Consider the following 56,556-nt stretch of genomic DNA (forward strand, 5'->3'; position numbering starts at 1 on the left):
CGCAGGCTTAGCCGATGGGCTTCTCTCCGCCGAGATAGCGGCGCTCCTAGGGCGGTTGGAGGTCGATATCAGCATCACCCCGTGGCGAGGGTTGCTCTTTCACGACCTCCCGGAAGGCGATGCCGAGGTCATAGTGAAAGTACTGGCGCCGCGCGGTTTCACCTTCGATATCAACTCGCCGGAGCTGTCCTTCTAGGGGCTTTCTTTCATGGGCAAGCTCGCTAGCGGGGCATGTGCCGCCACAAGGGACGCGGAACGCAGCGCATAATCCATGCGAGGATTCGCAAGGAGGAAGGAATCCACAGCGTGCGGCTGCGCAGTCGGGGCAGGCAGACGGAGTCCTGCACTGCGTCAGTCCCCTGCCCGTGCGCATCGATCACCGATTTATCCATTGCTTCGACGACGGCCATGGCCACGTCGGCTGGGGTCACTGAAAGCGGAGCCGGCTTCATGCCCTTGGTCATTGAACCGATGACGAAGCCGGGGCGAGCGGTCAGCAAAGCCAGGGGTCCCGCATGCAACCTATCGGCCAAGCCTTGGCAGAAGGCGTCCAGGCCAGCCTTGGTAGAGCCGTACACGTAGTTGGCGCGCCGCGCTCGCCAACCGGCTATCGAAGAAAAGGCCACGATATAACCGCTGCGCATCTGCGAGGCCAGCACTGTGAGCATCGATACTTGCGCAGCATAATCCACGACCGCGATGTCGTAGGCGTGCGCCTCGTCCTCCTCGGCCCGGGTCTGGTCGCCGAGAATCCCAAAGGCAACGACGGCGACGTTGATGTCACCGGCGAGTGAACGGGCGCGTTCGAATACCTGCCGGTGTTCGGCTTGGTTGCAAGCATCGAAATCAATGATGTGGACACTGGCCGCCGTTGTTGACAGCGCATGGACGAGATCCTCCATGCCGTGTGCGCCACGCGCAGCAAGGACAACGTCATTTCCAGGCGCTAGCCGTGTGGCAATCTCGCCACCGATGTCGCTGCGGCCTCCCAGGATGAGTATGCCGGCCACTTAACGCAGCTCCCGTGGGCCGTCGTTCAAGCAAATGCACTCGGCGTCACCGACCACAACGATGTCCTCCAAACGCATGCCCCACTGGCCGGGCATATAGATTCCCGGTTCGATGGAAAAGGCCATGCCAGGCTGCAAAACTACCTCGTTGCCGCGCATAATGAAAGGCTCCTCATGCGTGGAAAGCCCAATGCCGTGGCCAGTGCGGTGAACAAAATACTCCCCAAATCCTGCGTCACTGATGATGCGGCGTGTTACCTCATCGACCTCGGAGGCGGTGGAACCAGCAATTGCCTGTGCACGGCCGGCGGCTTGGGCTTTGAGGAGGACATCATAGGCCTGGGTGAAGCCGGCAGGCGCGGCATCAAGGTCACCGCCGACGATATATGTGCGCGTGCAATCGGAATGATAGCCAGAAGGCAGCGTTCCGCCGATATCGACGACCACCGGGTCCCCGTGCTCCATAACGCGATCGGAGAAGCTGTGGTGGGGGTTTGCTCCATTCGGCCCAGAGCCGACGATGACAAAGTCCACCTCAGCGTGCTCACGCAGGATTTTCTCGTGCAGCTGTGCGGCTACCTGTGCCTCCGTTAGACCTGCCTGCAAAAGCTGTGGCACGGCGTCATGGACCGCATCGATGGCTGCGCCCGCCTTGCTCAGCTCGGCGATCTCGGCAGCGTCCTTGCTCATGAACAGCTCCGCCAAGGCATAGGTGGCCAGGCTGAACTCCGCGTGGCTGAGCAGTTGTTGGAAACGCAGAACGTGGTCGGCCGTCAAAGAGGAACCGAGGGCTACCCGCTTGGGTGCTTCCACGCCTTCCAAGGCAATGCTATAAGGGTCCTCTCCGTCTTTCCAACCGCGGATCTCCACGCCCATCTCCCCCAGCGGAGAGGAAAAAAGATCCTGGTAGTCCGTCTGCGGGGCCACGACGCGACAGTCACCTTGAGCCGGGATCACAAGCGCTGTGAGGCGCTCGTGGGAAGACATCCACGAGCCCGTTAGGTACGCAAAGTCCGCTCCGGTGCCGACGATGAGCAGATCGATCCCCGTGCTCGCCACAATGCTCTGAGCCTTATGTAGGCGTTCAAGATAAACAGAGGGAGCGAAACTTGTCGGAGTAAAAGTCATGCCAGACATGCTACCCGTGCCGCTTACGCGGCCTCGGGTGCAGGGACACTGGCCAGAGAGTGCAGCTAGGGTATGTAATGTGAACCTAAGACAGATGCTCCCGGAGGATGCGAGGCGCGCCACGGTCCGGCTAACTGCGCCGACTAGCTATTGTTCAGGAGTGCTCATTGCCGCAGACCTTGGCGCCCACTCAGAAAAGCCCACCGCCTTCGTGCTGACCTGTGCGCATTTCTTTCGAGGCCTTCCCGCCAATCCTGTTCCTGCCATCACAGTCACGGGGCCGGGATTTAGGCACACAGTGAGTGCGGTGAGGAGGATCCGTGGCACTGATATCGCCGTCGCCAAGCTTGACTCCCCCGCCCCAGCGCGGGCCCTGCCACCAGTCACCCGGCGCGGGGCGGTGTGGATGAAGCGCATTGTCACCTACGGCTACGGCGGAAGGCGCACCACCGCGAGTGAAAAGCCGGGGCGGGCGCTTATCACCCTCCCTCTGAGCCTTTCACGCAACCTCTCTACGCTTGTCGCCCCGGCCGGGCTGGTATTTAACCGCCCTGGGGCAATCAAAGGAGATTCCGGAGGCCCAATCTTTGGCGCCGGCGAGGTGCTCGCCACCCAGTCCCTCGTACTGGATCCTGCGGGTGTGCAAACTCCCTTGGCTACCACTTCCCTATTAGGCAGTCACCGCGGCGCAATTAGCCGTGCCATAGCGGCGTTGGGGACTGGGGACGTGAGCGCGAGCTAAGCGAGGGCAGCGAGCTCGGTAAACTCTGCAAACTCTGCAAGCTCAGTCGCGCTTGGCTCCTTCGCTGCCTTCTTAAGCTCCTATGGCCACGACCCCGCGTTGGATGGCATCGATAGCGCGGCGCGCATTACTGCGGATATCAGGTTCATATCCGGTCTTCGCCACCTGCTGGAGTAGATCGACAACCTGCCTGCACCAGCGCACGAAGTCACCTGGAGTAAGCTCCGCACCGGATTCTGCAGCGGCTGCAAGGCAATATCCCAACGGAGCACCGGCCGCCCACTGGTGGATAGCCAGGGCAAAACCCGGCTCCGGCTCCCGGGTTATGGGTAAGCTATGGCGCTTCTCGTCCGAGATGAGCTCGGTGTAGATGCGCCACGTTGCCTCCATGGCCACGCCCATGGCTTCCGTGGCAGCCTGCGGCTCGCCACCAGTGGCTTTACGGTTCTCAAAAGAGCACAGAGAAGCCACCCCCGCGAGTTCAGCTGGGTCAAGATCGTTCCAGATGCCGCGTTTGAGGCATTGAGCCACGAGGAGATCTGACTCGTTGTGGATCTGCGCGAGCCGCTCGCCTTCCTCGGTGATGACGGGAACGCGTTCATCCCCAAAGCCTTCAAAGACCACATAGTCCATCTCTGAGAGTAGACCAACGATGCGCTCGAAGGTGGAGGCCAGCGTGTCAGTAGCGCGCTTAACCGTCGAATTGAGCCTTGCCAGATCGCGCTCCCGCCGCAGCAGTTTCTGCACGAGGCGCGCCAACTGCTCGCGGTCCGTTGCCGGCCATCCATGAGCCGGGTGGCTGCGGATGGCTCGCCGCAACTCATCGACGCGGTGCGAGGGGCGCTGGCGTGGAGTCCGCCGCATCTTATGCGGACGATCATAATGATTGCGGCGGAAGGAATCCTCCACGAACTTAGTATTGCGCCGCGGATTCTTTTGCACGGGTCGCGGCAACTTCATGTGGCCGACGTGGATGGGCGGATTGTCAATACCGGCGGCGTCGATACGCCCTGACCAGCCCTGCTCTGTGGTGACCCAAGGGCGAGGATCCGCACTCTGATTGGCCGGAGTGATAACCACAGCCAGGACAGGATTCTTGCGGCCAGCCATAGCGATGACATCCCCGACCTGGAGGCGAGACAAGACTGCGGCCACCTCCTGCTTGCGCTGCGTATCCGAGGTAGATTTTGAAGATTTCTCTTCATCGCTCAACTCGCGGCGAAGGCGCACATAATCCACGATGACATCGACTGGATCGGACTCATCGAGGGTAGGCGGCGCTAGAGACTCAATGAGCTCGCTCAATTGTGCGCGCAGCTCGCGTACGCGGTGCTCGGCGCGTTCTATTTCCCGCGTCTCCTCCACCACGGAGTCATCCGCTTGGAACTGCGCGAAAGACTTCTCGAGTAGGCGCAGCGAATCCTCGAAGCCGAGCATTCCCAGGAGATTGACGGCCATGTTATAGCCGGGCTGGAACGTAGAGATAAGTGGATAAGTTCGGGTTGAGGCCAAGCCTGCTACTTGCCGTGGGTCCATTGCCGGTGCCCATTGGACTACAGCGTTGCCCATCGTATCAATGCCGCGCCGGCCCGCCCGCCCGGTGAGCTGGGTGTATTGACCCGGCGTGAGATCAACATGGGCCTCGCCGTTGAACTTAACGAGCTTTTCGAGCACCACGGTGCGCGCTGGCATATTTATGCCCAGCGCCAGGGTTTCCGTGGCGAAGACTGCTCGCACCAGCCCCTTGACAAAAAGCTCCTCCACGATGTGTCGAAAGGCGGGAAGCATACCTGCGTGGTGCGCGGCAAAACCGCGCGAGAGGGCCTCGCGCCAGCGCTTGAAATCCAGCACCTGCAGATCCTCTTCCGGGATGCCCTCGACCCCAGCATCGATGATGGACTTGATTCGCTCCGATTCTTCAGGCGAGGTCAGGTGCATGCGGCTGCGCAGGCACTGATGCAAGGCACCATCGCAGCCAGCGCGGGAAAAGATGAAGGTAATAGCAGGGAGCATGTTGAGCTCCTGCAGGCTACGCAGCACCTCCGGCCGCCCGAGGGGACGGTAGCGATCTTGAGCGCGCGGGGCGCCAGAGCGGCCTGCCCGCGATGATCCTTCCCCATCGCCGGAGCCACCCTTGTGCCGCGCCCGTGCCCGAAAGCTCTTGCGGGAGCTGTACTCCGAACGCCCTTCATCCGCAGTACCAGACTCTAGGCGCTGGATGCGGCGAACCAACTCGCCATTGACTTGGCCTTGGGTCCTCGGCTCAAACAAAGGGAAGATCTTCTTGCCCAGCATCATCCACTGATCCAACGGGACAGGGCGGTGCTCGGAAACAATGACGGCGGTGTCTCCGCGCACGGTGCTGAGCCAGTCTCCGAATTCCTCGGAGTTTGAAACCGTGGCGGACAGCCCAATGATGGAGACGTGTTCGTCAAGGTTGAGGATTACTTCCTCCCACACCGCGCCGCGCGAGGCATCAGCCAAGAAGTGGATCTCATCCATCACGACGTGGCTGAGCCTATCCAAAGCGGCGGACTCGGCGTAGATCATGTTGCGCAGAACTTCCGTGGTCATGACCACGATCTCCGCGCCCGGGTTAATGGAGACGTCCCCAGTAAGCAGGCCGATGGCGTCTTCGCCGTGGACGGCAACGAGGTCATGGTACTTCTGGTTGCTCAGCGCCTTAATAGGAGTGGTATAAAAGCACTTTGTGCCGCGAGCGAGGGCGACGAAGATGGCAAACTCCCCCACCACGGTTTTTCCAGCGCCAGTGGGGGCGCATACCAACACTCCATGGCCGTCTTCGACTACGCGGCAGCCTTGCTCCTGGAAGTCATCGAGGGGGTAAGGAAGTGTTGCGGAGAACTCTCCCAGCAGTGTCTGACTCATAGTGAATCAGGGTACCTTCCCTAGAGAACATCGTCGAAGTAGCCGGCGGCAGGACCTTGCGCGCCGCCGTCAGACTTCTTTTCTTCCTCTTCAGAATGACTTGCCTTGTCACTGTGAGACGCAACAGAGCCTGTGGGAGCAGTCGCAACTGAGGAGGCCGCGTTTGTGGGCTGGGTTGTTGACCCTCGTGCGGCCCCTGTTGCAGATGCCAGTGCGGAACTAGTCGAGGCAGGCGCGGAAACGGGAGTGGGCTTTCCTACTGCGCCGGGGCCCTCATCCAAGGGGGAAGCCGTCTCATCGTCGAGGTCCATCCACTCCGGACGTGTGTTATCACGGCGCTTGTCATTGATCCGGCAGAACTGGAAGGCCAGCTCAACAAGAAGTTCGAGGGAAGCCGCAAGCACAAACATGGAGAAAGGATCCTGGCCGGGAGTGACTGCCGCGGCGAAGATCATGATAACGACGAAGATGATCCGCCGCTTGTCCTTGACTGTTTCATACTCCAGCACGCCGATCATGTTGAGCGCGACAATGAGCAGCGGGATTTCGAAGCTCACACCGAAGATTGCTAACAAGGCCAGCAAGAAGTAGAAATACCTCTCACCTGTCAGCGCTGCAGTCTGATATTCGTCACCGAGCCCCATGAGGAACTCGAGTCCAACCGAGAGGATGAAGTAGGCCAAGACAGCGCCGAGAACGAAAAGGAGAACGGCGGTGCTGACGACGAGGAAAGTGACTCGACGTTCACGCTTGTGCAGTCCGGGCACCACGAAAGCCCACAACTGGTAGAGCCACACGGGCGAAGAGAGCACCGCACCGGCGAGGGCAGCGACCTTCACACGCAGCAACAGCATCTCAAAGGGGCTGGTAGCCAACAGGCGGCATTCGCCGTCTGCGGTAAAACTGGCGCGTTTATCTGCAGGAAGCTCACAATAAGGACCACGCAGGATCTCACCGAGCGGCTGCAAGCCGAAAGGCGCTTGCTGGTACCAAATGAAACCAATGGTGGTGCCAATGACGATCGCGATGAGAGCGATGACTATCCTGCGGCGCAGTTCTTGGAGATGCTCGATGAGCGTCATTTCTCCAAGCGGATTCTTGGGCCGCTTGGCCGAGCGCAGACGCCTAAAGGCGCCTAGTTTCGAGGCCCGCTGTTTTTGCGCGCCGTCCTTATCAGACATGCTTCATGTTCTTTCGAAAAAATGAGCGACCTACCTCTCGCTTTCCTTCCCCACAGGGAAAGGTGAAGGAAAAGGCAAGCCGCTGAAAACTACTGCTGCTGCTGGGTGCTGTCTTGGCCCTTGACGGGCTGAGTCTGTCCCGGCTGCATGTCGGAGCTATTCCAGAACTCTTCGCTGCTCTGCTTCGATGCGGCGATCTGACCCTGCTGTGCGGGATCTTCGTTCTCCGACTTCATTTCCTTTACCTCAGATTTGAAGATGCGCATGGAACGGCCCATCGAGCGTGCCAACTCCGGCAGCTTACGTGCGCCAAACAGCAACACGACTACGAGGACGATAAGTGCAATTTCCCAAGGTCCCAAACTCATGGGTTCCCCTTTTCTGAGTCTTAGACGCGGCGCGAAAACGCGGCCACAATACAACGTGTGATTACTGGCTACCGAGTATAGCCCTCGAGCGCCTTTTCTCTGCGCTCCGCGAGCGCCTCTACCAATTTTTTCGGGCCGGTAACCCGCAATCTATCGGACTCCCCCAAGGCGAAGCGGAGGAACCAGTCCACGGAACCAACCGGCATCGTGGCAGATAGGTAGCCATTTCCCACCGGCTCACCGAGCTTGATGTCGTGATAATCTGCTAACCATGTGAACTCTTGGTGAATCTCTAGTTGCACGTGTTGTGGGCGTTCCATCGCAAAGGGTTCCTCAGGATCGAAGTCGAGCTGCCGCAGATGCGGATTAGCCTTCTCATCGAGGATCTCAATCTCTCGCATGCGGTCGATCCTAAAGCGTCGATGCGCGTGAGCCTGCTCGTCCCACGCTGCGAGGTAGGTGTGGGAGTCCACGATAAAAATACGGGCAGGATCGACCACACGGTACTTTTCTTCGTCCGAGGAAGCGCTCCAATAGTAAAACGCCAGCTTCCTGCGCTCATTCAATCCCTGAGCCACTAGGGCTTGGGCCTGTGACTGGCGAGGATCAGCGGCGGCCAGAGAATCGTAGATGGCTGAGGTCTTCTCATCCATAATCCCGCGCAGCTTGGCTGCGGCAGAGAGCACAGCTGCCGAATCCACCAGACCCGGCATGGCCTCCAGCGATTCCAAGGTGAGCAGCAGCGCCCCGGCCTCCGTTGGAGTCAGGCGCAGAGGCTTGTCAAGGCCTTGGTCGTTGTAGATGGTGACACCGTCACGGTAGTTGAAGGACAAGTCGATCAAGTCCTCGGTCCTACGCCCTACGCCGGAGCAGAATAAGCGCTCCACCGCGTCCTTGAGCTCCTCCGGGCGCATTCCCAAGTCAGTCGCTGCTTCCAAGGGAGTCTGGTCCGGATGGGTACGAAAATAGGGAATGAGGTTCAAAGAACGCACTAGGGCTTGCAACTTCTGGGAGCCGTCAGCGGCCATTACTTCTTTCCTTTCTTCCGCGGGGATGCCTCCACAGGGTCTGTCGCTTCCGCAGGCTGAGCGGAAACAGACGTTACTGGGCCTTGCCTGCGTGTGCTTTCACCGCTCAACAAGGCGACTATCTCCGCACGAATCTCCTCTGGAGTTACCACGATGACCTCCGGTGCGTAGCCGGCAGCGGTGCGCACCAGCCAGTCCCGGTCGACACCCCGCAGGCGCACTAGGCCACCTTCCATCTGTTCACCAGCCTGGGAGATCTCCTGCGCACGGCCGGCTGGCACACGCACGACGGCGTCGACACTGTCCCCACGCTGCAGTGCCTTAACGACGAGTTCCTGCAGTGGGGCGGCGGGCTGGCGGTGAGTGGAAGAGTCCCGCGAGCGGCGCACGTTGCTCACGCGCAGGATCCTAAACACCCGGGTGGCCTGCTTGTCGACGTCCCAGCCCACCAGGTAAACGCGGCTGTAATGGTTGACTAATCCCCAGGGATCCATGCTGCGGCGCTGTGGCGTAGACGCTGGGGTGGGGCGATAATCAAAGACAATGCGCAAACCGGCGCGCACTGCGGTCAAGATGGCGGTGACTATATCCGCGCTGACGCGAGTGATGTCATTGTTTGCGGTATAAGCCGGAGCGCCGGAGAGATCTCGGGAGGCGCCCGAGGCCGCAATCTTGGTCCAGCCTGAGAGGCTGAAATCACTCAGGCCACCCGGCTGACCAATTCCGCCGGCAAGACCTAGAACCATGGCTTCCTCGGGGCTAAAGCTCACCGGGGGCAATTGATAGTCCTCATCGTTGAGGCGATACATCACCCCATCCTCCCCACTGCTGTGGACAATGGGAACGCCGGCACGCTGCAGAGTGGCCACGTCCCTGCTGATGAGTTTGGCAAAGGCCTCGTTGCTGCGCTCTTGATAGCCCTCGACGTTGAGGCGGATCCAGGCGGCGCTGCGGTCAGGGCTGCCGCCAGAGCCTGCTGCCCCTAAGAGAGAAAAGGCCAGGTTAGTAAGGCGTTCGACGGCCTCAGAGCGGGGTGTCGAAGCGGGTTCTTCCGCTTTAACCATGTGCAGGCTCCTTATCAACGTGTTTATCAAAAGTCTTCGGGCCAGTTTTCCTAAAACTAGGCGCCGCCAGGAAGGCCCAAGCTCTCAGGAGTGAAATTTCTCCATGTAAGCTAAGAGCTCATCCAAGCGTGGATCCTCCGCGTCGAAAGGATCGAGGAACTCCTCCGTGAGCGGCTCTGGGCGGTTGACTTTCAAGCGCGTCCAATCCACCGTGACATTGGCATTGAGTCTGTGTGCTGCGGCCAAGAACTTTCCTCGCAGTGCCGCACGCGTGGTGTCTGGCGCGTGATTGATGGCGTGCTCAATGGCCTCATCCTGCGTCCAGCGCGCGATCATGCCGCGGCGCAAAAGAATATCGTAGAGGCCTCTGCCTGCGCGAATATCGTGATAGGTCAGGTCAATTTGGGCGAGCTTGGGATGACCCCAGTCCCCGCCGAGCTTGTCACGGTAGCGTTCCACCAGCCCGCGTTTGATGATCCAGTCAATCTCCCGGTCGACCTTGCTGAAGTCTTGCGACTCTATGGCAGCCAAGACGCGCTCCCACAGATCCACTACGCGCCGCAACTCGGCGGTGGGTGTGCCAGCGTCTTCGCGCTGCTCCAACCAGCGTTTTGCTTGTGCGCAAAAGGCCGCCTGCACTTCGAGCGCGGTGACCGTGGAACCGTCCTCCAAGTGCAGCGGGGTACGGCCCGTGGCGTCGCGGGCAATATCCCGGATGCGGCTGATGGGTTTGTCGACGGCGAAGCGCGGGACGTCGAAGCCCGCCTCAAGCATCTCGAGCACGAGCAAGGTAGAGCCCACTTTCAACGCCGAGGTGGGCTCAGCCATGGAAGAATCACCCACGATGACGTGCATGCGCCGGAAGCGCTTGGAGTCTCCGTGCGGTTCGTCGCGGGTATTAATGATGGGCCGCGAACGCGTGGTGGCAGAAGAAACTCCCTCCCAGACCTGGTTTGCACGCTGGGACAAGAGGAACTTTGCTGGCTCATTGCCCTTGGCCGGAGCTATCATGCCGGCACCACAGATGAGTTGGCGGGTGATCATAAAGGGCAGCAGAGCCACGCCTAGATTTTTGAGGATCATGTGTCTACTGATGAGGTAGTTCTCGTGACAGCCATAGGAATTACCGGCCGAATCAACGTTGTTCTTAAACAGGTAAACGCTGCGCGCACAGCCTTCGGCCTCCAAGGCTTGCTCAGCCTTTCTAGCCAGCCCATCCATCACGCGATCCCCGGCCCGCTCATAGTTCATGAGTTGAGTAAGGCTATCGCACTCGGCGGTGGCAACCTCGGGGTGCGAGCCCACGTCGAGATAGAGCCGGGAGGCGTTGGGGCTAAAAATGTTGGAGGAAGAGTACTCATCGATGATGGGCCGGAAAAGCACGCGGGCGACCTCGTCGGGGGTCAGCTTGCGCTGCTCAGGGGTGGCGCTGGTGAATATCCCGTACTCGACCTCGATGCCCATGATGCGGCGGTTAAAAACGGGGCTGACGGCTGCGGAGGCTTCGCTCACGGACTATTCGCCGCCCTTTTGGACGTAAGAGCGAACGAATTCCTCGGCGTTGTTTTCTAGCAAACCGTCAATCTCATCGAGAAGATCATCGGTTCCGGCACTGTTGATGCTGACCTGGCCCGCGGCGACTTCTTCTGCCTCTGCGCCGTTGTCTCCGCCGGATTGGGAAGAGATCTGGGATTTTTCGGTCGACATGGACGTTTCCTTTCAGCTGTTATGGCTTGCTCAATGCTGTTATTGCTTGGGGCTTAGAATACTCGGCTTCTATGAATACTCGGCCTCTATGCCTAGTTGCTGAAGATTGCTCAGCAGCTGCTCGGCATTGGCGGAGCGAGCGAGAATCTCCCCCACCTGCTTTTCGGTGAGTTCGTGGGTATCATCTAGGGCGATCGTGGCCTCTCCGCCCGGCAGGGAAAAGGTCAGGCTCTGCCAGCTGACAGCGAGAAGCTGTTCGGCGAATGCTCGCGTGACCTCACCCCGGAAGTAGGCGCGGGTATCGCGCGGAGGCATGGTCGCCGCCGTGTCGATCTCAGCCTGGTTGACCAACTCGCGCATCCGGCCACTACGTACTAGGGCGTGATAGAGGGACTTGTGGGGGTCGATATCTGCGTATTGGAGGTCCACCAGCGCTAACTTAGGATCCGTGATGGCAAGTCCGCGATCGAGGTATCCCCGGATGAGGCGATACTTGGCCACCCAATCCAAAAGGTGCGCGGCACTGAGAGGGTCTTTCGCCAAGAGGGCCGTGACCTCGTCCCACGATTCGAGAACCTGCTTTTCTACCTCGGTGACCGCGGTGACACGACTGCGGTATTCCCCCAGCAGCTCTAGCGCACTCAAGCGCCGCCCGTCGCGCAGCGCGAGTCGATGGTGAAGGTCCACATCGTGGCTGACGCGCGAGACTTCGGCCACGGCGTCGACCAAGCGCAGATCACTGAAGTCCACGCCGGACTCGATGGCATCAAGCACGAGGGAAGTTATTCCCAGCTTCAAGAAATTCGAGGTATGAGACATGTTGGCATCCCCAATGATGACGTGCAGGCGTCCGAAGTCTCGCGCCACCGCATGAGGCTCGTCCCGGGTATTGATGATCCCGCGGTTGAGCGTGGTCTCCAGCGATATTTCTTGCTCGATGTAGTCGGCGCGTTGGGAGATTTGAAAACCGGCGCCGCTGCCGTCTTGACCTAGTCCTACCCTGCCAGCCCCGGTGATGACCTGGCGGGCAACGAAGAAAGGAATGAGCCCCTGCGCTATATCTTCGAAGTCTGTGGAGCGATGGTACTGGTAGTTCTCGTGCGAACCATAGCTCGCGCCTTTGCCGTCGACGTTGTTCTTATAGAGGCGCAGTGGCGGGCAGGGCTCGTGGTGCGAGAGCACCGAGGTATTCTGCGCGCTCAGCTCCGCCACTGCGGCGGCGGCTTGGCGCGCGACGACGTCCCCCGCGACATCGTAAAGCATGGCGTCGAAAGCATTGCTACATTCCGGGGAGGAGTACTCCGGGTGGGCGTGATCGACGTAGAAGCGTGCGCCGCTGGAGGTAACCACATTGGCTACGCCAATGGCGTTCGGATCAACAACCGGCACGGTTTTATAGCGCTTGAGATCAAAGCCACGGGAATCGCGCAAAGGGTGCTCCTCGGCGTAGTCCCAGCGCGAGCGTGCCCCTGTATAGAGCGCTGCGTAGGCCACGACTGCGTGAGTGGAGGAAACGATCGGCGAAAAGCCGGGATCGGTGGGAGTGGAAATCCCGTACTCGGTCTCTGTGCCTATGATGCGTGCCATGTGCTGCTCCTATAACCGAGTAACTCAACCCTAACCACCTTGGCTCCGCCCTGCGTGCCAGTTACGATCTTCGCCCAATCCTCCGGGTTCGCCGAGGTAGGAACGTACTCTGACTCCGCTTGCTCGGCTGCGATGGCCTGCTGCAGATGGCCAAACCTAATCCCAGCCGGCATCTCCAACTCAGTGCCTGCGGATGCCGTCGAACTACTGAGGGCATCCTTGATGGCCAGCTTCTTGGCGCGGGAGATGATGTTGGCGATCATGGCGCCAGAGACGAAGTCCCTGTAATGCAGATCCCGGGTCTCCTGGCTGTTGAAATGCAAACGCACGAAGGGACGCTCAGAGTAGAGCTCTTCGACGGCAGCATCGACTAAGAGATCGCGCTCCTCGGCCAAGGGCACTGTGGGGCCAAGATGGCGCTGGAAAATCTCCCGCGCAGCCTGACGGTTGGGGCGATTGACTCGTATCTTGATGTCGAGGCGCCCTGGGCGCATGATGGCTGGGTCTATCAACTCTTCACGGTTGGTGGCACCGATGACGATGACGTTGCTGAGCTGTTCGACTCCGTCGAGCTCGGTGAGCAACTGCGGCACCACGGTGGTCTCCATGTCCGAGGACACCCCGGAACCGCGGGTGCGGAAGATGGATTCCATTTCGTCGAAGAAGATGATGACTGGGCGGGAGGAATCCGTGGAGGCTAGCTCGCGGGCCCTTTCAAAAATAAGCCGAATGCGACGTTCGGTCTCTCCGACGAACTTATTGAGCAGTTCAGGGCCCTTGACATTAATGAAGTAACTCGAGGAGGTGCTTCCCATGTGCTTGGACAAGGAATTGGCAACGGCCTTGGCAATGAGGGTCTTTCCGCAGCCGGGAGGACCGTAGAGCAAGACGCCCTTGGGCGGGCGAAGATCAAAGGCACGGTAGAGTTCAGGATGGAGGAAAGGCAGCTCCACGGAATCCCGGATCTGGGAAATCTGGGCCTCAAGGCCTCCGATGTCCCCGTAAGAGACGTCCGGGACCTCCTCCAAAGACAGCTGTGCAATCTCAGTCTTGTGGACCTTCTCCAGGCCCAGCCCGGCCTTGGAGTCGACGAGGATGGTGTCCCCGGCGCGCACGTTCGCCCGCAGGGCGTCTGCCAATACAACGACTTCCTCTTCCCCGGAGGCGGTGGCCACGATGGCGCGATCGGTGCCGATCAGCTCGCTGATCGTGCCCAGCGCCCCAATTCGAGGGGTTTCGCAGGCCTCGACGACCACGAAACCGTCTCCCAAACGGACTTGCTGACCCACCTTGAGGGTTCCTGGCTCTAGGGAGGGCGAAATCTTCAGGCGCATGGGGCGCCCGTTGGTATAAACTTCGGCGTCTCGGCGTGAGTCATGCGCGCGCCCAGAGTAACCAAGGAACACTCCGTAGGTGGAAGCAGGCTCCGAGAGCGCATTGACCTCGGCGAGCATCTGCTGCAGCTTATCGCGGGATTCTTGCAGCAGACCAGCGAGCTTCACGTTGCGGCTGGAGAGCTTTTCGACCTGCTTTTCTAGGTCGGTAGTTACTTTCATAGATTCCACCCTAGCGCGCGAGGACTTCCGATAACTAAGGTTTGCCTACTTGAATTGGCCGCATAGTCGCCCTCGCAGGATAATGGCTACTTACGAGCGCGGCGCTGCGGGCGCGGCGGGGGGACTCCGTCTGCCAGTCTCCGGGTCCAGATCAGGAAAGCGGTGTGGGCATTCATGCGGTGCTCAGGGCGGGTGGCAAGCCCCTCAACCTTCCACTCGCGCACGAGGGATTCCCAGGCCTTGGGCTCGGTGAAGCACTGCAGCTCGCGGATTCCCTCCATGACCTTCATCAGCTGCGGGACGGTGGCAACGTAAGTCATGAAGACGCCACCCGGAATCAGGAGATCTCGCACGGTATCTAGATGCTCCCAGGGTTCGAGCATGTCTAGGATCACACGGTCAACTGGGCCGCCTAAGTCCTCGACGGTGACATCCCCAAGATCGCCAAGGCGGGGGCTCCACCACTGCGGTTGCTCCCCGAAGTACTCGCGGACGTTATCAACTGCATACTCCAAGTGATCCTCGCGTACCTCATAGGAAAACACGTGCCCTTCAGGCCCCACCGCGCGCAGCAGAGTCATGGACAAGGCCCCCGAGCCGGCACCAGCCTCGAGGACGCGCGCGCCCATGAAGATGTCGCCCTCGACGAGGATCTGTGCGGAGTCCTTGGGATAGATCACCGCCGCGCCACGCGGCATGGACAAGACGTGATCAACCATGAGGTGCCTAAAGAGCAGGAAGGCCGAGCCCATCGTCGACTTAATCACAGAGCCCTCATCCATGCCCACGATGTCGTCATGGTTGATGATGCCCTTGTGGGAGTGAAACTGCCCGCCTTCTTCCAAGACCAGGGTGTAGTGACGGCGTTTGGCATCCGTGAGCTGGACACGGTCACCGTAATGGAAAGGCCCGGAATAAGGCATAGCTGGTGGTGCTCCTCAGAGTGATTCGAGTGTTGGTATAAGCCGATCTTTAGCCAAGCACCGGCTTGGCTGTTGCCGAAGGCTTTTCGGTGTTTAACCCACCAAGTATGCCTCAAGAGCCTGGGCCAACCATAGTTGGTCGCGTTCGCCCACCATTTCACGCACAGAGTGCATTGAGAGCATGGGTACCCCGACGTCCACGGTATCGATGCCCAGACGCGTGGCCGTGATGGGGCCGATGGTCGAGCCACAGGGAACATCGTTATTGCCCACGAAACGCTGAAAAGGAACCCCGGCGCGCTCACAGGCTGCCTCCCACAGGCTAATGGTTACCGCGTTAGACGCGTAGCGTTGATTGGCATTGATCTTGGTTACGGGCCCCTGCCCGATGATCGGGTGGTGTCCCGGATCATGCTTGCTGGCATAGTTGGGGTGCACTGAATGGGCCGCATCGGCGGAGACGCAGCTCGATCGCGCATACATGCGCTGCTTATCCTCGGCGTCAGCCCCCAGGGCACCCGCGGTGCGCCCTAAGACATCATCCAAGATGGGACCAGCTGCGCCGAAGCGCGAGTTCGAGCCCACCTCCTCGTGATCAAAGGCGGCCATGACGAGGATGTCTCTTCCCTCATACTCCCCTGCCGCCTGGGTCAGGGCCCGCAGGCTGGCAAAGACGGAGGAAAGGTTGTCCATGCGCCCGGCGGCGATGAAGCGCTCCCCCGCCCCAAAGACAGCGCCGCGCGCGGCATCAGCGGTGATGAGGTTGAATGCGGCAATATCGCCGGCGTCGATCCCCAGTTGCTTCGCTATCACCTCCAGGATGGAAGTCTCCGGATCACCCACGCTCAGAACCGGCTGCATGTGCTGCTGGCGGTCCGGCTTGAACTCGTCCTGGCGGTAGAGGTGGATAGCCAAGGAGGGCAGGCGCAGCAGCGGGCCGGTATTGACTAGGTGGCGGTCACCGTCCTTGGTTACCAGCTGACCTGCGACAGTAAGCTCTCGGTCAAACCAGGTATGCAGCAAGGCCCCGCCGTAGACTTCCACAGCCACCTGCTGCCAGCCAGCGGCGCTAAAATCAGGCTGCGGTTTTAACACGAGCCCGGGGGAATCCGTGTGAGAACCAATGATGTGAAACCCTGAATCCGGTGAAGCCCCCTCCGGCACAAACCACGCCATGAGTGCCCCACCGCGAATAAGGTAGTGGCCGCCCGGCGTGCCTGACCACCTCTCGCTTTCTGCCTGGCGCTTAAAACCTGCGGCCTCCAAAATCCTCGCGCCTTCTGCAGCGGCATGGTAGGAAGATGGAGATGCAGCGATGAAATCTAGAAAGTCCTCAGTCGAATTACTCATGCCCTCTAGCTTGCCACGAACAAGCAAGCGATAGGCTGAAAGGATCATGGCTTCTTCACATAACACTCCCCGCCCCATAGCCCTCTCGCCCTCGCGGGCTTCCGATTACACCCAGTGCCCTTTGCTTTATCGCTTCCGGGCCATCGACCGCCTGCCGGAGCCTAAAACTGTCGCGCAGGTGCGTGGAACACTCGTCCACGCAGTACTCGAGCACATGCATGACCTCCCCCGCGAGGAGCGCACTTACCCGGCAGCAGTGAAGATGATTAAGCCGGAATGGGCCACCATGGCGGAAAAGGACGCGGAGCTTAGCCAGCTCATCTCCCCAGATAAGGAGCTGGAGTTCTTCGTGGAGGCTCGTTCCCTCATCAAGGGCTATTTCCAGATGGAGAACCCGCAGGGCTTCGACGCCGCGGACACGGAAATGTACGTCAATACCGTGCTGCCCAACGGTGTGCCTGTGCGCGGCTTCATCGACCGCGTCGACGTCGCGCCGGGCGGGCAGGTACGCGTGGTGGATTATAAAACCGGAAAGAAGCCCAGCCCACGCTATAGCCACGATGCCCAGTTCCAAATGCGCTTTTATGCGCTCGTGTATTGGCGGCTCTTGGGAACCATTCCGGCCCAGCTTCGCTTGATGTACCTCAAGGTTCTGGACTCAATGATTCTCAGCCCCAACCGCGAAGAACTCGAGTACTTTGAGCGCGACCTCGGCGTCTTGTGGGCGAAGATTGAAGGCGATGGGCGCAGCGGGGACTTCCGTCCCAAGACGTCCAAGCTCTGCGGCTGGTGCGCCCACCAGGCAATATGTCCTGCCTTTGGCGGCACACCGCCTGCCTATCCTGGCTGGCCGGGATCGACGGCCGATACAGACTAGGGGTTCTGGAGGTAGTTACAGCTCACCTGCGCTGCGTCTAGAACAGGCCGGTGATGTTGCCGTTCTCGTTCACGTCGATGGCGTTTGCGGTGGGCTTCTTAGGAAGTCCAGGCATGGTCATAACGTCTCCGGTAAGGGCCACGATGAATCCAGCTCCGGTACGCGGCAGCAATTCCCGCACGTGCAGGACGTGGCCGCTGGGAGCGCCTAATTCGTGGGGATCATCCGAGAAAGAATACTGCGTTTTGGAAATAACCACGGGCAGGGTATCCCAGCCATTGGCTTTGATGTAGGCAAGGTCCTTCTTGGCCTTCGCTCCGTATTCCACACGGGCGGCACGGTAGATGGAGGTAGCGATCTTCTCAATAGAGGCCTCGACTCCCTTCGCGGGATCGTAGAGGGGGTGAGAATCACCATCGAGGTGCTCGAGGACAAGCTCCGCGAGCTCTAGTGCGCCCTCCCCGCCCTCCCCAAAGACGCGGACCTCAGCCAGCGGAACGCCGAAGAAGTCAGCCCATTCGCTCATGAGCTCACGCTCGTCTGCGGTATCGCTGGGGAAGAGATTAAGGGCCACGACTGGGCTAAGCCCGAATTGCCGGAGGTTTTCCACGTGACGCTCTAGATTTCCTAGTCCTGCACGCAGTGCGTCGAGGTCTTCCACATCAAGGTCCTGCTTGGCGACGCCGCCGTTGTACTTCTGCGAACGGATCGTCACCACTACCACCGCACCGGCGACGTCGAGGTGGCCGAAACGGGCCTTGATGTCGAGGAACTTCTCCCCTCCCAAGTCCGCGCCGAACCCTGCCTCGGAGAGAACATAGTCACCGAACTGCAGCGCGGTGGTAGTAGCCAGAAGCGAGTTGCAACCGTGTGCGATGTTGGCGAAGGGGCCGCCGTGCACGAAAGCGGGAACGCCGCCTAAGGTTTGCACTAAGTTGGGGTTGATGGCATCTCGCATCAATGCAGTAAGCGCACCATCCGCCTCGAGGTCACGTGCCGTGACTGGTTCTTGGTCAAAGGTATAGCCAATGGTGATGTCGCCGAGACGACGCTTCAAATCCTGCAGGCTGGTTGCCAGGCACAAAATGGCCATGATCTCCGAAGCGGCGGTGATGGTAAATCCAGTCTCAGCCGGGACTCCGTGTGCAGGCCCTCCCAGACCGGTGACGACCTTGCGTAGCGAACGGTCATTGACGTCCTCGCAGCGCTGCCAGGTAACTCGACGAGGATCGATGTTGAGGTGGTTTCCTTGGTGGATATGGTTGTCCACCAAGGCCGCCAAAGTATTGGTAGCCGCGGTAATGGCGTGAAAATCCCCCGTGAAGTGGAGGTTAATATCCTCCATAGGCACAATCTGGGAGTATCCGCCACCCGCGGCGCCACCCTTGATGCCCATCACGGGGCCCTGGGAGGGCTCACGAAGGGCCACGATGGCTTTCTTGCCTAGCCGGTCGAGGGCATCCGTCAGGCCAATCAACACCGTGGACTTGCCCTCGCCCGCGGGAGTGGGTGAGACTCCCGTGACGAGGATCAGCTTTCCTTGCCCCTCACTCGGGCCCAACTTGGTGATATCCACCTTCGCCTTGGTTGTGCCATAGGCAATAAGGGCCTCTTGCGGTATTCCCGCCTTGGCGGCGATGAGTGAGATGGGCTGTAGCTTATGAGCTTGGGCAATTTCGACGTCGGAAGGCTGTGTAGTCATAAACTGCATCCTACCGAGGTCGAAGCGCATTGCTTAAAGCAGGTCGGGGTGCACTTTAAAGAATCAGCGCGCCGAAGAGGTAGCCCAGGAGGACCGAAAGCACGATGCTGACGACGCCAGGCACGATGAAGGGGTGGTTGAATACGGCCTTTCCGATTCGGGTGGAGCCCGTGTCATCCATCTCCACGGCGGCCAGCAGTGTCGGGTATGTAGGAAGAACGAACAGGGCTGCAACCGCAGGGAATGCCGCGATGGCGGTCAGCGGGCTGACACCCAGTGCAAGCGCGGGCGGAATGATCGCCTTCGTGGTGGCGGCCTGCGAGTAGAGCAAAGCAGCGGCGAAGAAGAGAACCACGGCCAGCAGCCACGGAGCAGATTGGATGACCTCGGAGGCAATGCCTTCGATTCCATCGATGTAGTGGTTGATGAGGGTCGTGCCCAGCCAGGCCACTCCGAGCACACACATGGAGGCAGACATACCGGACTTAAATACCTGCGTATTGAGCACGTCCGCAGCCGGAATCTTAGTGAGCAGAACTATGGCGGTGGCTGCCGTGAGCATCACGGCCATGATGGCCTCGTTGCGTGGCAAGGTCGGATCCGAAATAAGTCCCAGCTGATCGGACGTTAAGGTAGCCCAGGCCATGACGACGAGGATGGCTACAAGGAAGATACCTACTGAGGCTTTAGCACCTTTAGCAGGAACAAAGTTCTCAGCGCTCGCCGGCTTTTCCACGAGACCTGCTGCTAGGCGCTCCTGGTAGACCGGATCATCCTCAAGTTCCTTGCCCATTTTGTTGGCGATCCACGCCGCGGGGAAGATGGACAGGAAGGTTGCCGGAATCAAGATGGCGAGAATCTGCAGGTATCCCACGCCTTTAGGTTCCAACAGAGACGCCAACAAGACCACAGCTGCAGAAATCGGCGAGGCGCAGATCGCCATTTGGGAGGCAACCACGGCGATAGACAGCGGCCGCGAGGGACGCACCTTACCTTCCTTGGCCACCTCGACGATGACGGGAAGAGTGGAGAAGGCAGTGTGGCCGGTGCCGGCGAAGACCGTCATCAGCCAGGTGACCACCGGGGCGTAGAAAGTGACGCGCCGCGGATTCTTTCGCAGGAACTGCTCTGCCAAATAGACCAAATAGTCCATGCCCCCCGCACGCTGCATGGCAGCAATGGCGGCGATGACTGTCATGATGATGCCGATGACATCAAAGGGAATATCCTCGCGTGTTACTGGGACGCCCGTGGCGCCCAACAGTAAAACACCGAGGCCACCGGCCATGCCGATGCCGATAGAACCCATACGGGCGCCGATGAAAATGGCCCCCAAGACTATAAGAACGTGTACGACGACCATTGATGCTCCCCTAGTTGTTCGATAGCCGGTTCACGTGGACGAGGAAGAGAGCGAGAAGCTAGACAAGACTCCTGTGCAGATCCTCGTTGACGTGAACCTATGATGAATTGCTTAACTTTTATTTTGCTACATTTGAGTAGGTTTTGTGCATATAAACCCCCGCTTGTGTCCGTTCCCACAACCCGTACGGACATCCCACATAAGTGCAGATTTGGCAGGTAGCCCAAAAAGAAGGTGGGAGGCCGAGCCCGGCACAATGCCGGACCGTTCTCCCACCTTTTAGCGCTCGATATGCACTCTCGAGCCGTTAACCCTTGCCGAACCCTCTACTGACGCTGTTTAAAGCGCAGCGATGCTCGGGTGCCTAGGAAGTGCTCAAGGCACTCTGGGTGAAACTAGTTCTCGTCGACGTAGAGCTGGCCGCGGAACTCGGGGTGCATGAGGTTTTCCACCGAAAGAACCTTGTCCAAGGTGGCCTCATCGAGCAGACCCTTCTCAAGGACGAGCTCGCGCACACCCCTACCCGTGTGCAGGGACTCCTTGGCAATGAGATCGCCATTGTGGTGGCCGATGAACGGGTTGAGATAGGTGACGATACCGATGGAGTTCTCGACGTAGGCGCGGCATACCTCCGGGTTGGCGGTGATTCCCACTACGCACTTCTCACGCAGGGTGTCGACAGCGTTGCCCATGATGCGGATGGATTGGAACAGTGCCTCGCCGATGACGGGCTCCATGACGTTGAGCTGGAGCTGCCCAGCCTCTGCGGCCATGGTGACCACGTGATCGTTGCCGAAGACCTTGAAGCAGACCTGGTTGACTACCTCGGGGATAACCGGGTTGACCTTACCCGGCATGATCGAGGAACCAGCCTGACGCGGAGGCAGGTTGATCTCGTGGAGTCCGGCGCGCGGGCCGGAGGAAAGCAGACGGAGATCGTTGCAGATCTTCGACAGCTTCATAGCGGCACGCTTGATGGCGGAGTGCAGCAAGACATAAGCACCGCAGTCCGAGGTGGCCTCGATGAGGTCACGAGCTGTCTTCATCTCCAGGCCAGTAACCTCCGACAGGGCGGCGGTGACCTGGTGGCGGTAGCCAGCCGGGGTGTTAACTCCGGTGCCGATCGCGGTAGCGCCGAGGTTGATCTCGCGCAGGCGCGACTGTGCATCGCGCAAGACAGACTGCTCTTCGGCCAAGTTGTGCGCGAAGGCCTTGAACTCATCTCCCATGGTCATGGGGACGGCGTCCTGCAGCTGGGTGCGGCCCATCTTCAAGATGTCTTGGAACTCGTTACCCTTTGCGTTGAAAGCGGCTTCCAATGCATCGAAGCGCTCGATGAGCTTGTCGACGGCGGCGTACACACCAAGACGGAAGCCCGTGGGGTATGCGTCATTGGTGGACTGCGACATGTTGACATCATCATTGGGGTTGATGATGTCGTAGGAGCCCTTGGGCTCACCGAGGTATTCGAGTGCCAAGTTGGCAACAACCTCGTTGGTATTCATGTTTAGAGAGGTGCCGGCACCACCCTGGAATACGTCGAGGGGGAATTGGTCCATGCAACGACCCTTGTCAAGGATCTGATCACAGGCCCAGATGATGGCCTCCGACTTCTTGCGAGGCAGGGTGTGGAGACGACGGTTTGCCATGGCAGTGGCCTTTTTGACCTGCACCATGCCGCGTACGAACTCCGGAATGGAGTTGATGGTGACATAGGAGATCTGGAAGTTATCCATAGCGCGCACGGTGTGGACGCCATAGTAGGCATCCGCCGGAACCTCAAGAGAACCGAGCAAGTCGGTCTCTGTACGCGTCTTCTTGGTCCCTAGGCCGGAACCGGGCTTCTCAGTCTTGTCGGTTCCTACAGTCTGGCCAGCCTCCACGGAGGTCTTTTTGACCTCTTCCTTGGAGTCATGGACATTCTTCTTGGAGGGCTTTGCCATGGTGACAAACTCCTTAAAACAGCTCGCGACCTACCTACGGTAAGTCTGGAATGAATTTGATTCACTCACCATCGTAGACGCGCTGGCAGATTAAGGGTGCGAAAAAAGTTATTGTCTACCGCTAGAAGCGGGCTATCCGTAGATCGGAAGCCAAAATGGCCTCCGCACCCAGGGACAATAGCTCATCCATGACGTGGTTGGCGCGCTTACGCGGCACCATGGCGCGAACCGCAACCCAGCCCTCACGCGCCAAAGGCGAGACGGTTGGACCGGTAAGACCAGGGGTCACCCGCGAGGCGGCATCAAGATTGCTCTTTGCCACGTTGTAATCAAGCATGAGGTAGTGACGGGCGTGCAAGATACCCTGGATGCGGCTGAGGACAGTCTCTTCCTCTGCACTCAGGGGTTGCCCCTCGCGTTTGATAACGATAGCTTCGGAGGACAGAATCTTCTCCCCAAAGGGGGCGAGCCCCTGCTGACGCAGGGTAGTTCCGGTAGAAACCACGTCCGCGATGACATCGGCCACTCCCAGGTGGATAGAGATCTCCACCGCGCCATCGAGCCTAATGACCTTGGCTTCAATGCCACGGGCGCGAAGGTCATCACGCACGAGGTTGGGATAAGAGGTGGCGATGGTCTTTCCCTCTAGCTTCTCCACGCTCCACTCCTCACCAGCCGGAGCGGCATAGCGGAAGGTCGATGCACCAAAGCCGAGGCGCAGCACCTCGTTGAACTTGGTACGGGAATCCAACGCAAGATCACGGCCGGTAATCCCCATATCAAGTACGCCTTGGGAGACGTATATAGCAATGTCCTTCGGGCGTAGGAAGAAGAACTCTACATCGTTGTTCTTGTCCACGACGTTGAGGGACTTGTTATGCCCTCGGCCCTTGTATCCAGCCTCGGAGAGAATATCGAGCGCTGCCTCGGACAAAGAGCCCTTATTGGGCACAGCAATCTTTATCATGACTTCTTCCTAGAGATTCTTGTACTGCAGAATGTGTAACACTGGTACTGCTACAGGTACTTATATACGTCTTCCAAAGCGATTCCACGCTTGAGCATCATGACCTGGGTCCAGTACATGAGCTGAGACATTTCTTCCGCGAGTTCGGCGTCTGATTGGTACTCTGCGGCGAGCCATACCTCGCCCGCTTCCTCGATGACCTTCTTACCGATGAAGTGAACGCCCTTATCTAGGGCCTCGACGGTGCCGGAGCCCTCCGGGCGGTTGTCTGCTTTTTCTTTTAGTTCAGCAAAAAGTGCCTCAAAATTCTTCACGGCAGACTATTATTCCACAGTTATCCACCCGAGGCGGCATAAACCATGGCTTTAGCTGCGCACAGTGTTTCCTACCCAGGAAATCTGCCCGAACCAACCGTAGACGTCAACAGCCTGTACCCCGTCGAGGTGAGCGGAACGGTAAAGCTCCGCGATGGTGGAAACCTCCCGGGGAACCTCCACCGACTCATCAGCAGGCAAACCGATAACGCGGCAGCCTGCGTCGACCGCGGCGCGCATACCCGTGGCAGAATCCTCGAACACGAGGCACTGTGCTGGGTCCAGTCCGAGGCGACGGGCGGCCTCGCGGTACATGTCCGGTGCAGGCTTACCGTGCTCTACTTCGTCTCCGCAGATAGTGTCCACAAAGTGCTCTCTGCCCACTGCGTCAATAGCGGCATCGGCGACATTGCGTTCCGTGTTGGTAGTCACCATCATGGGAATCCCGTCGGCACCAAACTGCGCTAAAAGGTCCCGGATACCGGGAAAAACTTCCAAGCGCTGGGAGAAGAGTTCCTTTGTGTACTCAAACATCGCACGCCGGTAGTCCTCTTCCCGCTCCACAGGAGCCTTAATTCCAGCCACCTGCGCGCAGTAGCGGAAGGTGGTGGAAAAAGTGGCTCCGACGGTCGCTAGGCGCTCCGTTGGCGTTAGTCGGCGGCCCATCTGCTCGGACAGGAAGTACGTGGCCTCGGCCCATAAGGGCTCGGAGTCAGTGAGCGTGCCATCCATGTCCCAAAAGATTGCGGCGGGTTTAGAGGCGGCGGGTTTATTCGTAGTCATGCGGGGATTAAAGGTCTCCTTTAAAAAATCTTGCGAGTGCTAAAACTCGAGCTCAGGCAGCTGCGCCAAGGCCTCGTCATCTGCGCCTGTGGCTGCAGAGGCATTGTAAATGAGGACTCCCAGTTCCTGCTTCTCCTCCGGCTCGAGGACCGCATCTGCCTGACGGCGGTTAAAACCTGCCAACTGGGCAACTCCAGCCTCCACCACGGCTGCCAGCGCTTCGCTGTCTGGATCATCGGGCAAAGTATCGAGGGAATCAAGCAATCCCTCGAGGAGAGACTTAAGCTCCGGCAACACTGCCGCATCAAAGGGGGCGGACCAGAACTCTTTTTCCTCCGCACGGAGATAATCCCCGGTTGCGAAGGAATGTAGATTATCGATGAACTCGTCAATTGTGGGTTGAAAGTCTGCGCGAATGCTCATGGTCTAAATACTGCCCTAAGATTGCGCGAGGCGCACCCCCACGAGGGAATCAAGGGCCTGAGAAACCAGCTCCCCTGCTGCGGGGTCATCCTCGCCACGCGACTGCATAGACCATGCATCGACGGCGGCTAGCAAAGCCGGAGTATCAAGATCATTGGACAGCGCCTGGCGCATCTCTTGCACCAGCGCCTGTGCCCTACCAAGCTGGCCGGGATGAGACAGCGCCTCGCGCCAGGTGTGTAGACGCTTCGTGGCTTCGGCCACGATGGCCTGCGACCAGTCCCGATCGCTGCGGTAGTGGCCAGCGAAGACGCCAAGCCGGATGGCTGAAGGCTCGACGCCCTGCTCCACGAGCTTGTGTACGAAGACGAGGTTTCCCAGCGACTTCGACATCTTGACCCCATCGAGGCCGATCATTGCGCTGTGCACGTAGAAATCAGCCATGCGCTCCACCTTGAGCGCGGCTTCCGCATGTGCGGCGGAGAACTCGTGGTGCGGGAACTTCAGGTCGCTTCCGCCTCCTTGGATATCGAAGGAAGACCCAAGGTGGTCCGTGGCGATGGCCGAGCACTCGATGTGCCAGCCAGGGCGGCCCGGGCCAAAGGGAGAATCCCACGCGGGCTCGCCCTCGCGGTGAGCGCGCCAGACCAAGGCATCGAGCGGATCCCGTTTGCCAGGACGCTGCGGATCACCGCCACGCTCGGCGAAGAACTCAGCCATCTGCTCGGCGTTGTAGTTGGACTCGTAGCCGAAGTGCTGGGTCGCGTGAACCGAGGCATAAACGTCTGGGTACTCCGGATCATCAACCACATAGGCGGCCCCCACAGCGAGAAGCTTTTCTACCATCGTGATGACCTGATCGATGGCCTCCATCGCGCCAACGTAGTTCTGCGGCGGGAACACGGAGAGTATCTCCATATCACTGCGGAAGAGATCGATCTGCGAGGAGCCGAGCTCCTTCCAATCAACGCCGTCACGCTGAGCGCGCTCGAAGAGCGGATCGTCGACATCGGTGACGTTTTGCACGTAATGCACCGCTTTGCCGGCATCGAGCAGCACCCGATAGATGAGGTCAAAAGTAAGATAAGTGGCCGCATGGCCCAAGTGCGTCGAGTCATAGGGCGTGATTCCGCACACGTACATGCGCGCGGTGTCACCCTCTATACGGAGCGGCCGAATCGCTTCATCGGCGGAATCGTAGAGACGCAGAGGCACCGAAGTGCCAGGAACACGGTCGAAATGGGGCGCGGGCCAAGAATGCATGCAGACCATCGTAGCCCCCACCGCGCCGCCGCCGCACTTTGCGCATTCTTAGCCCAGTTGCCCTAAGGCTGCAGAACGCCCAGTGCCAGCAGGATCATGAGCAGCACGCCAACTGGGATGCGGTAAGCAGCGAACCAGGCGAAGGAGTGGTTGCCCACAAACTTGAGCAGCCACGCAATGGAGGCATAGCCCACGCCGAAGGCGATGGCGGTGCCCACCAGCAGCTGCATGCCCGTGGCGGATTGACCGACGGTGGGGCCGAAGGCGTCGTCAAGCGAAAACAGACCCGAGGCCAAGACCGCCGGAATAGCCAAAAGGAAGCTGAAGCGAGTGGCGACCTCGCGGTCCAGACCCAAGAACAAGCCGCCGGAAATGGTGCCACCAGAACGGGAGACGCCGGGGATAAGCGCTAGGCACTGGCACAGACCCATGACGATGGCGTCCTTCATGTTGAGCTCATCGAAACCGCGGGTCTTGGAGCCCACGCGCTCGGCGAGGATGAAGAAGAAGGAAAAGAGGATCAGCATGGCTGCAGTGATCCACAAGTTGCGCAGGCTATCGCGAATGAGGTCCTTGGCGAAGAAGCCGACCAGTCCGATCGGGATGGAACCGACGATGATCATCCAGCCCATGCGATAGTCCTGTCCCCGCTTTTCTTTGTTGAAAAGCCCCCGGAACCAGCCCAAGATGATCTCCCAAATCATCTTGGCAAAGAATACGATGACCGCCAGTTCCGTTCCCAACTGGATGACGGCGGTGAAAGAAGCGCCTGCGTCCTCGCCCCAGAACAATTCCGAGACGATACGCAGGTGTCCTGAGGAGCTCACGGGGAGAAACTCAGTGAGGCCTTGGACGATTGAAAGAACGATGACCTGGATCCAGGACATCGCATCGGTAGCTGTTGCGGTATTCACCCGAGATAGCCTACAACTCAATTTCACGGCTTCGAAGTTTCGCAACACGCGCTGCTAGGATAGAAAATCGTGATTGCACTGCTCGCTTCCCAGAAAAGGGCCGCCCTTGCGCTGAGCCTCAGCGCCTTAGCTTTGGCCGGCTGCCAATCAGACAGCGAGGTCGGAGTCGGATCCGACCCAGACACGGCGGTGCAGGGTAATGCCACCCCAGCGCCTTCCCCAGCTGCAACTAACCCGGCCGGAAAGCTGAGCCTTGAGGGCCAGTCGCTCAAAGATCTCGCAGTGATCGACAGCACTGTGGCCGTGCGTTCCGCCACGGGCTTGGAGGTGGGTAGCCAGTCGGATTTTGAGGCAGGCAAGGCTGCCACCGTGCCACTTAATGAAAGCTGCGGCGAGCTAACGGCCTCCGAACAGGGCTTCGTCATTGCTTGTGGCGATAAGGTCCTTATCATCGATCCCACGGAGCCCACCTCCCCGACCGAGGTGGACGTGTCGGAGGACGCTCCCGCCACAGCCGCCGCCCTTATCTCGAGCGGTGAGCTCTTTGTCACCTCGGCTGATACCGCCGAAGTCGGTGTCTACAGTGAGGGCCAACGCGTGGAGGACATCACCGCTGAGGCTGGCTCGGATCAGCTCATTCCCGTCCCCAATGCCGATATCCGGGACAACGTAGTGCGCATCCAGCGCTCCGATTCCACTATCCAGAACCTCGATTGGGAGCACGACCGCGCAGGTGGTCGCCTGCGCGCGGGCCAGGGTGTGGGACAGATCGCCGCAGGTGACAACGGCATTGTCTTGGCCTCGGACACAGTGGGCAAGCGCCTGGCCATCTACACCGCTGACGACGTCATTCGCCTCCATCAGTACGGCAATACTCCCGGCGTGCCTTGGGCAGTGGCTTGGGACGAGGGACGCCAGTTGGCGTGGGTGACCACCACCGATACCAATGAGGCTCACGCCTACAACATCTCGACCGGCGTTCCCCTAGAAAAGGGCTCGTTTCCCACGGTTTCAGCCGCCGAGCACATGGCCGTGTTGGAGGATGGCACGCTTGTAGTCGCTTCCGCCACCGGTGATGGCCTTCAGTTTTACTCCGACCCTGACCTGAAATAATCCACCCTGTGCTCATCCGCCGCCACGAAACCCGAAGTCAGCCCCCAGATACGTCAAAACATTTCACGACACCTCCACGAAGGAACGGACTCCTCCCCATGCATACCTCCCCAGTCGACCGCTTGCGCGCACGGGCCTATCAGCTGGCATTGCGCGGCATGTTCACACTTGATCCCGAGACCATCCACACCATCATCAGCCGCGGGCTGGCGGCCCTGCAGGCTGTCGGCCCGGCGAACCGCGGACTCGCCAAGATCCTGCCCTTTAGGGATCCAGTGCTTTCCCAGGAGGTTTTTGGCGTGATTTTCCCACGGCCGCTAGGCTTAGCCGCCGGCTTTGACAAGAACGCCGCCGCCGCCGATGCCTGGGCTGCGGTGGGTTTTGGCTACGCCGAGTTAGGCACCGTCACCGCGTTAGCCCAGCCAGGCAACCCAGCCCCGCGCCTGTTCCGGCTCAAGGCCGACAAGGGCATTTTGAACCGCATGGGCTTTAATAACCACGGCGCAGCGGTAGCCGCGCAGAATCTGCGCAAGCGGCGCTATAGCGATCCCCTCGGCATCAACATTGGCAAGTCCAAGGTCACTCCCGCTGAGCAAGCTGTCGATGACTACCGCCGCTCCGCTTCCGTACTCGACGGCCTCGCAGACTACCTCGTGGTCAACGTCTCCTCCCCCAACACCCCTGGCCTGCGTGATCTGCAGGCGGTGGAATCCTTGCGTCCAATCCTGGCCGCGGTCCAAGAATGCACCGCACTGCCGGTCTTGGTAAAGATCGCCCCAGACCTCAGTGACGCCGATATCGATGACATCGCCGATTTGGCCGTTGACCTCGGCTTGGCCGGAATCGTGGCGACCAATACCACCATTTCGCGTGAGGGGCTGCGCACTCCCGCCGCCGAGGTCGCGGCCATGGGTGCCGGCGGCGTTTCCGGTCCCCCCGTTGCCGCGCGCTCGCTCGAGGTCCTCAAACACCTGCACGAGCGAGTCGGTGACAAGCTTGTCCTCATCTCGGTGGGAGGCATCTCGACCCCGGAGCAGGCATGGGAGCGCATAGCCGCAGGAGCCACCCTCCTGCAGGGCTATACCGGCCTCATCTATGGCGGTCCAGACTGGATTCGGGATATTCACCGCGGCATTGCCCGACAGATACATGCCCACAACTTGCGCAATATCTCTCAAGCTGTGGGCTCTGGCCTGCCGTGGAAAGATTGCTAGGAAGCTAGCAGCCGCGCTCTAGTGCGTCCCTATGCTCACGCGCCGCAGGATAAGGGCGCATAGGCCTGCGCCCACAGCATAGAGCAGCAACCAGTACTGATCCATGACCACGAGGACAGTGCTGGGGGCGAAACGTCCCGCTATGACGAGAACCACGGCTACAGCTAGTGCTATAACCTGGGTTTTACTCGCCCGTTGATCACGGCGGATGGTGGCAAAGGCGCCTGCAATAAGCGCTGCTGCAACGATGGCCAAGGTTCCATAGGTCCATGTAAAGGGTGCCTGCCACCCATCACGGAACACGGAAATAACCGCCAAGAGGATCAGGACGAAGGCAAGAAACATAAAGGCTCCACCCACCCGCAGTGTGGTGGGGATAGGTACTCCCTGCGCCGGGGATTTACTAGTTGTCATCTACTTAGTCTCGTACCAGCCCCACAGGATTGCCCGGCCTAGGCTGTGGAAGTAGAGATTAAATCCGAGCTTCGCGGGGCTGGCCTCCGGCTCAATGTCCAGCTTGGCGACGTCGACCGCATGCACCGCGTAGAGGTAGCGGTGCGGCGCGTGGCCGCCGGGAGGGTTCGGTCCGTAGTAGATACGCTCGCCAGAATCATTGCGCAGGCTGACGACGCCGTCAATGCCCAAATCCTTCGTCGCTCCAGCGTTGGTGGGCAGCTCGGTGACGTCTGCGGGGATATTGAAGGCAGCCCAGTGCCAGAACCCCGAGGCCGTAGGGGCGTCAGGATCGAAGCAGGTCACCGCCAAGGACTTCGTTCCCTCCGGAAGCCCAGACCACGCCAGCTGCGGGGATATACTGCGCGGGGCGCGAATGTCCTCCGAAATCTCTGCGCCATCCTCCAAGTCGCTAGAGGTCAAGGAAAAGCTGGGGAGGGTGCCCAGCGGGGCGTAGGGGTCCGGACCGGGGAACCGTGGATCATCTGCATAAGTAGCCATAACCCATTTGTACCCCACATCACAGGCCACTGTCTAAGGGGGTACACGTTACAGTGGACGCTGGCACGCCAGCGACCGTGGCCTGACTTAACCCTGACTTACCTCGTTGTCATTCACTACGGCATCTGGGAGATTTACCGGCGAAAAGCAGCTCCTCTACAACGCCATAAATAAGTATTGAGCTGGCGATTTGTATTCGATCTACGGATCGGGATACAGTATTCGAGTGCCCAGCCGAGAGGTTGAAACAAACACCCTGCCCGGGTGGCGGAATGGCAGACGCGCTAGCTTGAGGTGCTAGTGTCCTATTAACGGACGTGGGGGTTCAAGTCCCCCCTCGGGCACAATTGTGAAGTCTCGAGACATCGTTCCTAGAACGGTGCTCGAGACTTTTTTCATGTCACCTAGAAGCCCCCCTCAGCTGAACTGCGCTGAGGGGGGCTGAAATTATTAAGAGAAGGCACTAGGAAATAGAAGGAACCTACTCTACTGCCGGCTCTGCGGACTGAACGCGCGCGGCCTTGATGCGAGTGAGGGCGTACTTCACCACGATGGGCAGGACCGACAGCGCGATGATGAGGAGCATGATCTTCTCGATGGAGTCTGCGATCCCCGGGATGTTGCCCAGGAATACGCCGATGAGGTTCATCGACAGCACCCAGGTCACTCCCCCTAGAACGTTCCATCCCACGAAGTGGGTATAAGGCATCCGGGCGGTGCCAGCTGCTACAGGCACAAAGGTGCGCACGATGGGCACGAAGCGGCCTAGGACAAGCGCTGCGGATCCGTGTTTGGTGAAGAATTGCTCTGCAGCGGCAAGGTGAGAGGACTTGAGTATGCGGGCATCATCGCGGAACAAGCGGCGACCAAACTTGTGTCCCAGCCAATAGCCAACCTGGTCGCCGAGGATTGCTGCGACTACGCCGATGGCTAGGAGCTCCCAGATTGATACATTGAGCGGATCCCGCAGGATGGCTGCCGTTACGAGCAGGGAATCACCCGGCAAGAACGGAAAAAGGACACCGGACTCGATAAATACGACGATGGCCACGCCCACCAGCACCCAAGGCCCGAAGGCGGTCAACAAGGTGGTGGCGTCCATATAGGACAAAAGATTGTGGACTGCGTCCATGTCTAAGGCTCTGCTTTCTTTGGCGATTGTACGGGGCGGGCGGAAGCTTCCTAGGTATGCCACCCCGCCCGAATATTCTGACTGTAGGGTTCTCAGTATCCTCCTATCCCCTGTCGAAGTCGCCATCGCAAGCCCAAAACCTGCCGAATTGTCATAGACCCCACATCATTTTGCCAGCCAGCCTGATTCACTACTGTCCCAAGCAGCTCGTAGCATGGTGGTCTATGACTACTGTCGCGACGAGGATTGCCACCTGGCTCCGCAGCTTCGGAGGCTTCCTCTCAGGAGTGGTTGCGGATGTCCGCAGCACATTGCGTAGCTGGTCCCCGCAACGCTGGTGCGCAGCCGTGGCTCTTCTTATAGCCGTCGTCGCTTTCCTGGTATTCGTCGACGTCCCAGACCTTGAAGCCCTACGCACGTGGGCGGAACACTTAGGCCCTTGGTTCATCCTTGCCTTCGGCGCCGCCTACATATTGTTCACCCAGTTCCCGATCCCGCGGACGTTATGGACTGTGGCTGCGGGAGTCCTTTTTGGGGCTTGGGAGGGAATAGTCATCTCCTTGGTCGCCCTCACACTCTCGGCAGTTCTATCCCTCGTCATCGTGCGAGCACTATTCGGGGAATGGATTCGCCCGCATCTGACGCACCCGGCGGTGTTCAAGATAAACGCGCACCTGGAAAGGCGTGGTTGGTTGGCCATTGCCTCCCTGCGCATGGTGGCAGGAATCCCTTTTTCAATTCTTAATTATGTGGCTGCGCTGACTCCTATACCGCTGATTCAGTTCGCCGCGGCCACCTTCATCGGATCGATTCCTACAACTGTCGTGGGCGTCATCTTCGGCGATGCGCTCATCGCCGGCGGCAACCCGTGGACCATCTTGGCCTTCATCGTGTTTGGGGTCATTGGGGTGGCAGGGCTTTTCTTAGACTCGCGGATTCCCACGCGCCCACCAGTCAAGCGCTCACGGTAGACTGTCCCCTAGTCATCTAGGAGGTAGGATTCATATGCTCGCTATTCACGCACGCTATCGTGGCCGTTCCTTGCGCCGCGCAGAGCTTGTTCAGCGCTCAGCCCACGCCTTATCCACCCTCGATGGGGTGGGCGAATTCGAGGTATTGGGCGTAGAGGACATCTGTGCCGTGATAGATTCTGCCGCCAGCGTGTGCGACGTCGTCATGGCGTTACTCGCCGATGGCGAGTGGGCGATAGGCATCGGCATAACCCCGGGTTCTGAGGTCACCGAGCCGGCTGCCCGCGGCGCAGCTACCGCCGCGCTAAAGACCTCTGCTCGAGCCGGCCAGGTCTACACCAAGATGAGCGTGCGGGGTCGCGCGGAGGAGGCAACTGACATCGCGGCGGCCTTCGCGCTGCTGGGCTTCGTTCTACAAAAGAGAACGCTGGAAGGCCGCGAGGCCACCTCCTTGGTACGCAGCGGGCTTAATCAGAATGAGGCGGCCGAGCAGCTGGGTATTTCCAAGCAAGCCATGTCCCAGCGGCTGCAGGCGGCCGGCTGGGCAGCGGAAACGGCTGGTTGGAGCCTTGCTCTGCACCTGCTCGAGCGCGCCAATACCGTGGCCGTGGCTTGACGCAGTCCTTCTGCTTGGATTCTCCTACTTAGAGTATTCCTGCTTAGAGCAGATCTTCCTTGCGCAGCTCGGGGGTGGTGACAAAGTCGACGAGGCGCTCGACGGCGCCGATGAGGGTCGAGTCGAGGTCGCGAAAGGAATGCACGGCATTGTAGACCCGGTTCCAGCCCTCTTTGGGATCACTCCACCCCACGCGCCGACAAATGCCGGTTTTCCAATCCTCGCCGTAGGGAACTTCGGGCCACGCGCGCAAACCCAGGCGTTCGGGTTTAACTGCAGCCCAAATATCGATGAAGGGGTGCCCCGTGACTAAGACATGCTCGCCCACCGTTTGCGTCAAACGGGTCTCCTTGGAGCCCTCAACCAAGTGATCGGCCAAAACGCCGACGCGTCGCCCCTCCACAGGGCCGAATTCTGCGAGGCGTTGTGGGAGATTATCCAGCCCCTCTAAGTACTCAACTACGACGCCCTCAACACGCAGATCGTGGCCCCATACCTTTTCCACGATGGCGGCATCATGAATGCCCTCGACCCAGATCCGGGAGGGGGCGGCGACTTTAGCCTCAACGTTGCTCACTCGCCGCGAACCCGAATTGGAGCGCTGCGGCAGACTCTTGGGGCGGTAGCGCGTGAGAGTTACCGGCTGTCCTTCGTAGAGGAAGCCACCCTTGACCAGGTTGAATACGCGCTGCGTGCCGTAGCGATCCTCGAGGCGAATAACCTCTCCATAGACGGTTTTATCCACGCCGAGGACAGCGCCCACGAAGTCATCACCGCGTACCTCCACGACCATCCCCGGTTCCGCCGCCATCTCCGGGTACTCTCGTGCCTGCGCTCTGCTATGTCCGCGCAGGATGTCTCCACCATAGGGATCATTATTCATGGCTAGGCAGTCTATCTACTATAATTGTCCGCCATGGATATGCGCGCCGAGGTTTGGTCTCCACTTCAAAACACTGCCGTGTGGCTGGGCGCATGGTTATGGGGTCACGAGTCAACAGATGCCCTCATTGAGGCCGTCACCGAGCTGCAGGGGCCGGTTCGCGGTAGCCAAGATGAGCCGCTTGTCGAAGTCTTTTCTAGGCTCCGAACCGAAGCCACAGGGCTGCTTGTCCCAGGCTCGCGCGAGCCCGTTCTCCGCCTTATCCTTTCCGGTCCGGGACAAGCCCCAGCGCTTCCGGCCGGATCAGAATCCGCCCAGGCTGCTTCCTTGAGCCCCGCAGGAGCAATCGTTGTCCGCACCACCGAACGAGATCGTCATATCGTAGTCGTTCCTCACACCGAGGTGTACGACGGCTGGGAGATGAGCCGATGGGAGATGTTGGTTGAAACGCTGCCCCTTCCGGCACCGGCCTGGCTCAGCCCCGGCGAGGCGGATGCGCTGCTGGCACGCGCCACCGACGAAGCGGCGACGCTCATCGAGGCAACGGGCTATCACAGCGACGCACTCCCCAACCCACGGTTGACCGTGGGCACGCTCAGTGATTTCTACGACGCCCCCGGGCTGCCGGCCTCGATCCCGGGCCGGGCAGCCAAGCTCTTCGCGCGCGCGGATCGCGTGGCGGCAATCATAGAGACCGTCACAGACAGGATCGGAGACCATAGCCTCGATCCCCAATTACTGCGCTTATGGCACTACATCAGACAGGCGCGGATGGCAGGGGTAAGCTATGCGCTCTCCGAGTTTGCGGGAACAGTACGGCGCAGGGCGTGAATATCACAGCAGCCTTTGGCACAGGGCTCGCCGTTGATGGTGCAGCCTTGGCTAGTAACTGTTCCCAGTCCCGGGCTGCGCCTGCCAGCAGAGAGATCTTCTACGAGGTCCACCACCATCTCTGAGAAAGCCGCCGATGGTCCGACGGTGCGCACGCGCTGGAGGTCTACTCCCATCTCCTTAGCTGCATCGCGCAGCTCGGTGTCGAGGTCCCACACGACCTCCATGTGATCAGAGATGAACCCAATGGGACAGACGACGACCGCATCTACTCCATCTTCCTCGTGGATCTGCGTGGTGTGATCCACCACGTCGGGCTCAAGCCACGGTGTCGCGGGGTTTCCCGAGCGAGACTGCCACACGAGGTCATAGTCATCAATGCCCGCCTCCTGCGCAACCAGCCGGCTCGCCTCGGCGACCTGACGGGAGTAGATGTTTTTATCTCCGGGCCCACCGCCGACATTGTCGTGGGCGAGGGGAACAGAGTGAGCACTAAAGAGCATTCGAGCTTTCCTGCCCTCCGGTACCTGCGCCAGAGATTCCCGGACTGCCTGCGCTGTCTCAGAGATGAACTTGGGATGATCGAAGAACTGCGGCAACTTGGTGAAGTCCATTTCAGGCAGACCCTTGTCCGCGAGGTGCTTGCGCATTGCCACGATGTCCTCATCGTATTGACGGCAAGCGGAGTATCCGCCCCACGCCGAGGTGGCTAAGACCAGCACGTTGCGTACTCCGTCACCAGCCATGGCCTCGACAGTTTCACTGGCGAAAGGATGCCAGTTGCGGTTGCCAAAGTAGACGGGCAATTCGTGCCCCCGCTTCTCCAGCTCCGCCTCAATGTGGGAAATGAGTTCGCGGTTGAGGCGGTTGAGAGGGCTGACTCCCCCGAAGTGGAAGTAGTGCTTACCCACTACCTCGAGGCGCTCGCGGGGGATGCCGCGACCGCGGGTGACATTCTCCAAAAACGGAACAACCTCCTCGTTTCCTTCCGGGCCACCGAAAGAAAGAACGAGGAGGGCGTCGTAGCTAGAGGCATGGTGTTGTGCAGTAGTCATACCCCTAACTCTACCAACCAAAAGTTGGAGGTCTAAATGAGTCGCACGGCGTACTCGGTCATACCAGACCAGCGCACTGGGCTGACCTGAACGGTCGAACCGGACCGAGGGGCCTCGAGCATGGTTCCATCACCAAGATAGATGGCCACGTGCTGGCTACCGCCTGGACCGTAGAAGATGAGGTCGCCGCGTTCCATATTATTCGGGTTAATGTACTCGCCCTTCTGATACTGGTAACCGGTGTAGTGCGGAAGCGAGATTCCTACGCCTGCGAAGGCGTAGAGGACGAGCCCTGAGCAGTCGAAGCCGACCTTGTTATAGTCGCCATAAGAGTCTGCAACACCGCCGTCGCGGATTCCTAGTGTGGGACCATTGGCGTCGCCGCCACCCCATGCATAGGGCATTCCAATCTGGCCCATGCCGCGGCTAATGACTGCCTCGATCTTCTGCGAGCGATTCATGTCGGAGACCTCAGTCGAGGCATCCGCCGTGACTTCGTCACCGGTCTTAGTCGGAGTCAGCAAATCCGTCAGGGTCCGCAAGACCTCGCTGTCGGAAGACGCCGAGGTATCGACGCCCTGGAGCGCCAACAGCTGCGAGGAGGCATTCACCAAGTCGCCCACCTGATCGCCACTCAATCCGGTGTGGTTAGGCTGCGAGGCCGCCACGATGGAGGCGGCTGCGCTGACGGCAGAGCTACCCGCGTTGAGCAACTCCTGCGCGTTATCCGGGGCGCCGGCTGCGGCTAAGCCGTTGGCGGACATCTGCTGAACGGCAGGGTCGGAGGATAGGGCTGCACCGGTTTGTGCCACCTGGGCAGCACTCTCAGCATCGAGGTGTGGGCCTGTACCGCCGGAACGCAACTCGCGGGTAGCCTGTGCCTGGGCCTCGCCCTCAACGCTGGGCACTGCCGCTTCGCTCGTGCCAGTTTCTGATCCCGTGGCTGGTTCACTAGCTGTGGCCGACTCAGTTGCCGTCCCGGAGGCAGCGTTAGAAGGTGTTCCAGTCGTCGCTCCAGCAGCAGCCGTCGCTGCGGGAGCATGAGCCCCTTGATTCAAGGTTGAGCCATTGACGTTACTGTGGGCTGTGGAGTCCGAACTGCGTGTCGATTCTGTGGACTTATCCTTAGAATCAACCCCCTTGGCTTTATTTAAGGAGGTTTGCACCTCCTTCTCCTGCTTGATTAGCTCCTCGCGCTGGCTCGAGAATTGCTGAACCTTCGCCAGACTCTCGTCGAGAGTCTTACGGGCCGCGGACTCGGCAGACTCTGCTTGATCTTCGCGGTCTTCGGCGAGCTTTTGCACCTGGCGCAACTGAGACTCACGGTTGGCCTTCTCAGTGCGGACCTTCGTCAGGTCGTCGACGACTGCCTGCTGCTCCTTTGTCTGGGTACGCAAGTAGGTATCGCGCTCGAGCTTGTCGCGCCGCGAGTCCGCGCCGGAAGCGTTGGTCACGACGTCGGATGTATTTGCCCGGCGGTAGGCGGTGCGTGAGAGCTCGTCCAACTTGGACTGGGCTTTCTCTACATCAGACTGCGCCTGGTCCAGTTCTTCGTTTGCCTTGGCCGTGCCCTGCTTGGCCTGCTGCGCCTCGGTACGGGCATCTTGCAGGTCGACGAGTGCGCGGTTGACGTTCTCACGGTTGCCGCCGATCTCGCCCTCGATGCGCGACACCTGGTCTTGGACGTCGGCAAGCGCGTTGGCCAGCTGGGCAACGGAGGCATTGCCCGAGGATAAGAGAGCAGTGATGTCCGTGGCAGGGCTGGCCTGCGCCACGACGGGGCTAAGAGTAGAAACAACGGATAAGGTCGCCGTGCAGGCTACAGCCGCAATAAGCGAACGCGCCTTCTTGGTGCGATTTTTAAAGATGGTGGCCACGAGGTTTTATCTCCTAGCACCCAACCTGGAAGTTCGTTGCGATGCCGCTCAACGCTCACCTGCTCCATACGCATTTCGGCGGCTATCTCGCACAACTGGGACGTAGCAGCGAAGGGATGGAACAAGGCGTGAATCAATAAGGAATGACTCATGGAATGTGCAGACAAAGCGGACAGGACTTCTCACTTGGTACCGAGGCGATATATAGATGGCCGCGCGTGGATTGCACGTGCGGCTACACGTTTGGGCCGGCGGAATCTCTTTAGAGAGGTTCACTGGCCTTCGACGCTGTGAAGCCTGCTCTTTCCAGCCCCTGGCACCACTGGCCACAACGGCGGCCCCGCCTTATGCAAGGGCGAGACCGGAGGGCCGGCGTGCCACGAACCGTGAACAGGTGCACGGACGTTGCTCCGTGTGGGAGACGAATCCTGCGTAGGCACCACGAGAATTGGTGCACTCCCCCTGCCGAACCCGGCCTGACAATCGATACCCAGTGACTTCTGGCTCCAACTGCCCGACTATCGAGCCCATGACATAAGGACGCTTAAGCGCTCGTCTCCCGCCTGGTACATGAAGGTGGGTGTTTAATTTTTAGGTTGGAACGCTGAGGTCTCAACGCTGATCATGAAAATACTGAACTCCGACACTGCGATGCTTCTTGCTGCCATCTCCCCCAGCTTTAGCAAAGGTAGCGCTCACGACTTAACGCTCGTTCTCAACGTCCGATGCCCGCTCGTGGTGTGCTTCCCCACATACCCGTGCGCTCATCCGTTGAGAGTCAAGGTCTAAACCATGAACTACTAGGACAACAATCAACCCGTGAGTCGATACTGGAACCATACGTCACATCAACAGCAAGTCGCACAATTTTCCCTGTAGTCACAGCCGTTTATCGTGGCATCTTCGCGTTACACGCACATCTAACCTGCAACTATTTTGTTACCCGCCCGTTATTGTGAGCTTGCTCACTACTGCCCAATTGTCGGCGTGTCCTACGTCCAAATCCAGAACTGGCACTTTCTTATGGCGAGATAAGTCAAGGCCTAGTTTTTGACTTGCGCGTCTCCACGGGCTGCACGGTATGCGGCGATGCCGGCCGCAACGAACACAACGGCCAGCACTAGGGCTACAGCCAAGACTGGGCCACGATCGAGCCCAAGGCCTCCATAAAAGTGATCAAGCACAGAAGCCTGATCTAGGCCCTGTGGGATGCCATGCTGGGTGGATTCGATCTGTGCACGCGAGTAGACATCACTAACGGAGGAAACGGCGTTCGGCGCCTGCACGATGACAGAGTCGAGGCCCGAGTCTTGCTGCAGATCGCTGGCGAGATCTCTCAAATCTGCCAGATCGGGCGTGAAGACGTCGACGACGGCGATTCCATCCCCGGGCCGTAGGTGTCCGGCGACAAAGCCTTGCAGGTTCTCGTCTGCGGCCAGCTCCGGGTTGGTATAGGCAACTCCATCGGCTCTTAGCTGTTCACTAAGGCCTGCAATGTCAACGCCCGTCATGGTCACGAGAGATCCTTTCTTCACGCTTAGGCCGGGAGGACTCCCCTAATGCACCTTTGGCGTGCTCTACCTTGATTTATATAAGAGCCACCCCGGCACGGGGGACGTGACTCGCCACGAAGTATGCAAAAAGATGAAAACAGAACGCTTGTACTGTTATAGTTGCAGCGGTCGAAGGTTTACCCCTCTACAATGGGTGAGTGAACCATCGCGTTCTTCTCGCCTCCGTGCGCCTGACGCCTATGCCCCGTAGCGGACTTTTTCCCTTGGGCCGCATCGGAGAATCCGAGTATTCATACAGAACAATAATAGTTCTACAAACAAGGAATGGAGCTCCCTGTGACTGAAAGCCTGAACTCCTTCGGTTCCAAGAAGACCCTTGACGTCAAAGGCAAGTCCTACGACTACTTTGACATCAACGCGGTCGAGGGCCTGGAGAAGCTGCCTTATTCGCTCAAAGTGCTCGCTGAGAATCAGCTGCGCTACGAGGACGGCAAAAACGTAACCAAAGATCACATCAACGCGCTGGCCAACTGGGATCCGGAGGCAGAGCCCTCTACCGAGATCCAGTTCACCCCGGCCCGTGTGCTGATGCAGGACTTCACCGGCGTTCCCTGTGTAGTCGATCTTGCTACGATGCGTGAGGCAGTGTCCGCTCTTGGCGGCAAGCCCGATCAGGTAAACCCCCTCAACCCGGCAGAGATGGTCATTGACCACTCCGTCATCGTGGAAGCTTTCGGCTCCACCGAGGCTCTTGAGAAGAACGTTGAGATTGAGTACCAGCGCAACGAAGAGCGCTACCAGTTCCTGCGCTGGGGTGCAGAGAACTTCTCCAACTTCCGCGTAGTTCCCCCCGGAACGGGCATTGTGCACCAGGTCAACATTGAGTACCTGGGTCGCGTTGTCTTCGACAACGACGGCCTTGCTTACCCTGACACCTGTATCGGCACGGACTCCCACACCACCATGGAAAACGGCCTGGGAATCCTCGGTTGGGGCGTTGGTGGCATCGAGGCCGAGGCAGCTATGCTCGGCCAGCCGGTTTCCATGCTCATCCCGAAGGTCGTGGGCTTCAAGCTCACCGGTGAAATCCCGGTCGGCGTTACCGCCACCGACGTGGTGCTCACCATCACCGAGATGCTCCGTAAGCACGGCGTGGTGCAGAAGTTCGTCGAGTTCTACGGCAACGGCGTTAAGTCTGTCCCGCTGGCGAACCGCGCCACCATCGGCAACATGTCGCCGGAGTTCGGTTCCACCGCTGCCATCTTCCCCATTGATGAAGAGACCATCAAGTACCTTGCCCTGACCGGTCGCCCCCAGGAGCAGATTGACCGCGTCGAGGCTTATGCCAAGGCACAGGGTATGTGGCTCGAGAAGGACGCCCCTGAGGCAAAGTACTCCGAGTACCTCGAGCTCGACCTATCCACCGTGGTTCCCTCCATCGCAGGCCCGAAGCGTCCCCAGGACCGCATCTTGCAGTCCGAGGCCAAGGAGAAGTTCCGCTCCGATCTCGCCAGCTACACCACCGACGAGGTTGTGGTTGATGAGACCACGAAGGAAGCCCTGCGCATGACCGCTGAGGGCGGCGTCACCGAGGAACTCGCTGACGTCACCGGCGGACTCAACAAGTCCCGCGCCGGACACGGCGAGTCCGCAGCCAAGGGCTCCTCCGGACGCCCCTCCAAGCCCGTCATCGTCACCTCTCAGAACGGCGGCGAGTACACCTTGGATCACGGCATGGTGGCCATCGCCTCCATCACCTCGTGCACCAACACCTCCAACCCCTCCGTCATGGTGGGCGCTGGCCTTATCGCCCGCAAGGCAGCTGCGCTTGGTCTGCAATCCAAGCCTTGGGTTAAGACCATCTGCGCCCCCGGTTCCCAGGTCGTCGACGGCTACTTCCAGCGCGCCGATCTGTGGAAGGACCTTGAGGCACTCGGCTTCTACCTTTCCGGCTTCGGTTGCACCAGCTGTATCGGCAACTCCGGTCCGCTGCCTGACGAGATCTCCGCTGCCATCAACGAGCACGACTTGGCCGCTACCGCAGTTCTCTCCGGCAACCGTAACTTCGAGGGTCGTATCTCCCCCGACGTCAAGATGAACTACTTGGCATCGCCCATCATGGTCATCGCCTACGCCATCGCCGGCACCATGGACTTCGACTTCGACGCTCAGCCTCTCGGCCAAGACCAGGACGGCAACGATGTCTTCCTCAAGGACATCTGGCCCTCCACCGAGGAGATCGAGGCAACCATCCAGGACGCCATTTCCCGCGAGCTCTACGAGGCCGACTACGCTGACGTATTCAAGGGTGATGACGCATGGCGCAACCTTGACGTCCCCGAGGGCCAGACCTTCGAGTGGAACGAGGACTCCACCTACATCCGCAAGGCTCCTTACTTCGATGGCATGCCCATCGAGCCCGAGCCCGTTGCAGACATCAAGGGTGCTCGTGTGCTCGCAAAGCTGGGAGACTCCGTCACCACCGACCACATCTCCCCTGCTTCCTCCATCAAGCCCGGTACCCCGGCAGCGCAGTACCTCGACGAGCACGGCGTTGAGCGCCAGGACTACAACTCCTTGGGCTCTCGTCGCGGCAACCACGAGGTTATGATGCGCGGTACTTTTGCCAACATTCGCCTCTCCAACGAGTTGGTCGATGTACGCGGCGGATACACCCGCGACTTCACCCAGGAAGGTGGCCCGCAGGCCTTTATTTTCGATGCCTGCCAGAACTACAAGGCCGCCGGCATTCCCCTGGTTGTTATCGCTGGTAAGGAGTACGGTACCGGTTCCTCGCGTGACTGGGCTGCCAAGGGCACCAACCTGCTCGGTGTCAAGGCCGTCATCACCGAGTCCTTCGAGCGTATTCACCGCTCGAACCTCATCGGCATGGGCGTCATCCCGCTTCAGTTCCCGGAGGGCGAGTCCCATCAGTCGCTGGGCCTGGATGGCACCGAGACCTTCGACATCGAGGGCATCACTGTCCTGAATGAAGGCGAGACCCCTAAGTCGGTACATGTCACCGCCACCAAGGAGTCCGGCGAGACCGTTGAGTTCGATGCCACTGTGCGTATCGATACCCCCGGTGAGGCCGACTACTACCGCCACGGCGGCATCCTGCAGTACGTCCTGCGCCACATGGTTTAAGCTTCGGCTTTAGATCCTCAGTAGCGGGGCCGCAANNAAGTTCTCTTGCGGCCCCGCTACTAGATTTTTCAACGGAGTCATAACTCCGCTTTAATAATTGAATAGTCTCGAGTTTTATCACGATAGAAATGGAAATTGTATGCCGATTGTCAGCGATTCCGAGCTTAACCGCCGTCGCCACGACATCCTGGTAGGTGCCCGCCGTTGCTTCGCCGAACACGGCTACGAGGGGGCCACGGTTCGCCTTCTCGAGGAGGCGACGGGCAAGTCTCGGGGTGCCATCTTCCACCATTTTGGGGATAAAGAATCGCTGTTTCTGGCGCTCGCCCGCGAGGACGCCGCTCGCCAAGCTGAGGTGGTGGCAAACAATGGTTTGGTCGAGGTCATGAGTGAGATGCTGCGGCACCCCGAAAGGCACGATTGGCTGGCCACGCGCCTGGAAATCACCTCGCTACTGCGAACTGATCCCTCATTCGCTGCTCGCTGGAAAGATCACCAGTCCATTCTGGATGAGGCCGTGCGTGCTCGCTTGGCGTCCAACGCCGAGAAAGGACGCCTGCGCAAGGACGTAGACATCGACACTTTGGTGAGCTATCTGGAGACTTTTATGGATGGTTTTATCAACCGTCTAGCGCTCGGAGACACCGATAACCTTGATGAGGTTCTCAAGCTCGTTGAGCACTCTATCCGCGGTACTTCCCCGCGCTCATAGGCTGGGCTCGGGGAAGCATTTCTGGGCACCGGCTTCAGGTGGCCGCGAGGCTTTAAAGTGCTGCGAGGATTAAGCGGCGTGCGGGGGTTGACTTAGCTCGATCTCCGCTACCTCGGCATAGCGCCCCACCGCCTCCATGAAGGCCGCGTCGTGACACGTGATGATAAGAGCCGTCCCAGCTTCCAGCGCCGAGTGAATAAGGTCATGGACTCCGCTGAAGTCATCTACCATGGTGTCCGGTTCATCAAGGATCACCACCTCGCGCTGCAGGGAAAAGACATGCTGCAGCTGGGCTAGGCGCAGGCGCGACGCGCTGAGGTCCAGCGGGTGTTCGTCCCCGTCCGTGGCGTCCGTGTCGCCGATGAAGTCCGCTAGCCGTGACTCTACAACTTGATCTGCGGGGAATTGCAACGCCATGGTCAGGCTTGGATGGGTCCGAGGGTGGCCATCTAGACCTGCTGCTGCGCGCAAGAGCGTTGTTTTTCCTGAGCCATTGGCTCCGCGGATCCAGAGGACGCCGCCTCGCCTTGGTTTAAGATGCACGGGACCTACTGAAAAGTCCGTCCCAGTCGGTGGTTTGAGGTGCCACCACCTACGCCGCCCCGCCTGCCTACTGGCGGATACTTCCCCAAGCTCTATGGCACTGCCCGCCGCAATACGTTCTCTCTGCTTCTCATCCGGGCTATGCCGCGCACGAACCACGATGACTGCGGTGTGCGGCAATGCCGCCAACAATCCGGCTACTTTGTGCCGGGAATAGGGGTCGAGGCCGGCATAAGGCTCAACCACGATGAGAATCTCCGGCTGGGTTATCGCCACGCTAGCGCACGCCAGCCTGCGTGTTTGGCCGCCTGATAGCCGTGCGGGATCGCGGTCAGCGAGCTCGATGAGTCCCGCCTTTTCCAACATCGCAGCTACTCGTTGTTCCATGTCAACGCGCGCAACACCGTGATGTTCCAGGCCCAAGGCCACTTCTTCGCGCACCGTCTCGCGCAGGAGTGAGATATGCGCGGAGGCATCTGCGCCTACGACGGCGGTGGTTGCCAATTGCTTCGCCAGCTCTTGGGCGCGGGCATCCGCGCTCTCCGAGTGCTCTACGACGACGTCTACGAGGTGACCGGGAATTAGATCCATGTGGCAACCACCACCACGGCGCTGAGCAGCGGAAATAATATACAAACACAGCTTTGCGTCACACTGCGCTCGAGCGGCACCAGAAGCGTGCGCGGCCCGGGCTTATCGAAGCCAATGGCAGATAGCGCCTCACCGCGCTGGGCACCCTGGGTAAGCAGCTTGGAAATGACCGGCACGATAAATCGCGACAGAACGTTGCGTGGACGCATACGCACTCCATCCAGCTTGTTTGCGTCCCAGACTGCCTGCACGACCAGCCTCCCCTGCGCCAAAAACTGCAGGGAGGTTCCCACCACATAAGCGGCCTTGTACCCCAGCCTGGAGGACTGCAACCACTTAGCCACGTCCGATACTTTGAGGGCAGCTACGGCGGCCAGGAAACAGGCCATAAGCGCGCTGAAGCGCAGCGCCAACTCTGCGGCAAGCGATACTCCGTCCGAGGTGATGAGAGGAGCCAGCCGGTGCTGCCCGTAAGGAGCGTGAATGACCAGCATGGAAGCCGCGGTCGGCAAAGAAAGCGCAAGGGTCGTGGCGATGACGGAGATAGAGCGCGAATACCACGTGCCTAAGGCCCACGCCGCACAGAGCACTCCAGCCGAGGTCCACGGAGAGTTGGCCGCCATGACCACTATCCAGGTGCAGCCCGCAGCGAGCAGCGCGGTCGCAGGGTGAAGCTGCCTAGGTGCAGCGCTGGCCTTAGTCATTAGCGCGGACGAAGAGACTCGAGCGTGCGCTTTGGGAGAGCCTTGAGTGCGGTCCAGACGATCAGCATGACGATAGCTTTATCGAGCGGGTCAGAGATGAAGGACTGCAGGGTAACCGAGGCGATGAGGGAATTGCCCAGCTCCCTAAAGAGCGAGACGACGGCACCGGTGCCCAGTCCTGCTGTTCCTCCGTAGACGAAAGCAGCGACAGGTGCCGCCAGCATGCCGGTGACAATACCCAGTAGAACACCGGAGACGATCACACTCCACCAGGCCTTGAATGCACCCTTTTCAATGGCCCAACCGGCGAGGAAGCCCGTGGCGGCGGAAACTGCAGCAAAAGGGAGTGCTGCGGGGTTGATAAAGCCCCATACAACCGAGGACAACAGGCCTGTGGACACTCCGGCCAGTGGGCCTGCCAGCGCCGCGACAAGGATGGTGCCTACCGAATCGAGGTAGAGCGGAATGCCGATGGATCCGACTACCTCACCGATGACGATGTTGAGCACGAGAGCAGCGGGAATAACGGCGATGGTTCGGGCTGGTAATAAGGGCAGGGTTCCTGCCAAGAGCAGTGCAGCCCCCAGCAAGTATCCAACCAAGGTGATGAGTCCCTCGGTGGAGCCTCCCACGGACTCCCAGTCCGTAGGCCGGACCAAGACTAGGTAGATCCACGTGGCGGCTGGAATGATGGCGCCCGCGATGATTAGCGCCTTGCGAGCAGGAGTAAGAGCTGGATTAGACATAGAGATCCCCAAATTAAGGCCGAGTACTCGGCCAAAGTGAGCTTCCCTATGTCACCTCGGGAAATTTTCGCTGCTTAGCTTACTGCATTCTCAGGAGAAGCCAAAAGTTTCAGGGCCCGGGAAAACTCGCGATGTGCTGCCTCGATGTCCGCGCCAGTGACCACAGCGCAGTTGGCGGGGCGGTTCCAGTGCCCGCGCAGGTCCGCCACGCTCGTTCCGCGCAAGAGCTGCGACTGCGCCTCCACCGCCACCGTCGTCTCCATCGCCTCATAGGGCACGGTTCCCAAGGCGATCATGCACGTGAGCAGATCATGAATCTGGGCTTGATAGCCCTCACCTTGTTTTTCGTGGAACTCGAAGTAGAAGCGCAGAATCTCGGGCAGCACCGCTGTCAGCGGGTGCCGGTTCAAGATTTCCAGCATGTTTTCAAAGCGTTGTGGATCAACCAAGAACTGCTCGGTGACCTCTAAAGAGCACAACGTCGAATGTGCGGGGGCCTCAAAGAAAGAGCGCGCCGCGTCCGGGTCCACCCAGAAGTTCCACTCTGCCGTGGGGGTGGTGTTGCCGCGGTAGTTGATAGCACCGCCCATGATGGTGATGGAGGAAAAGCCCGCAGCCCCCGCGGAATCCACGTAGCGAGCAAGGTTGGTCACAGGCCCGGTCACGATGAGGTGAGCACCAGCGGCGGCGGCAGCCTTCCACATCTCTTGCCAAGTCTCTTGCTCCTGCGCCGCAGCCAAGTCAGTCGAGGCTGGCGCGGGAGCACTAAAATAGCCCAAACCTTCGGGTCCATGAGTCTCCGGCGTGGTGACTAGATCCACGACCAGGGGCGCGGACTCACCGGCTTGGACCGGCACCTCCCCTAGCCCGCATTGCTCTAGAATCCAGGCGGCATTAAGCGCGGTCTGCTTAACTCCCACGTTGCCTGCCGTGGTGGTCACACCACTCAGGGAAATCTCCCCTGCGCGATGCAGCCCTGCCAGATACATCAAGGCCAGGGCATCATCAATGCCGGGATCGCAATCAAGGAGCACTTTCTTCATGGGCTATAGCCTAGATCGAAGAGACCGGATTATCTCCATCGACAAAGGCAAGCGGGCTGGCGGGCAGCTTTCGACGCCCGAGGGCTTCCGTGATGACTTGAGCCACCAGTTCTCGCGAGGTTTTCTCTTGTAGCCCTGTGGCATCGTCTGGGATGACCTTGATGCCGTGCGATGCTTCGTCACCAAGCGCGGCGGGGCCCAGGATGAGGTAATCCAAGTCCGTGGTCCCGAGGCGCTTGTCGACGGCTTTCTTGGCCTCCACGTAGGCGTACCAGCTGCCGTCCTGGGGATCAGCTTCGTTCCTGGTCGCACCCAGATAAGAGATCATGATGTACTCGGGCACCGGGCCTCCTGCGGCCTGGAGGTGCTCGAGGGCGTCGATAGTGGCTAGGGCACCATCCCTATCCACCGCCCACGTCAATTCGGATCCACCACGCCCGCCGTTGCCTGCGCCCCATACCACTGCGTCGAAGCCCGAAAAGAGCTCCGCCCACTGGCTCACGCTGGTCGTGGTGATATCCCCTAACACCGCGTGGGCGCCCAGGGCCTCAATCTCAGCAACCTGTTCCTTAGAACGAATGAAGGAAGATACCTCATGGCCTGCGGCAACCAACATGGGCGTGGCGAGCAAAGCAATCTTGCCATGGCCTCCGATATATAGAACCTTCTTGGCTACGGTTGCGGTCTGTGTTTGGGTATCCGGGGTGGACTCTGCGTTAGTTTCAGTATTCTTCTCGCTCATGCCGCCCCACCCTAACAGCAGCTGCGGCACTCGTGACGGCAACGCGTTGCAGGTAGGCTAAGCGCAGGTGCGACAAGGCTAGAGGTTAGACTGTTATCCATGTATGCCATCATGACCGTCACCGGCGCCGATAGCACCGGTATTATCGCCGCCGTAACCACCACCCTTGCAGAGCTCGACATCAACATCGTTGATGTCTCCCAAACGCTGATGTCGGGCTACTTCACTATGATCCTGCGCGTCGAGTTCGACGATGCCACTGTGACCATCCCCGAAATCCAGGAGCGGATGAACCCAGTTGCCGAAGCCAAGCAGCAGTCCATTCGCATTCAGTCCGAGTCCCTATTCACAGCGATGAATGAGATCTAAGATGACGAACCGCTTCAACACCAGCAACATCCTCGACACGATCGAGATGATTGACAAGTATCGTCTCGATATTCGCACCGTAACCATGGGAATCTCCCTGCTCGGATGCACGCGTACCACCATGGAAGAGACCTGCCAAGCCATCTACGACCGCGTCACCACGCAGGCCGCGCACCTCGTCGAGGTCTGCCAAGGCATCGAAGCCGAGCTGGGCATCCCCATCGTCAACAAGCGCATCTCCGTAACGCCCATTTCCTTGGTCGTGGCCGGGGTTGCCGGCAGCCCTGTGGATGCTGCCAAGGCCCTAGACCGCGCTGCCAAGGAGGTGGGCGTCAACTTCGTCGGCGGCTACTCCGCCCTAGTTGAAAAGGGTGCCACCACCGCCGACAAGAAGCTCATCTCCTCGATCCCCGAGGCTCTGGCCTCCACCGACGTGGTGTGCTCCTCCGTCAACATCGCCTCCTCGCGCGCTGGAATCAACATGAATGCCGCCAAGAAGATGGGTGAGGTATTCAAAGAGGCAGCAGAGCTGACCAAGGATGACTCCGCCATCGCCTGCGCCAAGCTGGTTGTCTTTGCCAACTCTGTGGGCGATAACCCCTTCATGGCTGGCGCCTTCCACGGCATCGAGGAGCCAGATTGCGTTGTTTCCGTCGGAGTCTCCGGCCCCGGCGTTGTCGATCGTGCCCTCGGATCCCTAGAAGGTGCCACCCTCGACCAGGTGGCAGAAGAAGTCAAGAAGGCTGCGTTCAAGATCACCCGCGCCGGGCAGTTGGTGGGCAACCTCGCCTCCGAGCGCCTCGGCGTTCCTTTTGGCATCATCGATCTCTCGCTGGCGCCTACCGCGGAGTTGGGAGATTCCGTGGCTCATATCCTCGAGCACATGGGCCTGGACCAGGTAGGAACGCACGGCACCACCGCCGCGCTCGCCCTGCTGAACGACGCCGTTAAGAAAGGCGGCATGATGGCCTGCTCCCGCGTCGGTGGGTTGTCTGGCTCCTTCATCCCTGTCTCGGAAGACAAGGGCATGATCGACGCCGTGCGCTCCGGCTCCATTTCTATGGACAAGCTCGAGGCGATGACCGCTATCTGTTCCGTCGGCTTCGACATGATTGCGCTGCCGGGAGATACCTCCGCGGCCACCATCGCGGGAATGATCGCCGACGAGGCGGCCATCGGCGTGATGAACCATAAGACCACCGCCGTGCGCGTTATCCCCGTCCCCGGCGCCAAGGTGGGAGATGAGGTCAACTTCGGCGGCCTTCTCGGCTACGCGCCTGTTATCCCCGTGAGCACCGTGAGCAACTCCAAGTTCATCGAGCGCGGCGGCTTCATCCCTGCTCCTGTGCACGGATTCCGCAACTAGAAAGTAACAACCACAAGAGGCGCTTCACCGCGCCTCTTGTAGCCAGCGGCCAGTCTAGGCCAGTTCGACGATCTCCATGTATTCGTCGTTCCACATGTCCTCATCGCCGTCCGGCATGATGATGACGCGATCCGGGTGCAGGGCCTTAACCGCCCCGGGATCGTGCGTAACCAGCACCACGGCACCGGTGTAGGTGCTCAATGCATCGAGCACCTGCTCGCGCGAAATCGGGTCAAGGTTGTTCGTAGGCTCGTCGAGCAGCAAGACATTGGCGCGGGAAGAAACCAGCGTGGCCAGGGACAGGCGGGTTTTCTCACCGCCGGACAGGGTCCCGGCAGGCTGCTGCAGCTTGTCCCCGGAGAACATAAACGCGCCGAGCAATCCGCGCAGATCCTGCTGGCCTGCGTCCGGACAAGCATCAATGGTGTTTTCCCACACCGACTTGTCCGGATCGATGTTGTCATGCTCCTGGGCAAAATAGCCCACCCGCAGCCCGTGCCCAGAGACAATCCCGCCCTCACCATCGGTGCGCTCGACCCCGGCCAGCAACTTGAGCAGCGTGGTCTTGCCAGCGCCGTTGTATCCGAGCACAACGACCCTTGAGCCCTTGTCGATGGCTAGATCCACGCCGGCGAATACCTCCAGCGATCCATACATCTTGGTCAGTCCGTGCGCGTTCATCGGGGTCTTGCCGCAGGGAGCGGGCTCCGGGAACTTGATGTGGGCAACCTTATCTGCCACCCGCACGTCATCGAGCTCATTCATCATGCGCTCGGCGCGGTGGAGCATTTGCTTAGCCGCCGCAGCCTTGGTGGCCTTCGCGCCCAGCTTCGCGGCCTGCTTGTGCAGAGCTGCGGACTTCTTCTCCGCATTAGCGCGTTCCCGACGCCGCCTCGCCTCATCCGTGGCACGAGCATCAAGGTACTTCTTAAAGCCCATGTTGTAGACGTCTACCTCGGCGCGCACGGCATCGAGGTACCAGACCTTATTGCACACCGCCGAGAGAAGCTCCACGTCGTGCGAGATCATGATGAGACCGCCTTCGTGCTTGGAGAGGAATTGCCGCAACCAGACGATGGAATCGGCATCAAGGTGGTTGGTGGGCTCATCGAGCAAGAGTGTGGTCTGAGACTTGCCAGAGCCTTCCGTGGCGGCGAAAAGGATCTGCGCCAGCTCCACGCGCCGGCGTTGACCGCCGGAGAGCGTCTTGAGGGACTGATCAAGGACCCGCTGCGGCAGGCCCAAGTTATCGCAGATCTGGGCACAGTCTGCATCCGCCTCGTAACCGCCGAGGGTCTCAAACTTCTCTTCTAAGCGCGAGTACTTGGCAATAGCCTTGTCGCGCTTGGCATCATCTTCAGCGTTTTCCATCAAGTCTTGCTGCTTGAGCATGGAACGCTTGATGGTATCCAAACCACGGGCGGAGAGAACGCGCTCCCTAGCCGTTTGGTCGATGTTGCCCTCCCGCGAATCCTGCGGAAGATAACCAATGGAGCCCGACCGGGTGACAGAGCCACCGTAGGGCTCCGTCTCACCGGCGAGAATACGCATGGTCGTGGTCTTGCCTGCACCATTGCGGCCGACGAGGCCGATGCGATCACCCGGCTGTACGCGCAGGAGCTGGCCGGGGGCATCGAGCAGGGTGCGAGCGCCAACGCGCACCTCAAAATCATTGGTCACAATCACGGGGATCCAGTCTAGCAACCGGCGCCTCGCGCGCGAACTCGCGGCGAAAAACTAGACCGCGAACCCGAGAGCCTGCAGCATCTCCCGGCCTTCTTCGGTGATCATATTGGGACCCCACGGCGGCATCCAGACCCAGTTGATCTGAATAGCATCCGCGAGCTTGTTGCCCACGATGGCGTCCTCCACCTGCTCGCCGATAACATCCGTCAGCGGGCAAGCCGGTGAGGTCAGCGTCATGTTGATGACCGCAGTCTCCTTGCCATCGATGTCCTCGAGCCAGATGTCGTAGACCAAACCTAGGTCAACGATGTTGATTCCCAGCTCGGGGTCAATGACATCGCGCATGTACTCGGTGATATCGAACACCTTGGAAACTTGCTGCTCGCTCTGCTCAGGGCGCTCGCCGGCTCCCTCAAAAGAGGAGCTGTCATTCTGGTACGGGTCTTTGGGTTCTTCACTCATGATCCTTCTCCACTTCGTTGAGAGCGTCGGCCGATGCGGCCTGGAAGGCTTTCCAGCCTAGGAGTGCACATTTTACGCGAGCCGGGTACTTGGCGACGCCCGCAAAGGCTACGCCATCCCCGATGACATCTTCATCTCCCTCGATCTCCCCACGCGACGTCACCATCGCGTCGAACTCCTCGATCTTCTCGTTGGCCTCATCGAGAGTGTGTCCGATGAGCTCCTCCGCCATCACAGAGGTTGAAGCCTGGGAAATCGAGCAGCCGGTGGCATCGTAGGAAATGTCCTCGACGGTGGTGCCGTCTGCAGAAAGCCTGACCCGCAGAACAATCTCATCTCCACAGGAGGGGTTGACATGGTGGACCTCTGCCTGCCCTTCGCGCAAACCCTTGTGCTGAGGGTTTTTGTAGTGATCCAAGATCACATCTTGATACATAGAATCTAGGTTCATGCTTCCACCCTAAAGAACTCACGGGCCGCCTTAACGGCCTCGATCAGCTTGTCTACCTCTTCAACGGTGTTGTAGAGGTAGAAGCTTGCCCGCGCGGTTGAATTGATATTGCAAGCGCGATGCAGCGGCCACGCGCAATGGTGCCCGGTACGGATAGAAACACCGCGATCATCGAGCACCTGGCCCAAATCGTGCGGGTGCACGCCATCGACCACGAAGGACACTGCCCCGCCGCGGTTCTCCGTGGTGCTAGGCCCAACGATGCGTACACCAGGAATGGATTGCAGGCCCTCCAGTGCGCGCGCACACAGTTCCTTCTCGTGGGCGTGGATATTATCCATGCCGATCTCGCTCAGAAACTCTACCGCCGCACCCAACCCGACGACCTGGCTGGTCATCTGGGTGCCCGCCTCGAAGCGTGTGGGTGGCTCCGCAAAGGTAGTCTTTTCCATGGTGACGATCTCAATCATGGAACCGCCCGTCAGGAAAGGCGGGAGCTGCTCCAAGAGAGCGGCCTTGCCATAGAGCGCTCCCACGCCCGTAGGACCACACATCTTGTGGCCGGAAAAGGCCGCAAAATCCACGTCGAGAGCATGGAAATCAACCGGCATATGCGGTACGGACTGGCACGCGTCGAGGACCACGAGGGCGCCTACCGCACGTGCGCGGGAGACGAGTTCTGGGACATCACTGATAGCGCCGGTGACATTCGACTGGTGAGTAAAAGCCACCACCTTGACTGAATCATCCAATTCGAGGGAATCGAGGTCGATACGCCCATCAGGAGTCATCTTGTACCACTTCAACGTGGCACCGGTACGCGCACACAACTCCTGCCAAGGCACGAGGTTGGCGTGATGCTCTAGCTCGGTGATGACGACGGTATCGCCCTGGCCTACGTAGTGGTCACCCGCGCGCTTATCGCTGAGGATATAGGCCACCTCGTTGAGAGCCTCGGTCGCGTTTTTGGTAAAGGCGATCTCATCGCGGTCAGCGCCGACGAAAGCAGCAATGTTTCGACGCGCAGTCTCATAGGCGTCATCTGCCTCTTCAGCGAGCTGATAAGAACCACGGTGAACGGGAGCGTTCGTGTGCAGGACAAACTCTTCCTCCGCCTTCCACACCGATGCAGGGCGCTGGGAGGTAGCACCCGAATCCAGATAGACCAGCGGCTTCCCACCTCGCACCGTGCGCGCGAGGATGGGAAACTGCTTCCTAATCTCGGTTAAGTTTAGGTTAGACATGAGGCTTTCTTATTTGATGAACTGCTCGTAGCCTTCGGCCTCGAGCTGGTCAGCCAACTCGGCGCCTCCGGTCTTGATAACCTGGCCGTGTGCGAAGACGTGCACGAAGTCTGGCTTAACGTAGTTGAGGATCCTCTTATAGTGCGTAATCATCAAGATTCCGCCGTTGGTTTCCTCTTGGTAGCGGTTGATACCCTCGGAGACTACGCGCAGAGCGTCGACATCCAAGCCGGAGTCGGTCTCATCCATAATGGCGAACTTGGGCTTGAGAAGATCGAGCTGCATAACCTCGTGGCGCTTCTTCTCTCCACCGGAGAATCCCTCATTGACGGCGCGCATAGCAAAAGACTTGTCGATGGAAAGCTTTTCGCGCGCGGCGGTAATTTCCTTGTTCCACTCACGCAGCTTCGGAGCTTCCCCTCGCACTGCCGTTACAGCCGAGCGCATGAACTGCGACATCTTCACACCCGGCACTTCAGTGGGATACTGCATGGCTAGGAAGAGACCGGCGCGGGCGCGCTCATCGACATCCATGTCTAGGACATTCTCGCCGTCGAGCAAAATCTCGCCTTCGGTCACCTCGTACTTGGGGTGGCCTGCAATGACATAAGACAAGGTTGACTTGCCGGAGCCGTTGGGGCCCATGACCGCGTGCGTCTCCCCCGACTTGATGGTCAAGTTGACGCCCTTGAGAATTTCCTTCGGCTCGCCGCCTTCTTCGGTGGGGAGCACCTGGGCGTGAAGATTCTTAATTTCCAGTGTTGACATGGGGATTTTTACCTGCTTTCGGGGATGTTAAGCGTTAATTTTTTCGAGCTCGTCGGTGACGCGGGATTCCAGATCCTCACGCAAGGACTCAACAGGGATCCGAGAGATGACCTCGGAGAAGAATCCACGGATAATGAGTCGACGTGCCTCGGCGGCGGGGATGCCACGGGACATCAGGTAGAAGACTTCTAGATCGTCGAAACGTCCAACAGTGGCCGCGTGGCCTGCGCCGACGATTTCACCCGTCTGAATCTCGAGGTTTGGAATGGCGTCCGCGCGTGCGCCGTCGCTAAGAATGAGGTTGTTGTTGGTCTCGTAGGTGTCTGTGTTGGTCGCATTTTTGCGGATCAACACGTCACCCACCCAGCAGGTACGAGCCTCTGGGGAGCGGCGTCCTTCCACAGCGGACGCAGCTGTTTGGCCCTGCAGCGCGCCCTTATAAAACACCCGGGAGCGGCAGTTCGGGACCGAGTGATCGACCAGAAGACGGTTTTCGAAGTACTGCCCCGCATCAGCGAAGTAGACACCGAGAAGCTCCGCGTCTCCGCCGGGAGCAGAAAACACCACGCGGGGCACAATACGGACCATCTCCCCGCCGAATACCGCGCTGTTGTGGCGCAGTACGGAGTCACGGCCCATCTGCACGATTTGGTGCGAGAGGTGGACTGCATCGCTGTCCCAGTCCGCATCCACGATGACGGTGAGGTGGGCGCCATCCCCGACGAGGAACTCCACATTGTCTGCATGCGTGCCGGAACCGACGTACTTGAGCACCACGGTGGCCTCGGCGTGATGGCCCACCTGGATGGAGGTGGCACCAAAAGAGGTGACATCCTGACCCGCGCCGGTGATGGTGATCTCCACCGGCTGCTCGAGCTGTGCCTCGGGTGCGATGGTGACCAGCTGCGCCTCAGGCATGGAATCCCATGCCTGAGCGGCGACGCGATCTGCCGGTGCTCCCGCAGTCCCTAGACGAGAGTCATCCGGAGATATGGTTTCCGAGGTCACCCCAGCGGGCGTAGTAACGGAAATCTTTTGAGCAACAACAGGGGCAAACTCCCCGTTGTGCAGCCCGCGGAGGTTTCGCAGCGCGATAAAGCGCCATACCTCGTCGCGTCCGCGAGGAACGGGAAAATCCTCGACGTTAAAGGACGTGAACTGGTCACCCTTGGTGACATCAGCCGGGTTAAATTCATTGGTGGCTACCACTTAGCCCACCGATCCTTCCATCTGCAGTTCGATAAGGCGGTTGAGTTCGAGCGCGTATTCCATGGGAATTTCTTTCGCGATCGGCTCGACGAAGCCGCGCACGATCATGGCCATGGCTTCCTCCTGCGCGATTCCTCGCGACATGAGGTAGAACAACTGCTCCTCAGAAAGCTGCGAGACCGTGGCCTCGTGTCCGAGAGTCACGTACTCGTTACGGATGTCGTTATAGGGGTAGGTGTCCGAGCGGGAGTTGTTGTCGACCAAAAGCGCGTCACACTCGACATTTGCGGTCGAATGCGGGGCATTGTGGTTGACCTGTACGAGCCCGCGGTAGGCGGCGCGCCCACCATTGCGGGCGACCGACTTGGACACGATATTCGAAGATGTTCGCGGCGCCATGTGCACCATCTTCGAACCGGTGTCTTGCACCTGGCCCTCGCCGGCAAAAGCCAGGGAAAGAACCTCGCCCTTGGCGTGCTCGCCCAGCAGCCAGACGGAAGGATACTTCATGGTCACCTTGGAGCCGATGTTGCCATCAACCCATTCCATGGTGCCGCCCTCTTCTACCTTGGCGCGCTGAGTAACCAGGTTATAGACGTTGGTGGACCAGTTCTGGATGGTGGTGTAGCGGCAACGGCCGCCCTTCTTGACCACGATCTCGATGACACCAGTGTGCAGCGAGTCTGAATCGTAGATAGGAGCGGTGCAGCCCTCGATGTAGTGAACGTAGGCATCCTCTTCGACGATGATGAGGGTGCGCTCGAACTGACCCATGTTCTCCGTGTTGATACGGAAATAAGCCTGCAGAGGGATATCGACGTGCACGCCCTTGGGGACGTAGACGAAGGATCCGCCTGACCAGCAGGCGTTATTCAGCGAGGAGAACTTGTTGTCTCCAGCGGGGATGACGGTGCCGAAGTACTCCTGGAGGATCTCCGGGTATTCACGCACGGCAGTGTCCGTGTCTACGAAGATGACGCCCTGAGCCTCCAGATCCTCGCGGATCTTGTGGTAGACAACCTCGGACTCGTACTGCGCAGCAACGCCAGAGACGAGGCGCTTCTTCTCCGCATCTGGGATGCCGAGCTTATCGTAAGTTTCCTTGATGTCAGCAGGAAGATCGTCCCACGTCTTAGCCTGCTTCTCCGTGGATCGAACAAAGTACTTGATGTGATCGAAGTCGATGTCCGAGAGATCCGGACCCCAGGTTGGTACCGGCTTCTTGTTAAAGATGCGCAGAGCCTTGAGACGGGACTCTAGCATCCATTCCGGCTCATTCTTCTTAGAGGAAATATCGCGAACGACGTCCTCACTCAGGCCACGGTGGGCTGCTTGGCCGGCCTCGTCGGAATCGTGCCAGCCATAGCTGTAGCCACCCATGGAGGAGATAATTTCCTCATCGGTCATCTTGGTTTCAAGCTTTGGTGCTGGTTGTGCCTGTGTCATCAGAACCCGCTCCTTTCGCTGTTGCTTTTGATTGGTGTCAAGGGGATGTTCGTCGTGCAGATTCCATGGCCTTCTGCGATAGAGG

Annotated in this window: 54 protein-coding genes and 1 tRNA gene (2 of these 55 running past the window's edge); 13 read left to right on the forward strand and 42 right to left on the reverse strand. The window is 59.5% G+C overall.

Annotated elements, in window-relative coordinates; translation table 11 throughout:
• Window positions 1-196, forward strand: partial view of a cobalamin biosynthesis protein gene (locus B2696_RS02245; protein WP_286953726.1) — the 3' end only. It extends 641 nt beyond the left edge of the window; the window shows 196 of its 837 coding nt (coding positions 642-837); the start codon falls outside the window, past its left edge; its stop codon occupies window positions 194-196.
• Between the two features lie 25 nt (window positions 197-221).
• Here the strand turns inward: B2696_RS02245 and B2696_RS02250 are convergent, their stop codons facing one another.
• Complete coding sequence (locus B2696_RS02250; RefSeq protein WP_286953727.1) at window positions 222-1,010, reverse strand: SDR family oxidoreductase; 789 nt, start codon at window positions 1,008-1,010, stop codon at window positions 222-224.
• Window positions 1,011-2,138 carry a M24 family metallopeptidase gene (locus B2696_RS02255; RefSeq protein ID WP_286953728.1) on the reverse strand — a complete coding sequence of 376 codons (1,128 nt, stop codon included), beginning with the start codon at window positions 2,136-2,138 and terminating at the stop codon, window positions 1,011-1,013.
• 79 nt (window positions 2,139-2,217) lie between these two features.
• Between B2696_RS02255 and B2696_RS02260 the strand changes: the two genes are divergently transcribed.
• Window positions 2,218-2,880, forward strand: coding sequence for a S1 family peptidase (locus tag B2696_RS02260; protein ID WP_286953729.1), 663 nt, complete (start codon window positions 2,218-2,220; stop codon window positions 2,878-2,880).
• 72 nt (window positions 2,881-2,952) lie between these two features.
• On the opposite strand, the gene B2696_RS02265 is transcribed toward B2696_RS02260, so the two are convergent.
• From B2696_RS02265 to B2696_RS02315, 11 genes are all read right to left on the reverse strand, one after another.
• Window positions 2,953-5,769 (reverse strand): DEAD/DEAH box helicase, encoded by a 2,817-nt coding sequence (locus B2696_RS02265; RefSeq protein WP_286953730.1) that lies wholly within the window; start codon window positions 5,767-5,769, stop codon window positions 2,953-2,955.
• Window positions 5,770-5,789: 20 nt separating this feature from the next.
• Window positions 5,790-6,851 carry a twin-arginine translocase subunit TatC gene (gene tatC, locus B2696_RS02270; protein WP_276622168.1) on the reverse strand — a complete coding sequence of 354 codons (1,062 nt, stop codon included), beginning with the start codon at window positions 6,849-6,851 and terminating at the stop codon, window positions 5,790-5,792.
• 188 nt (window positions 6,852-7,039) lie between these two features.
• Entirely contained in the window at window positions 7,040-7,318 is a 279-nt protein-coding gene (gene tatA, locus B2696_RS02275; RefSeq protein ID WP_075729802.1) for a Sec-independent protein translocase subunit TatA, read from the reverse strand.
• A gap of 68 nt (window positions 7,319-7,386) precedes the next feature.
• Window positions 7,387-8,346 (reverse strand): helix-turn-helix transcriptional regulator, encoded by a 960-nt coding sequence (locus B2696_RS02280; RefSeq protein ID WP_286953731.1) that lies wholly within the window; start codon window positions 8,344-8,346, stop codon window positions 7,387-7,389.
• Complete coding sequence (locus B2696_RS02285; protein WP_286953732.1) at window positions 8,346-9,410, reverse strand: helix-turn-helix transcriptional regulator; 1,065 nt, start codon at window positions 9,408-9,410, stop codon at window positions 8,346-8,348. The genes B2696_RS02280 and B2696_RS02285 overlap by 1 nt, the downstream gene beginning before the upstream one ends.
• Before the next feature lie 84 nt (window positions 9,411-9,494).
• A complete protein-coding gene (pafA, locus tag B2696_RS02290) occupies window positions 9,495-10,874 on the reverse strand; it encodes a Pup--protein ligase (protein WP_286953763.1) in 1,380 nt (459 codons plus the stop codon).
• A gap of 51 nt (window positions 10,875-10,925) precedes the next feature.
• On the reverse strand, window positions 10,926-11,117 hold the full coding sequence (locus tag B2696_RS02295; protein ID WP_075729805.1) for a ubiquitin-like protein Pup: 192 nt from the start codon (window positions 11,115-11,117) through the stop codon (window positions 10,926-10,928).
• Window positions 11,118-11,186: 69 nt separating this feature from the next.
• Window positions 11,187-12,704, reverse strand: coding sequence for a depupylase/deamidase Dop (gene dop, locus B2696_RS02300; protein ID WP_286953734.1), 1,518 nt, complete (start codon window positions 12,702-12,704; stop codon window positions 11,187-11,189).
• Window positions 12,689-14,260 (reverse strand): proteasome ATPase, encoded by a 1,572-nt coding sequence (gene arc / locus B2696_RS02305; protein ID WP_286953735.1) that lies wholly within the window; start codon window positions 14,258-14,260, stop codon window positions 12,689-12,691. The genes dop and arc overlap by 16 nt, the downstream gene beginning before the upstream one ends.
• 86 nt (window positions 14,261-14,346) lie before the next feature.
• Entirely contained in the window at window positions 14,347-15,183 is an 837-nt protein-coding gene (locus tag B2696_RS02310) for a tRNA (adenine-N1)-methyltransferase (protein ID WP_276622079.1), read from the reverse strand.
• Window positions 15,184-15,276: 93 nt separating this feature from the next.
• Window positions 15,277-16,533 (reverse strand): M18 family aminopeptidase, encoded by a 1,257-nt coding sequence (locus B2696_RS02315; protein ID WP_276622078.1) that lies wholly within the window; start codon window positions 16,531-16,533, stop codon window positions 15,277-15,279.
• 46 nt (window positions 16,534-16,579) lie between these two features.
• Between B2696_RS02315 and B2696_RS02320 the strand changes: the two genes are divergently transcribed.
• The gene (locus B2696_RS02320) at window positions 16,580-17,410 is read left to right on the forward strand and encodes a RecB family exonuclease (protein ID WP_075729809.1); all 831 of its coding nucleotides are present in this window, start codon (window positions 16,580-16,582) and stop codon (window positions 17,408-17,410) included.
• A gap of 37 nt (window positions 17,411-17,447) precedes the next feature.
• On the opposite strand, the gene B2696_RS02325 is transcribed toward B2696_RS02320, so the two are convergent.
• From B2696_RS02325 to B2696_RS02365, 9 genes are all read right to left on the reverse strand, one after another.
• Window positions 17,448-19,112, reverse strand: a complete 1,665-nt coding sequence (locus B2696_RS02325) for a formate--tetrahydrofolate ligase (RefSeq protein ID WP_075729810.1) — start codon at window positions 19,110-19,112, stop codon at window positions 17,448-17,450.
• 55 nt (window positions 19,113-19,167) lie between these two features.
• Window positions 19,168-20,475 (reverse strand): anaerobic C4-dicarboxylate transporter, encoded by a 1,308-nt coding sequence (locus B2696_RS02330; RefSeq protein ID WP_286953737.1) that lies wholly within the window; start codon window positions 20,473-20,475, stop codon window positions 19,168-19,170.
• 395 nt (window positions 20,476-20,870) lie between these two features.
• A complete protein-coding gene (gene aspA, locus B2696_RS02335) occupies window positions 20,871-22,418 on the reverse strand; it encodes an aspartate ammonia-lyase (protein WP_276622074.1) in 1,548 nt (515 codons plus the stop codon).
• 121 nt (window positions 22,419-22,539) lie between these two features.
• A complete protein-coding gene (gene hisG, locus B2696_RS02340) occupies window positions 22,540-23,385 on the reverse strand; it encodes an ATP phosphoribosyltransferase (protein ID WP_075729813.1) in 846 nt (281 codons plus the stop codon).
• 50 nt (window positions 23,386-23,435) lie between these two features.
• Window positions 23,436-23,699 (reverse strand): phosphoribosyl-ATP diphosphatase, encoded by a 264-nt coding sequence (locus B2696_RS02345; RefSeq protein WP_075729814.1) that lies wholly within the window; start codon window positions 23,697-23,699, stop codon window positions 23,436-23,438.
• 51 nt (window positions 23,700-23,750) lie between these two features.
• Complete coding sequence (locus B2696_RS02350) at window positions 23,751-24,482, reverse strand: HAD family hydrolase (protein WP_075729815.1); 732 nt, start codon at window positions 24,480-24,482, stop codon at window positions 23,751-23,753.
• 39 nt (window positions 24,483-24,521) lie between these two features.
• Entirely contained in the window at window positions 24,522-24,905 is a 384-nt protein-coding gene (locus B2696_RS02355; RefSeq protein WP_075729816.1) for a hypothetical protein, read from the reverse strand.
• A gap of 15 nt (window positions 24,906-24,920) precedes the next feature.
• Entirely contained in the window at window positions 24,921-26,168 is a 1,248-nt protein-coding gene (mshC, locus tag B2696_RS02360; protein WP_286953738.1) for a cysteine--1-D-myo-inosityl 2-amino-2-deoxy-alpha-D-glucopyranoside ligase, read from the reverse strand.
• A 62-nt stretch (window positions 26,169-26,230) separates the two neighbouring features.
• Entirely contained in the window at window positions 26,231-27,055 is an 825-nt protein-coding gene (locus tag B2696_RS02365; RefSeq protein WP_276622167.1) for an undecaprenyl-diphosphate phosphatase, read from the reverse strand.
• 96 nt (window positions 27,056-27,151) lie between these two features.
• Between B2696_RS02365 and B2696_RS02370 the strand changes: the two genes are divergently transcribed.
• On the forward strand, window positions 27,152-28,195 hold the full coding sequence (locus tag B2696_RS02370) for a hypothetical protein (protein WP_276622070.1): 1,044 nt from the start codon (window positions 27,152-27,154) through the stop codon (window positions 28,193-28,195).
• A gap of 98 nt (window positions 28,196-28,293) precedes the next feature.
• Window positions 28,294-29,409 (forward strand): quinone-dependent dihydroorotate dehydrogenase, encoded by a 1,116-nt coding sequence (locus B2696_RS02375; protein WP_286953739.1) that lies wholly within the window; start codon window positions 28,294-28,296, stop codon window positions 29,407-29,409.
• 18 nt (window positions 29,410-29,427) lie between these two features.
• On the opposite strand, the gene B2696_RS02380 is transcribed toward B2696_RS02375, so the two are convergent.
• Complete coding sequence (locus tag B2696_RS02380; protein WP_276622065.1) at window positions 29,428-29,823, reverse strand: hypothetical protein; 396 nt, start codon at window positions 29,821-29,823, stop codon at window positions 29,428-29,430.
• Entirely contained in the window at window positions 29,824-30,363 is a 540-nt protein-coding gene (locus B2696_RS02385) for a YbhB/YbcL family Raf kinase inhibitor-like protein (RefSeq protein ID WP_075729820.1), read from the reverse strand. It lies immediately after the preceding gene.
• A gap of 258 nt (window positions 30,364-30,621) precedes the next feature.
• Here B2696_RS02385 and B2696_RS02390 point away from each other — a divergent pair.
• A tRNA-Leu gene (locus tag B2696_RS02390) sits at window positions 30,622-30,707 on the forward strand.
• Window positions 30,708-30,844: 137 nt separating this feature from the next.
• On the opposite strand, the gene B2696_RS02395 is transcribed toward B2696_RS02390, so the two are convergent.
• Window positions 30,845-31,495: a DedA family protein gene (locus B2696_RS02395; protein ID WP_286953740.1), complete on the reverse strand. Its 651-nt coding sequence runs from the start codon at window positions 31,493-31,495 to the stop codon at window positions 30,845-30,847.
• Window positions 31,496-31,719: 224 nt separating this feature from the next.
• Here B2696_RS02395 and B2696_RS02400 point away from each other — a divergent pair, with 224 nt between their 5' ends.
• Together B2696_RS02400 and B2696_RS02405 are read left to right on the forward strand one after the other, a co-directional pair.
• Window positions 31,720-32,466: a TVP38/TMEM64 family protein gene (locus B2696_RS02400; protein ID WP_276622058.1), complete on the forward strand. Its 747-nt coding sequence runs from the start codon at window positions 31,720-31,722 to the stop codon at window positions 32,464-32,466.
• Between the two features lie 34 nt (window positions 32,467-32,500).
• Entirely contained in the window at window positions 32,501-33,082 is a 582-nt protein-coding gene (locus tag B2696_RS02405) for a MarR family transcriptional regulator (protein ID WP_276622056.1), read from the forward strand.
• A 43-nt stretch (window positions 33,083-33,125) separates the two neighbouring features.
• On the opposite strand, the gene B2696_RS02410 is transcribed toward B2696_RS02405, so the two are convergent.
• Window positions 33,126-33,965, reverse strand: coding sequence for a DUF3097 domain-containing protein (locus tag B2696_RS02410; protein ID WP_286953741.1), 840 nt, complete (start codon window positions 33,963-33,965; stop codon window positions 33,126-33,128).
• Window positions 33,966-33,998: 33 nt separating this feature from the next.
• On the opposite strand from B2696_RS02410, the gene B2696_RS02415 reads away from it, so the two are divergent.
• Window positions 33,999-34,796: a hypothetical protein gene (locus tag B2696_RS02415; protein ID WP_286953742.1), complete on the forward strand. Its 798-nt coding sequence runs from the start codon at window positions 33,999-34,001 to the stop codon at window positions 34,794-34,796.
• Here the strand turns inward: B2696_RS02415 and B2696_RS02420 are convergent.
• The 3 genes from B2696_RS02420 to B2696_RS02430 all read right to left on the reverse strand — a co-directional run bounded on the left by B2696_RS02420 (window position 34,751) and on the right by B2696_RS02430 (window position 39,239).
• Window positions 34,751-35,851, reverse strand: a complete 1,101-nt coding sequence (locus B2696_RS02420) for a ferrochelatase (RefSeq protein ID WP_286953743.1) — start codon at window positions 35,849-35,851, stop codon at window positions 34,751-34,753. The genes B2696_RS02415 and B2696_RS02420 overlap by 46 nt on opposite strands.
• Window positions 35,852-35,883: 32 nt before the next feature.
• Window positions 35,884-37,728 (reverse strand): DIP1281 family NlpC/P60 protein, encoded by a 1,845-nt coding sequence (locus B2696_RS02425; RefSeq protein WP_286953744.1) that lies wholly within the window; start codon window positions 37,726-37,728, stop codon window positions 35,884-35,886.
• 1,043 nt (window positions 37,729-38,771) lie between these two features.
• Entirely contained in the window at window positions 38,772-39,239 is a 468-nt protein-coding gene (locus B2696_RS02430) for a DUF6676 family protein (RefSeq protein ID WP_276622044.1), read from the reverse strand.
• A 339-nt stretch (window positions 39,240-39,578) separates the two neighbouring features.
• Here B2696_RS02430 and acnA point away from each other — a divergent pair, with 339 nt between their 5' ends.
• Entirely contained in the window at window positions 39,579-42,389 is a 2,811-nt protein-coding gene (gene acnA / locus B2696_RS02435; RefSeq protein WP_286953746.1) for an aconitate hydratase AcnA, read from the forward strand.
• Window positions 42,390-42,528: 139 nt separating this feature from the next.
• Window positions 42,529-43,101: a TetR/AcrR family transcriptional regulator gene (locus tag B2696_RS02440; RefSeq protein WP_276622039.1), complete on the forward strand. Its 573-nt coding sequence runs from the start codon at window positions 42,529-42,531 to the stop codon at window positions 43,099-43,101.
• Between the two features lie 69 nt (window positions 43,102-43,170).
• Here B2696_RS02440 and B2696_RS02445 read toward each other — a convergent pair whose 3' ends face one another.
• From B2696_RS02445 to B2696_RS02465, 5 genes are all read right to left on the reverse strand, one after another.
• Window positions 43,171-44,235: an ATP-binding cassette domain-containing protein gene (locus B2696_RS02445; RefSeq protein ID WP_286953747.1), complete on the reverse strand. Its 1,065-nt coding sequence runs from the start codon at window positions 44,233-44,235 to the stop codon at window positions 43,171-43,173.
• On the reverse strand, window positions 44,226-44,939 hold the full coding sequence (locus tag B2696_RS02450; RefSeq protein WP_286953748.1) for an energy-coupling factor transporter transmembrane component T family protein: 714 nt from the start codon (window positions 44,937-44,939) through the stop codon (window positions 44,226-44,228). Before B2696_RS02450 ends, B2696_RS02445 begins: the two co-directional genes overlap by 10 nt.
• Window positions 44,939-45,685 carry an ECF transporter S component gene (locus B2696_RS02455; protein WP_276622032.1) on the reverse strand — a complete coding sequence of 249 codons (747 nt, stop codon included), beginning with the start codon at window positions 45,683-45,685 and terminating at the stop codon, window positions 44,939-44,941. Before B2696_RS02455 ends, B2696_RS02450 begins: the two co-directional genes overlap by 1 nt.
• A 74-nt stretch (window positions 45,686-45,759) precedes the next feature.
• Window positions 45,760-46,728: a nucleoside hydrolase gene (locus tag B2696_RS02460; protein ID WP_286953750.1), complete on the reverse strand. Its 969-nt coding sequence runs from the start codon at window positions 46,726-46,728 to the stop codon at window positions 45,760-45,762.
• Between the two features lie 10 nt (window positions 46,729-46,738).
• Complete coding sequence (locus tag B2696_RS02465; RefSeq protein ID WP_075729834.1) at window positions 46,739-47,470, reverse strand: NAD(P)-binding oxidoreductase; 732 nt, start codon at window positions 47,468-47,470, stop codon at window positions 46,739-46,741.
• Window positions 47,471-47,569: 99 nt separating this feature from the next.
• Here B2696_RS02465 and B2696_RS02470 point away from each other — a divergent pair, with 99 nt between their 5' ends.
• A complete protein-coding gene (locus tag B2696_RS02470; protein ID WP_286953751.1) occupies window positions 47,570-47,839 on the forward strand; it encodes an ACT domain-containing protein in 270 nt (89 codons plus the stop codon).
• Between the two features lies 1 nt (window position 47,840).
• On the forward strand, window positions 47,841-49,205 hold the full coding sequence (locus B2696_RS02475) for a PFL family protein (protein ID WP_286953753.1): 1,365 nt from the start codon (window positions 47,841-47,843) through the stop codon (window positions 49,203-49,205).
• A 54-nt stretch (window positions 49,206-49,259) separates the two neighbouring features.
• Here the strand turns inward: B2696_RS02475 and B2696_RS02480 are convergent, their stop codons facing one another.
• The 8 genes in view from B2696_RS02480 to B2696_RS02515 are tightly spaced (at most 51 nt apart) and all read right to left on the reverse strand, a layout consistent with a single transcriptional unit that may run on beyond the window.
• Window positions 49,260-50,891, reverse strand: coding sequence for an ABC-F family ATP-binding cassette domain-containing protein (locus B2696_RS02480; protein WP_075729837.1), 1,632 nt, complete (start codon window positions 50,889-50,891; stop codon window positions 49,260-49,262).
• Window positions 50,892-50,942: 51 nt separating this feature from the next.
• Window positions 50,943-51,353 (reverse strand): metal-sulfur cluster assembly factor, encoded by a 411-nt coding sequence (locus B2696_RS02485; protein WP_276622027.1) that lies wholly within the window; start codon window positions 51,351-51,353, stop codon window positions 50,943-50,945.
• Entirely contained in the window at window positions 51,346-51,804 is a 459-nt protein-coding gene (gene sufU / locus B2696_RS02490; RefSeq protein ID WP_276622025.1) for a Fe-S cluster assembly sulfur transfer protein SufU, read from the reverse strand. Before sufU ends, B2696_RS02485 begins: the two co-directional genes overlap by 8 nt.
• On the reverse strand, window positions 51,801-53,048 hold the full coding sequence (locus B2696_RS02495; RefSeq protein WP_075729840.1) for a cysteine desulfurase: 1,248 nt from the start codon (window positions 53,046-53,048) through the stop codon (window positions 51,801-51,803). Before B2696_RS02495 ends, sufU begins: the two co-directional genes overlap by 4 nt.
• Window positions 53,049-53,057: 9 nt before the next feature.
• Window positions 53,058-53,816 carry a Fe-S cluster assembly ATPase SufC gene (gene sufC, locus B2696_RS02500; protein WP_075729841.1) on the reverse strand — a complete coding sequence of 253 codons (759 nt, stop codon included), beginning with the start codon at window positions 53,814-53,816 and terminating at the stop codon, window positions 53,058-53,060.
• Window positions 53,817-53,843: 27 nt separating this feature from the next.
• Window positions 53,844-55,025, reverse strand: a complete 1,182-nt coding sequence (gene sufD, locus B2696_RS02505) for a Fe-S cluster assembly protein SufD (protein WP_286953754.1) — start codon at window positions 55,023-55,025, stop codon at window positions 53,844-53,846.
• Complete coding sequence (gene sufB, locus B2696_RS02510) at window positions 55,026-56,471, reverse strand: Fe-S cluster assembly protein SufB (protein ID WP_075729843.1); 1,446 nt, start codon at window positions 56,469-56,471, stop codon at window positions 55,026-55,028.
• A protein-coding gene (locus B2696_RS02515) for a helix-turn-helix transcriptional regulator (RefSeq protein WP_276621569.1) crosses the window boundary here: on the reverse strand, window positions 56,471-56,556 show its 3' portion. 562 nt of this gene lie beyond the right edge of the window; only the last 86 of its 648 coding nucleotides appear in the window; its start codon lies off the right edge, out of view — the gene reads right to left on this strand; it ends in the stop codon at window positions 56,471-56,473. The genes sufB and B2696_RS02515 overlap by 1 nt, the downstream gene beginning before the upstream one ends.

Source organism: Corynebacterium sp. UBA4397, assembly GCF_002390965.1.
Taxonomy (GTDB): Bacteria; Actinomycetota; Actinomycetes; order Mycobacteriales; family Mycobacteriaceae; genus Corynebacterium; species Corynebacterium flavescens.

Excerpts from the sequence above, each read along its gene's own strand:
- pafA (WP_286953763.1), bottom strand. The coding sequence starts at position 10,874 with ATGGGCATCGAGGTCGAGTACGGGATATTCACCAGCGCCACCCCTGAG.
- arc (WP_286953735.1), bottom strand. The coding sequence starts at position 14,260 with ATGAAAGTAACTACCGACCTAGAAAAGCAGGTCGAAAAGCTCTCCAGC.
- B2696_RS02350 (WP_075729815.1), bottom strand. The coding sequence starts at position 24,482 with ATGACTACGAATAAACCCGCCGCCTCTAAACCCGCCGCAATCTTTTGG.
- dop (WP_286953734.1), bottom strand. The coding sequence starts at position 12,704 with ATGGCACGCATCATAGGCACAGAGACCGAGTACGGGATTTCCACTCCC.
- sufU (WP_276622025.1), bottom strand. The coding sequence starts at position 51,804 with ATGAACCTAGATTCTATGTATCAAGATGTGATCTTGGATCACTACAAA.
- B2696_RS02450 (WP_286953748.1), bottom strand. The coding sequence starts at position 44,939 with ATGACTAAGGCCAGCGCTGCACCTAGGCAGCTTCACCCTGCGACCGCG.
- B2696_RS02280 (WP_286953731.1), bottom strand. The coding sequence starts at position 8,346 with ATGGCCGCTGACGGCTCCCAGAAGTTGCAAGCCCTAGTGCGTTCTTTG.
- sufB (WP_075729843.1), bottom strand. The coding sequence starts at position 56,471 with ATGACACAGGCACAACCAGCACCAAAGCTTGAAACCAAGATGACCGAT.
- B2696_RS02440 (WP_276622039.1), top strand. The coding sequence starts at position 42,529 with ATGCCGATTGTCAGCGATTCCGAGCTTAACCGCCGTCGCCACGACATC.
- B2696_RS02465 (WP_075729834.1), bottom strand. The coding sequence starts at position 47,470 with ATGAGCGAGAAGAATACTGAAACTAACGCAGAGTCCACCCCGGATACC.
- tatA (WP_075729802.1), bottom strand. The coding sequence starts at position 7,318 with ATGAGTTTGGGACCTTGGGAAATTGCACTTATCGTCCTCGTAGTCGTG.
- B2696_RS02315 (WP_276622078.1), bottom strand. The coding sequence starts at position 16,533 with ATGAGTAATTCGACTGAGGACTTTCTAGATTTCATCGCTGCATCTCCA.
- B2696_RS02375 (WP_286953739.1), top strand. The coding sequence starts at position 28,294 with ATGCATACCTCCCCAGTCGACCGCTTGCGCGCACGGGCCTATCAGCTG.
- B2696_RS02325 (WP_075729810.1), bottom strand. The coding sequence starts at position 19,112 with ATGACTACACAGCCTTCCGACGTCGAAATTGCCCAAGCTCATAAGCTA.
- B2696_RS02420 (WP_286953743.1), bottom strand. The coding sequence starts at position 35,851 with ATGACTACTGCACAACACCATGCCTCTAGCTACGACGCCCTCCTCGTT.
- B2696_RS02475 (WP_286953753.1), top strand. The coding sequence starts at position 47,841 with ATGACGAACCGCTTCAACACCAGCAACATCCTCGACACGATCGAGATG.
- B2696_RS02330 (WP_286953737.1), bottom strand. The coding sequence starts at position 20,475 with ATGGTCGTCGTACACGTTCTTATAGTCTTGGGGGCCATTTTCATCGGC.
- tatC (WP_276622168.1), bottom strand. The coding sequence starts at position 6,851 with ATGACGCTCATCGAGCATCTCCAAGAACTGCGCCGCAGGATAGTCATC.
- B2696_RS02405 (WP_276622056.1), top strand. The coding sequence starts at position 32,501 with ATGCTCGCTATTCACGCACGCTATCGTGGCCGTTCCTTGCGCCGCGCA.
- sufC (WP_075729841.1), bottom strand. The coding sequence starts at position 53,816 with ATGTCAACACTGGAAATTAAGAATCTTCACGCCCAGGTGCTCCCCACC.
- aspA (WP_276622074.1), bottom strand. The coding sequence starts at position 22,418 with ATGGCAAAGCCCTCCAAGAAGAATGTCCATGACTCCAAGGAAGAGGTC.
- B2696_RS02410 (WP_286953741.1), bottom strand. The coding sequence starts at position 33,965 with ATGAATAATGATCCCTATGGTGGAGACATCCTGCGCGGACATAGCAGA.
- B2696_RS02415 (WP_286953742.1), top strand. The coding sequence starts at position 33,999 with ATGGATATGCGCGCCGAGGTTTGGTCTCCACTTCAAAACACTGCCGTG.
- B2696_RS02400 (WP_276622058.1), top strand. The coding sequence starts at position 31,720 with ATGACTACTGTCGCGACGAGGATTGCCACCTGGCTCCGCAGCTTCGGA.
- B2696_RS02365 (WP_276622167.1), bottom strand. The coding sequence starts at position 27,055 with ATGTCCTGGATCCAGGTCATCGTTCTTTCAATCGTCCAAGGCCTCACT.
- B2696_RS02485 (WP_276622027.1), bottom strand. The coding sequence starts at position 51,353 with ATGAGTGAAGAACCCAAAGACCCGTACCAGAATGACAGCTCCTCTTTT.
- B2696_RS02320 (WP_075729809.1), top strand. The coding sequence starts at position 16,580 with ATGGCTTCTTCACATAACACTCCCCGCCCCATAGCCCTCTCGCCCTCG.
- mshC (WP_286953738.1), bottom strand. The coding sequence starts at position 26,168 with ATGCATTCTTGGCCCGCGCCCCATTTCGACCGTGTTCCTGGCACTTCG.
- B2696_RS02460 (WP_286953750.1), bottom strand. The coding sequence starts at position 46,728 with ATGAAGAAAGTGCTCCTTGATTGCGATCCCGGCATTGATGATGCCCTG.
- B2696_RS02470 (WP_286953751.1), top strand. The coding sequence starts at position 47,570 with ATGTATGCCATCATGACCGTCACCGGCGCCGATAGCACCGGTATTATC.
- B2696_RS02395 (WP_286953740.1), bottom strand. The coding sequence starts at position 31,495 with ATGGACGCAGTCCACAATCTTTTGTCCTATATGGACGCCACCACCTTG.
- B2696_RS02430 (WP_276622044.1), bottom strand. The coding sequence starts at position 39,239 with ATGACGGGCGTTGACATTGCAGGCCTTAGTGAACAGCTAAGAGCCGAT.
- B2696_RS02455 (WP_276622032.1), bottom strand. The coding sequence starts at position 45,685 with ATGTCTAATCCAGCTCTTACTCCTGCTCGCAAGGCGCTAATCATCGCG.
- hisG (WP_075729813.1), bottom strand. The coding sequence starts at position 23,385 with ATGATAAAGATTGCTGTGCCCAATAAGGGCTCTTTGTCCGAGGCAGCG.
- B2696_RS02310 (WP_276622079.1), bottom strand. The coding sequence starts at position 15,183 with ATGCCTTATTCCGGGCCTTTCCATTACGGTGACCGTGTCCAGCTCACG.
- B2696_RS02285 (WP_286953732.1), bottom strand. The coding sequence starts at position 9,410 with ATGGTTAAAGCGGAAGAACCCGCTTCGACACCCCGCTCTGAGGCCGTC.
- B2696_RS02495 (WP_075729840.1), bottom strand. The coding sequence starts at position 53,048 with ATGTCTAACCTAAACTTAACCGAGATTAGGAAGCAGTTTCCCATCCTC.
- B2696_RS02295 (WP_075729805.1), bottom strand. The coding sequence starts at position 11,117 with ATGTCGACCGAAAAATCCCAGATCTCTTCCCAATCCGGCGGAGACAAC.
- B2696_RS02355 (WP_075729816.1), bottom strand. The coding sequence starts at position 24,905 with ATGAGCATTCGCGCAGACTTTCAACCCACAATTGACGAGTTCATCGAT.
- B2696_RS02255 (WP_286953728.1), bottom strand. The coding sequence starts at position 2,138 with ATGACTTTTACTCCGACAAGTTTCGCTCCCTCTGTTTATCTTGAACGC.
- B2696_RS02380 (WP_276622065.1), bottom strand. The coding sequence starts at position 29,823 with ATGACAACTAGTAAATCCCCGGCGCAGGGAGTACCTATCCCCACCACA.
- B2696_RS02265 (WP_286953730.1), bottom strand. The coding sequence starts at position 5,769 with ATGAGTCAGACACTGCTGGGAGAGTTCTCCGCAACACTTCCTTACCCC.
- B2696_RS02385 (WP_075729820.1), bottom strand. The coding sequence starts at position 30,363 with ATGGCTACTTATGCAGATGATCCACGGTTCCCCGGTCCGGACCCCTAC.
- B2696_RS02445 (WP_286953747.1), bottom strand. The coding sequence starts at position 44,235 with ATGGATCTAATTCCCGGTCACCTCGTAGACGTCGTCGTAGAGCACTCG.